The organism is Bradyrhizobium sp. Ken51, assembly GCF_055807435.1.
The window spans coordinates 1-55043 of record NZ_JBVVPB010000026.1 but is presented as its reverse complement, the minus strand read 5'-3'; the positions used below and the strand labels follow the sequence as shown (position 1 = coordinate 55043).

Annotated in this window: 57 protein-coding genes and 5 pseudogenes (1 of these 62 running past the window's edge); 41 read left to right on the top strand and 21 right to left on the bottom strand. The window is 61.7% G+C overall.

The genetic code is table 11. The annotated features are described in order from the left end of the window. From AC0L27_RS31700 to AC0L27_RS31685, 4 genes and pseudogenes are all read left to right on the top strand, one after another. On the top strand, nucleotides 1-191 hold the final stretch of the coding sequence (locus tag AC0L27_RS31700; protein ID WP_473321591.1) for a PAS domain-containing protein. 271 nt of this gene lie to the left of the window's left edge; only the last 191 of its 462 coding nucleotides appear in the window; the start codon falls outside the window, past its left edge; it ends in the stop codon at nucleotides 189-191. Beyond that, nucleotides 188-406 (top strand): PRC-barrel domain containing protein, encoded by a 219-nt coding sequence (locus AC0L27_RS31695; protein WP_473321590.1) that lies wholly within the window; start codon nucleotides 188-190, stop codon nucleotides 404-406. Before AC0L27_RS31700 ends, AC0L27_RS31695 begins: the two co-directional genes overlap by 4 nt. Nucleotides 407-878: 472 nt before the next feature. Further along, complete coding sequence (locus AC0L27_RS31690; RefSeq protein WP_473321588.1) at nucleotides 879-1082, top strand: CsbD family protein; 204 nt, start codon at nucleotides 879-881, stop codon at nucleotides 1080-1082. A 611-nt stretch (nucleotides 1083-1693) separates the two neighbouring features. Further along, nucleotides 1694-1813 (top strand): annotated as a pseudogene (locus tag AC0L27_RS31685) (IS3 family transposase); the annotation flags it as partial. Between the two features lie 1090 nt (nucleotides 1814-2903). Here the strand turns inward: AC0L27_RS31685 and AC0L27_RS31680 are convergent. Further along, complete coding sequence (locus tag AC0L27_RS31680; protein ID WP_473321587.1) at nucleotides 2904-3251, bottom strand: cupin domain-containing protein; 348 nt, start codon at nucleotides 3249-3251, stop codon at nucleotides 2904-2906. A 327-nt stretch (nucleotides 3252-3578) separates the two neighbouring features. Here AC0L27_RS31680 and AC0L27_RS31675 point away from each other — a divergent pair. The 5 genes and pseudogenes from AC0L27_RS31675 to AC0L27_RS31655 all read left to right on the top strand — a co-directional run. Then, a pseudogene (locus AC0L27_RS31675) lies at nucleotides 3579-4226 on the top strand (DUF2336 domain-containing protein); the annotation flags it as partial. A gap of 54 nt (nucleotides 4227-4280) precedes the next feature. Next, nucleotides 4281-4565 (top strand): hypothetical protein, encoded by a 285-nt coding sequence (locus AC0L27_RS31670; protein ID WP_473321586.1) that lies wholly within the window; start codon nucleotides 4281-4283, stop codon nucleotides 4563-4565. A gap of 42 nt (nucleotides 4566-4607) precedes the next feature. Continuing rightward, nucleotides 4608-4817, top strand: a complete 210-nt coding sequence (locus AC0L27_RS31665) for a hypothetical protein (RefSeq protein ID WP_473321585.1) — start codon at nucleotides 4608-4610, stop codon at nucleotides 4815-4817. 113 nt (nucleotides 4818-4930) lie between these two features. Further along, the gene (locus tag AC0L27_RS31660) at nucleotides 4931-5164 is read left to right on the top strand and encodes a hypothetical protein (RefSeq protein WP_409190310.1); all 234 of its coding nucleotides are present in this window, start codon (nucleotides 4931-4933) and stop codon (nucleotides 5162-5164) included. 3 nt (nucleotides 5165-5167) lie between these two features. Next, nucleotides 5168-5404: a hypothetical protein gene (locus tag AC0L27_RS31655; protein WP_473321583.1), complete on the top strand. Its 237-nt coding sequence runs from the start codon at nucleotides 5168-5170 to the stop codon at nucleotides 5402-5404. A 7-nt stretch (nucleotides 5405-5411) separates the two neighbouring features. On the opposite strand, the pseudogene AC0L27_RS31650 reads toward AC0L27_RS31655, so the two are convergent. Beyond that, nucleotides 5412-5593, bottom strand: a pseudogene (locus AC0L27_RS31650) (ComEC/Rec2 family competence protein); the annotation flags it as partial. 43 nt (nucleotides 5594-5636) lie between these two features. Here AC0L27_RS31650 and AC0L27_RS31645 point away from each other — a divergent pair. The 8 genes from AC0L27_RS31645 to AC0L27_RS31610 all read left to right on the top strand — a co-directional run bounded on the left by AC0L27_RS31645 (nucleotide 5637) and on the right by AC0L27_RS31610 (nucleotide 13137). After that, complete coding sequence (locus AC0L27_RS31645; protein WP_473321656.1) at nucleotides 5637-5825, top strand: helix-turn-helix domain-containing protein; 189 nt, start codon at nucleotides 5637-5639, stop codon at nucleotides 5823-5825. Between the two features lie 257 nt (nucleotides 5826-6082). After that, nucleotides 6083-7297 (top strand): CBASS cGAMP synthase, encoded by a 1215-nt coding sequence (locus tag AC0L27_RS31640; protein ID WP_473321582.1) that lies wholly within the window; start codon nucleotides 6083-6085, stop codon nucleotides 7295-7297. A gap of 33 nt (nucleotides 7298-7330) precedes the next feature. Beyond that, entirely contained in the window at nucleotides 7331-8962 is a 1632-nt protein-coding gene (locus AC0L27_RS31635; RefSeq protein WP_473321581.1) for a ThiF family adenylyltransferase, read from the top strand. Beyond that, nucleotides 8913-9431, top strand: a complete 519-nt coding sequence (locus AC0L27_RS31630; RefSeq protein ID WP_473321580.1) for a Mov34/MPN/PAD-1 family protein — start codon at nucleotides 8913-8915, stop codon at nucleotides 9429-9431. The genes AC0L27_RS31635 and AC0L27_RS31630 overlap by 50 nt, the downstream gene beginning before the upstream one ends. 11 nt (nucleotides 9432-9442) lie before the next feature. Continuing rightward, nucleotides 9443-10153 carry a hypothetical protein gene (locus AC0L27_RS31625; RefSeq protein ID WP_473321577.1) on the top strand — a complete coding sequence of 237 codons (711 nt, stop codon included), beginning with the start codon at nucleotides 9443-9445 and terminating at the stop codon, nucleotides 10151-10153. A gap of 541 nt (nucleotides 10154-10694) precedes the next feature. Further along, entirely contained in the window at nucleotides 10695-11708 is a 1014-nt protein-coding gene (locus AC0L27_RS31620) for a hypothetical protein (RefSeq protein WP_473321575.1), read from the top strand. A gap of 4 nt (nucleotides 11709-11712) precedes the next feature. After that, entirely contained in the window at nucleotides 11713-12486 is a 774-nt protein-coding gene (locus AC0L27_RS31615; protein ID WP_473321574.1) for a hypothetical protein, read from the top strand. Between the two features lie 210 nt (nucleotides 12487-12696). Continuing rightward, a complete protein-coding gene (locus AC0L27_RS31610) occupies nucleotides 12697-13137 on the top strand; it encodes a hypothetical protein (protein WP_473321572.1) in 441 nt (146 codons plus the stop codon). A gap of 118 nt (nucleotides 13138-13255) precedes the next feature. Here AC0L27_RS31610 and AC0L27_RS31605 read toward each other — a convergent pair whose 3' ends face one another. After that, nucleotides 13256-13666 (bottom strand): ComEC/Rec2 family competence protein, encoded by a 411-nt coding sequence (locus AC0L27_RS31605; RefSeq protein ID WP_473321655.1) that lies wholly within the window; start codon nucleotides 13664-13666, stop codon nucleotides 13256-13258. Between the two features lie 1178 nt (nucleotides 13667-14844). Between AC0L27_RS31605 and AC0L27_RS31600 the strand changes: the two are divergent. The 6 genes and pseudogenes from AC0L27_RS31600 (at nucleotide 14845) to AC0L27_RS31575 (ending at nucleotide 17846) form a co-directional block, all read left to right on the top strand. Next, nucleotides 14845-15103 (top strand): annotated as a pseudogene (locus AC0L27_RS31600) (hypothetical protein). A 160-nt stretch (nucleotides 15104-15263) separates the two neighbouring features. Continuing rightward, complete coding sequence (locus AC0L27_RS31595; protein ID WP_473321570.1) at nucleotides 15264-15431, top strand: hypothetical protein; 168 nt, start codon at nucleotides 15264-15266, stop codon at nucleotides 15429-15431. Between the two features lie 219 nt (nucleotides 15432-15650). Next, a complete protein-coding gene (locus tag AC0L27_RS31590) occupies nucleotides 15651-15977 on the top strand; it encodes a hypothetical protein (RefSeq protein ID WP_473321568.1) in 327 nt (108 codons plus the stop codon). A gap of 892 nt (nucleotides 15978-16869) precedes the next feature. After that, nucleotides 16870-17229 carry a hypothetical protein gene (locus AC0L27_RS31585; RefSeq protein WP_473321566.1) on the top strand — a complete coding sequence of 120 codons (360 nt, stop codon included), beginning with the start codon at nucleotides 16870-16872 and terminating at the stop codon, nucleotides 17227-17229. A 2-nt stretch (nucleotides 17230-17231) separates the two neighbouring features. After that, a complete protein-coding gene (locus AC0L27_RS31580) occupies nucleotides 17232-17516 on the top strand; it encodes a hypothetical protein (protein ID WP_473321564.1) in 285 nt (94 codons plus the stop codon). A gap of 153 nt (nucleotides 17517-17669) precedes the next feature. Next, nucleotides 17670-17846, top strand: a complete 177-nt coding sequence (locus tag AC0L27_RS31575; protein ID WP_473321562.1) for a hypothetical protein — start codon at nucleotides 17670-17672, stop codon at nucleotides 17844-17846. A 506-nt stretch (nucleotides 17847-18352) separates the two neighbouring features. Here AC0L27_RS31575 and AC0L27_RS31570 read toward each other — a convergent pair. From AC0L27_RS31570 to AC0L27_RS31560, 3 genes are all read right to left on the bottom strand, one after another. Further along, nucleotides 18353-18490: a hypothetical protein gene (locus tag AC0L27_RS31570; protein ID WP_473321560.1), complete on the bottom strand. Its 138-nt coding sequence runs from the start codon at nucleotides 18488-18490 to the stop codon at nucleotides 18353-18355. An 826-nt stretch (nucleotides 18491-19316) separates the two neighbouring features. Continuing rightward, a complete protein-coding gene (locus tag AC0L27_RS31565) occupies nucleotides 19317-19556 on the bottom strand; it encodes a hypothetical protein (RefSeq protein WP_473321653.1) in 240 nt (79 codons plus the stop codon). Between the two features lie 751 nt (nucleotides 19557-20307). After that, nucleotides 20308-20445 carry a hypothetical protein gene (locus AC0L27_RS31560; RefSeq protein WP_473321558.1) on the bottom strand — a complete coding sequence of 46 codons (138 nt, stop codon included), beginning with the start codon at nucleotides 20443-20445 and terminating at the stop codon, nucleotides 20308-20310. Nucleotides 20446-20508: 63 nt separating this feature from the next. Between AC0L27_RS31560 and AC0L27_RS31555 the strand changes: the two genes are divergently transcribed. Continuing rightward, on the top strand, nucleotides 20509-20700 hold the full coding sequence (locus AC0L27_RS31555; protein WP_473321556.1) for a hypothetical protein: 192 nt from the start codon (nucleotides 20509-20511) through the stop codon (nucleotides 20698-20700). Nucleotides 20701-20998: 298 nt separating this feature from the next. Here AC0L27_RS31555 and AC0L27_RS31550 read toward each other — a convergent pair. The 6 genes and pseudogenes from AC0L27_RS31550 to AC0L27_RS31525 all read right to left on the bottom strand — a co-directional run. Further along, nucleotides 20999-21287 (bottom strand): annotated as a pseudogene (locus tag AC0L27_RS31550) (transposase); the annotation flags it as partial. A 944-nt stretch (nucleotides 21288-22231) separates the two neighbouring features. Continuing rightward, complete coding sequence (locus AC0L27_RS31545; RefSeq protein ID WP_473321555.1) at nucleotides 22232-23563, bottom strand: tyrosine-type recombinase/integrase; 1332 nt, start codon at nucleotides 23561-23563, stop codon at nucleotides 22232-22234. Nucleotides 23564-24259: 696 nt separating this feature from the next. Beyond that, entirely contained in the window at nucleotides 24260-24937 is a 678-nt protein-coding gene (locus AC0L27_RS31540) for a hypothetical protein (RefSeq protein ID WP_473321553.1), read from the bottom strand. Nucleotides 24938-24991: 54 nt separating this feature from the next. Beyond that, on the bottom strand, nucleotides 24992-25474 hold the full coding sequence (greA, locus tag AC0L27_RS31535) for a transcription elongation factor GreA (RefSeq protein ID WP_275174635.1): 483 nt from the start codon (nucleotides 25472-25474) through the stop codon (nucleotides 24992-24994). A 90-nt stretch (nucleotides 25475-25564) separates the two neighbouring features. Next, a complete protein-coding gene (locus tag AC0L27_RS31530; protein WP_354207951.1) occupies nucleotides 25565-26080 on the bottom strand; it encodes a hypothetical protein in 516 nt (171 codons plus the stop codon). Between the two features lie 157 nt (nucleotides 26081-26237). Further along, the gene (locus tag AC0L27_RS31525; protein WP_354207953.1) at nucleotides 26238-26576 is read right to left on the bottom strand and encodes a hypothetical protein; all 339 of its coding nucleotides are present in this window, start codon (nucleotides 26574-26576) and stop codon (nucleotides 26238-26240) included. Between the two features lie 255 nt (nucleotides 26577-26831). On the opposite strand from AC0L27_RS31525, the gene AC0L27_RS31520 reads away from it, so the two are divergent. The 4 genes from AC0L27_RS31520 to AC0L27_RS31505 all read left to right on the top strand — a co-directional run bounded on the left by AC0L27_RS31520 (nucleotide 26832) and on the right by AC0L27_RS31505 (nucleotide 31380). Next, nucleotides 26832-27065 carry a DUF3551 domain-containing protein gene (locus AC0L27_RS31520; RefSeq protein WP_275174633.1) on the top strand — a complete coding sequence of 78 codons (234 nt, stop codon included), beginning with the start codon at nucleotides 26832-26834 and terminating at the stop codon, nucleotides 27063-27065. Nucleotides 27066-27390: 325 nt separating this feature from the next. Then, complete coding sequence (locus AC0L27_RS31515) at nucleotides 27391-28926, top strand: peroxidase family protein (protein ID WP_275174632.1); 1536 nt, start codon at nucleotides 27391-27393, stop codon at nucleotides 28924-28926. A 263-nt stretch (nucleotides 28927-29189) separates the two neighbouring features. After that, a complete protein-coding gene (locus AC0L27_RS31510) occupies nucleotides 29190-30791 on the top strand; it encodes a tetratricopeptide repeat protein (protein WP_473309404.1) in 1602 nt (533 codons plus the stop codon). Nucleotides 30792-30942: 151 nt separating this feature from the next. After that, nucleotides 30943-31380: a hypothetical protein gene (locus AC0L27_RS31505; RefSeq protein WP_354129849.1), complete on the top strand. Its 438-nt coding sequence runs from the start codon at nucleotides 30943-30945 to the stop codon at nucleotides 31378-31380. Between the two features lie 45 nt (nucleotides 31381-31425). On the opposite strand, the gene AC0L27_RS31500 is transcribed toward AC0L27_RS31505, so the two are convergent. Both AC0L27_RS31500 and AC0L27_RS31495 read right to left on the bottom strand, forming a co-directional pair. Further along, nucleotides 31426-31944, bottom strand: coding sequence for a hypothetical protein (locus AC0L27_RS31500; protein ID WP_354207960.1), 519 nt, complete (start codon nucleotides 31942-31944; stop codon nucleotides 31426-31428). Between the two features lie 160 nt (nucleotides 31945-32104). Further along, nucleotides 32105-33652, bottom strand: a complete 1548-nt coding sequence (locus tag AC0L27_RS31495; RefSeq protein WP_354207962.1) for an acetolactate synthase large subunit — start codon at nucleotides 33650-33652, stop codon at nucleotides 32105-32107. A 255-nt stretch (nucleotides 33653-33907) separates the two neighbouring features. On the opposite strand from AC0L27_RS31495, the gene AC0L27_RS31490 reads away from it, so the two are divergent. Beyond that, nucleotides 33908-34486, top strand: coding sequence for a L,D-transpeptidase (locus AC0L27_RS31490; RefSeq protein ID WP_354207964.1), 579 nt, complete (start codon nucleotides 33908-33910; stop codon nucleotides 34484-34486). A gap of 199 nt (nucleotides 34487-34685) precedes the next feature. Further along, the gene (locus AC0L27_RS31485) at nucleotides 34686-35501 is read left to right on the top strand and encodes a DUF2927 domain-containing protein (RefSeq protein WP_354207966.1); all 816 of its coding nucleotides are present in this window, start codon (nucleotides 34686-34688) and stop codon (nucleotides 35499-35501) included. 54 nt (nucleotides 35502-35555) lie between these two features. Here the strand turns inward: AC0L27_RS31485 and AC0L27_RS31480 are convergent, their stop codons facing one another. After that, nucleotides 35556-36362 (bottom strand): class I SAM-dependent methyltransferase, encoded by an 807-nt coding sequence (locus tag AC0L27_RS31480; protein WP_354255092.1) that lies wholly within the window; start codon nucleotides 36360-36362, stop codon nucleotides 35556-35558. Between the two features lie 102 nt (nucleotides 36363-36464). Then, nucleotides 36465-37592, bottom strand: coding sequence for a threonine synthase (locus AC0L27_RS31475; protein ID WP_354207970.1), 1128 nt, complete (start codon nucleotides 37590-37592; stop codon nucleotides 36465-36467). Nucleotides 37593-37982: 390 nt separating this feature from the next. On the opposite strand from AC0L27_RS31475, the gene AC0L27_RS31470 reads away from it, so the two are divergent. The 4 genes from AC0L27_RS31470 (at nucleotide 37983) to AC0L27_RS31455 (ending at nucleotide 41461) form a co-directional block, all read left to right on the top strand. Then, entirely contained in the window at nucleotides 37983-39239 is a 1257-nt protein-coding gene (locus tag AC0L27_RS31470; protein WP_275173652.1) for a GTP cyclohydrolase II, read from the top strand. A 7-nt stretch (nucleotides 39240-39246) separates the two neighbouring features. Then, nucleotides 39247-40485 carry a URC4/urg3 family protein gene (locus AC0L27_RS31465; protein WP_354207973.1) on the top strand — a complete coding sequence of 413 codons (1239 nt, stop codon included), beginning with the start codon at nucleotides 39247-39249 and terminating at the stop codon, nucleotides 40483-40485. 55 nt (nucleotides 40486-40540) lie between these two features. Next, on the top strand, nucleotides 40541-41170 hold the full coding sequence (gene upp / locus AC0L27_RS31460) for a uracil phosphoribosyltransferase (RefSeq protein WP_027520210.1): 630 nt from the start codon (nucleotides 40541-40543) through the stop codon (nucleotides 41168-41170). Between the two features lie 75 nt (nucleotides 41171-41245). Beyond that, on the top strand, nucleotides 41246-41461 hold the full coding sequence (locus AC0L27_RS31455; protein WP_473321545.1) for a hypothetical protein: 216 nt from the start codon (nucleotides 41246-41248) through the stop codon (nucleotides 41459-41461). A gap of 13 nt (nucleotides 41462-41474) precedes the next feature. Here AC0L27_RS31455 and AC0L27_RS31450 read toward each other — a convergent pair whose 3' ends face one another. From AC0L27_RS31450 to AC0L27_RS31440, 3 genes are all read right to left on the bottom strand, one after another. Further along, the gene (locus AC0L27_RS31450) at nucleotides 41475-41966 is read right to left on the bottom strand and encodes a DUF305 domain-containing protein (protein ID WP_354207977.1); all 492 of its coding nucleotides are present in this window, start codon (nucleotides 41964-41966) and stop codon (nucleotides 41475-41477) included. Between the two features lie 102 nt (nucleotides 41967-42068). Further along, nucleotides 42069-43178 carry a M48 family metallopeptidase gene (locus AC0L27_RS31445; protein WP_354207979.1) on the bottom strand — a complete coding sequence of 370 codons (1110 nt, stop codon included), beginning with the start codon at nucleotides 43176-43178 and terminating at the stop codon, nucleotides 42069-42071. A gap of 3 nt (nucleotides 43179-43181) precedes the next feature. Next, nucleotides 43182-44336, bottom strand: coding sequence for a YjgN family protein (locus AC0L27_RS31440; protein WP_354062028.1), 1155 nt, complete (start codon nucleotides 44334-44336; stop codon nucleotides 43182-43184). A 364-nt stretch (nucleotides 44337-44700) separates the two neighbouring features. Between AC0L27_RS31440 and AC0L27_RS31435 the strand changes: the two genes are divergently transcribed. Continuing rightward, on the top strand, nucleotides 44701-45966 hold the full coding sequence (locus tag AC0L27_RS31435; RefSeq protein WP_354207982.1) for a cytochrome P450: 1266 nt from the start codon (nucleotides 44701-44703) through the stop codon (nucleotides 45964-45966). 92 nt (nucleotides 45967-46058) lie between these two features. Beyond that, complete coding sequence (locus AC0L27_RS31430; protein WP_354207984.1) at nucleotides 46059-47333, top strand: cytochrome P450; 1275 nt, start codon at nucleotides 46059-46061, stop codon at nucleotides 47331-47333. Nucleotides 47334-47555: 222 nt separating this feature from the next. Here AC0L27_RS31430 and AC0L27_RS31425 read toward each other — a convergent pair whose 3' ends face one another. After that, nucleotides 47556-48476, bottom strand: a complete 921-nt coding sequence (locus tag AC0L27_RS31425) for a LysR substrate-binding domain-containing protein (protein WP_354207986.1) — start codon at nucleotides 48474-48476, stop codon at nucleotides 47556-47558. A 124-nt stretch (nucleotides 48477-48600) separates the two neighbouring features. On the opposite strand from AC0L27_RS31425, the gene AC0L27_RS31420 reads away from it, so the two are divergent. The 4 genes from AC0L27_RS31420 to mdlC all read left to right on the top strand — a co-directional run bounded on the left by AC0L27_RS31420 (nucleotide 48601) and on the right by mdlC (nucleotide 53487). After that, a complete protein-coding gene (locus tag AC0L27_RS31420) occupies nucleotides 48601-49770 on the top strand; it encodes an acyl-CoA dehydrogenase family protein (RefSeq protein WP_354207988.1) in 1170 nt (389 codons plus the stop codon). A 10-nt stretch (nucleotides 49771-49780) separates the two neighbouring features. Further along, nucleotides 49781-50884 carry a CaiB/BaiF CoA transferase family protein gene (locus tag AC0L27_RS31415; RefSeq protein WP_354061818.1) on the top strand — a complete coding sequence of 368 codons (1104 nt, stop codon included), beginning with the start codon at nucleotides 49781-49783 and terminating at the stop codon, nucleotides 50882-50884. 15 nt (nucleotides 50885-50899) lie between these two features. Next, the gene (locus AC0L27_RS31410) at nucleotides 50900-51748 is read left to right on the top strand and encodes an HTD2 family dehydratase (protein ID WP_354207990.1); all 849 of its coding nucleotides are present in this window, start codon (nucleotides 50900-50902) and stop codon (nucleotides 51746-51748) included. Nucleotides 51749-51864: 116 nt separating this feature from the next. Continuing rightward, nucleotides 51865-53487 (top strand): benzoylformate decarboxylase, encoded by a 1623-nt coding sequence (gene mdlC / locus AC0L27_RS31405; protein ID WP_354207992.1) that lies wholly within the window; start codon nucleotides 51865-51867, stop codon nucleotides 53485-53487. A gap of 163 nt (nucleotides 53488-53650) precedes the next feature. On the opposite strand, the gene AC0L27_RS31400 is transcribed toward mdlC, so the two are convergent. Next, entirely contained in the window at nucleotides 53651-54427 is a 777-nt protein-coding gene (locus AC0L27_RS31400) for an SDR family NAD(P)-dependent oxidoreductase (RefSeq protein WP_354207994.1), read from the bottom strand. 76 nt (nucleotides 54428-54503) lie between these two features. Between AC0L27_RS31400 and AC0L27_RS31395 the strand changes: the two genes are divergently transcribed. Next, nucleotides 54504-54965: a MarR family winged helix-turn-helix transcriptional regulator gene (locus AC0L27_RS31395; protein ID WP_354207996.1), complete on the top strand. Its 462-nt coding sequence runs from the start codon at nucleotides 54504-54506 to the stop codon at nucleotides 54963-54965. Nucleotides 54966-55043: the final 78 nt, after the last annotated feature.

Here is a 55043-nt window from a genome sequence, read left to right as displayed (position 1 = left end):
CGTGGTTGAATTTTAGCGGCCGCGACATTCACGAGGAACTCGGCGATGGTTGGTTGGAGGGCGTCCATCCTGAGGATTTGGATCGCTGCTTAGAAACTTACGTTCCCGCCGACTGCGCCCCGAAATGCCTTCATGACCCCCGTCGGGCATGCCGGAACATCGCGCTATTTCGGCTATTTTCACGCCCATGAGTGCATCCAGCACGGGCGAAGAGCGAGCGGTCAATATCCTTCGCGAATTACATGCTGCCGAGCAGGAGCTTGTCGGAAAGGCCGTCGTCTTGAGCGACGGCAAGGCCGGCACGATCAAGCACCTAGACCTGGATGACGTGCACGGTCTTCGTGTATCGATCAGCGGGCATGAGGGGCAATGGCCGATCTCTACCGTGAAGTTCCTCCAGAGCTGATCCGGGAGCTGTCGTCTGAAGTTCAATGTGCGGCCGTGCCGACCCGACATCGAGGCAAGCCGAGTTTGGGCGGTGTTGATATGAAAGAAAAGACATGCCTCGGCCATTTCGAATTAAGTCAATCAACATCACCGTCTCCTTCCGCGTTGTGGAATCTGCGGCACCCCCGGGGGAAGGTTATCCGTTCGGTCACAGCTCTTAGCGGAATGCGAGGTCTTCACGTTACAACGTGAAGAACCGGAGCCGCGTGGCCGAAGTTGGTGAGCCCGTTACCGTGCTCGCGTCGGAGATTGAGGGTTCGGCGACAAACATTCCGATATCGCTCCTGGCGTTCCGCCGAGACTTGCAATCTCTTCGGCTTCGGCGCTGTTCCGGCGGACTGGCCGTCCCTGCAATGCGATAGATCGGCTTTCGTTCGAACTCGGCTGGAGCTGGCGCGTTGGATTGTCGGTTTCAACAGAAGGAGGCCCAGATGGATTGGAACCGCGTGGAAGGAAATTGGAAGCAGATCAAAGGCAAGGTGAAGGAGCAGTGGGGCAAACTCACCGACGGCGACTTAGACACCATCAACGGAAAGCAAGATCAGCTCGAAGGTAAACCCCAGCAGCGCTACGGCTACCAAAAAGATCAAGCCAAAAAAGAACTCAACGAGTGGTATGGTCGTCAGAAATGGTAGAATGCCTGAGGCCCGCCGGTCCGCGCGAGGGCTTCCTTTGTCTGGTTAGGCGCGCAGTGCGTCCGATCAGCCCACTTCAGGGATTAGCCGCCAAACACAAGTCGCAGAGCGATAACGAACAGAAGGCAGGCGATCGCCAAAAGGTCCAGTTCAGGCAGTGCGCCCCCGAGCAAGGAACGACCTCAACAGGTGCCGCAGGTCACCAAGTGTCGCTCGGGACGCGCGCGAGATAAGCCAGCCCTAAGCACGTCAGCTCTTCCGTGCCGCGCGTTGCCGTAGATATCGTTCGAGCGCGCAGCGACGTGCGTCCAGTGGATCAACATCATCGTGCAACGCTAGGTATGACGTCCACGCTCTATTAGCCGCGACCGCCGGAAGCATCGTCTATTGTCGCCCCCGTGTCCTGAAAACTCGCGATCAGGGACAAGGTTTCCGCGTTTTTCCGAAGGGTCCGTTCTACTGATGCGATCATCCGGCTTCAAGGATGAACTGTTGTTCGGTGACACATGGCCTCCCAGAAGCGCTCGATGAAAACGCGTTCAAGTATGATGATCATGCCTAATGAGGCATTACGGTGGAGCGAAAGCCCGTAAGGTCCCGGTGCGGTTACGCGACCGCAGTCGCAGCTCGGATGGAGAACGCCGTCCGAGTTCGCCATGACCTGCCACCCGCGCCCGGATCTGGCGCTGCGCTATGCGGAACGCACCGCGCCAGCTCCCGTCGCTCCCCACCGCCGAAGGCGGCAATCCAGCTGCCGGGCGAACTCAGAAGTGGATAAAAAGTCGGTCCGGCTAACCCTCGACCAACAGCCGCTCAAGGCGACAGTGCTCCGGCCTCCTCTTGGAGTACCACTTTATCCCGCTCGCAAAGAACCTTTTATAACGAATACATTGTGACAATTGTTGCCGGACGAACGCGAAGGATCTCGGAAGAGACGACTCCAGCATTCCCGATTAACCCTCCGGATGCAGGAGCCGTTTCTTCGAGTGCTTGAGGTGAGGAGTATGGACGCGAGTCTACGCTCTTCTGGCTCGACAGGAGATGAACAGAACCGAGGCTGAGTTGAAGGCGAGGCTATCTCCTCGCACTGCCGTTGAATTGGTTCAAGCAAACCGTGGCCTAGTAGCGAACCATGCGGAAAAATCAAGATCATGCAGCGCGAGTCGCTGCGCAAAGATGGGCCATTGCTTGGCCGACCGCTCTGAGCGTCCTATTCGGATCTGCCGAGTATCAACCCGGCAAACCGGACATGCCGGTCCCCAGCGTATGCCGAGGTTTCGCCCTACGTTTCGAACCGCTTCTTCGCAAACCTGCGAACGATAATGACGACGACGAGCCGTTGGAACCCTTCCCGGAGGATTGGTGGGCTTCGCCGTGAGAATTTACGTTCAAGAGCTCATCTTACGTCCGCGCTACCAATCCGCTGCCGTGCTTCGACGAGACCTGAACGGGCAGTTAGTTGATCTCCTCATTAACGGTACAGTGGTTTTGGGAGGTGGCTGTTCTTGAGGGCTGCGGTGCTCGCGCGCAATGCGGGCCATGTACCGCCGCTTTCAGGCATATCAGCTTAATTTGGTCCAGCTCGGTCGAGCTCGATTTCGTCGCGGCATACCCAGCCCGCCAGTGTCACGGCCACCCATTTGCTTGCAGCGTAGTGAGGGTGCCTTCCGTCTTTGTTCTAAGACCCGGTAAAGCTGCGCCGGTCATAGTGGCTTTTTTCAGCGATACTGGTTACCTCCGAGGTCGCAGATGGTTCAACAAGCGACATTCACAAATAACACGAGTTCGCGAGCAGAGCGCGAACGCAGCCGACCTACTCAATTAAGATGGCGCAGGTATCAGCCCGTGACGTTTCATGATCTCGCCCATCCGGGCAGGATCAGGAGGCGCAGGGCCGCCGATGGCTATGGCCATTTCTCGGAAGAATTCCGGCCCGAGAACGCCTGGCGTGAGAACGCAAAGCATTTTCGCAATCGCCTGCGTCTCGTTGACGAACCCGTGGACAACACCGCGCGGGATGAAGAGATCGTCTCCGGGCTTGATCTCGATGCGCTTGCCGGCGACCATCCAGGTGATGACGCCCTCAAGACCATAGATCGTTTCTTCCCAGTCACGGTGATGGTGCGGGACCGGCATACGGGAGTTGGGCGGGATCACCACCTCAAACATGTCAAGCGCCCCGCTGGTATCATGCTTGGTGCGCAAAAACCGCAATTGCATTTCGCCAACCTTGTAAGTTCAGCCATTGTCGTCCTTCCGTGACGCCATCATAGAAAAGATCGCGGGACGGCTCAGCTCATCCGCACCGAAGTATCAGCAGAAAGCCTATGGCCGGACCTTGGGCATGTCTATTGGGCAATGATGTCTGGCATGGGGTCTTGGTCGTGTGGAAACAGCTCAGAGGCGGCCGTGGTCGACGATCGTTCCAGGCCGCCAGTGTTTTCGCGTTGGAACGTCTAGTTAGCCGGCCAAGGTGGTTATAGCGGTGCCACCTTTTCAAATTCCGGCTTCCTGCATCTGGTGCGACGCTCGGAAGGGGACACGATCCTCGCCGAGTCAGTGGGTCTTCGAAAAGACATTCCCCGGCATCTGTTCCAGCAGCTTATCTCCAAGGCCTCTGAAGAGGTGCGGCAAAAGCTCGAGCGGGAGCGCCCGGATATCGAGCCACAGATTCATCGGGTCGTTGTTGATGTCACCGGTGCTGTCCATGCCAGATTTGGTCCGGCCTCGAAGGATTATTTCACCGCCAAGCGGACGGTGGCTAAGCTGCGCGAGCGAGGCGAACTGAACGAAGACAAGATCTTCGAATTCGCGCATTCTCTCAAGTTCAACGAAACAGCCGTTGCGCTATCGTTACTGTGCCCGCTGCCTATCGACGTCGTAGAACGTGCGTTGATTGATGAAGATCGGGAGCCCGTGCTGATCCTGGCCAAATCGTTAGATCTCTCATGGCAAACTGCAATGGCATTGCTGTTCCTGGGAGCGCCGAACTACCGGATCATGGCCAGCGACCTCGACAGGTTGAAGCTCGATTTTCATCGGCTGGATGGCAGCACCTGCCGTGGGATCATTACCGTCCATCGATCACGAAGAGCCGAGGTTGGCGCGCCTATAGAGAGGGCGGCTGTACGGATGAAGTGTTAGACCGGAGCCTGCTCGGGCAGGCAGGCCGCGCTCTATCCTTAACATCCTCCGTTGATGACGCTGATCGAGTACAGAAACACGGTGCTTGGCTTCGTTGTCCCTCACGTCGTCAACACAGACCGCCCCCTCTCGATCCTCAATTTCAGGTTTGGCGTAGGAAAAAGGGAGGGAGCACAAAGGGCAAGAAGGCAAGAAGAGCTAAGAAGCCGAAAGCCTAAGAGCGTAACCAACGTGGCAGCTTTGGCCACAACCAATGCCGATCCTGAATTCGGCGGCGGGCTCATCGCTATGGGAAACAGCTCCTTCAGCAAATCTTTCTTTAACGTTTTGAGTTCTTGATCATTTGTGGCCGCCAACTCAGGCATTGGGAGCTTCTGTGAGATGCTCAAGGAACGCGCAACGGCGAGTGATCTCGCCCACCTCATTACCGATAAAATCGGTGTTGCGGACCTGAAAATTGCCATCCGTCCGGATCATGCATACAAATGGGTACCAACCGTTGTCTCTGCCCCGGCCGATCCGATTGGCTTTCAGAGACGGGCAGAAGAAATCGCCGACCGGCTGCGAGTTCGGTTCGACTTGGCCCAGTAGCCCCCAGCCGTGCGTTCAAGCACCCAGGATCCGCATGGAGATCGTGGCTGAAGCCGTTTGTTCGATTATGCGGGTAGTGCTTCTTTCAACGACAGTGGCCGAGCAGCATTGATATGGATCTAGACCTCCGAAACGAGCTTACAGAACTGCTGGATGACATCCGTAAACGCCAGCGCCACATCGAAGACCAAGCTTTTCTAATCAGCGTGCTGGATCGGGATGGTCACAGCACATCGGAGCAGCAATCCGAGCTGAAGTACGAGCGGAAGCAGCTCGCCTTGCAAATGGAGAGGCAGACTAAGCTTCTGAAGAAGGCAGGCGCGATTCCAGGAATGATCATTGGCTGAGCGATGAATCTAGGCAGCCGAATACTGCTTGCCACCCTGGCGATGTTCATCTTGTGGACCGTCGTGCGGGCGCTTAAACGCGGGGTCGTCTACAGCCGGGGCTACAGTTTCAGCCTTGACGACAGCCCGTTGCTATTCACGCTTGCTGTGGTCGTCCACTGTCTAGGCGCCGTGTTCTTCGCCTATCTTGCGGCTGGCTATGACATGCCGGGGTTTGCCCGCCTTTTGGGTTGGCATTGACCGCTCAGCGCGTGACCGCGATCATCCAATCGATGCCGATCCCCACCAGAACACGCGGTCGAATCCGAACGGCGCCGCAACCAATCCCAACAGCCCGGCAGGCATCACCAGCGCCGAAACCACCGGCATGGCCCCGAGATTGGCGAGCACGCCGAACGGCGTGACACAGTGAAAGTGGAAGGCTGCGTAGGCGAGGTCGCAAGGCCGTCATAGGGCTCTCGTCGACTTTCTTATCTCAAAACGAGAAGCGGCAGGTCTGACGCAAGCTGAACTAGCTGCTCGGCTAGGAGAGTATCAGTCGTTCGTAGCCAGGGTGGAAAGCGGACAGCGACGTCTTGATGTAGTGGAGTTCGTAGAGATCGCCGACGTGCTTGGATTTGACCCTGTGAAAGCCATATCGGCCATCAGAAAAGTTTCCTGATGAACGAAGTTAACAGCTCGGCAATCCGCGCTCAGGTCTCCTGCCGATCGTCATCCACAAGCACAGTACGGCCTGGAAGCGCGGGAAACCCGCTGGCGGCGAGCCAACACGAGCGAGATGGTATATTTTTCAAAAGGTTAAGACCTTCCTATCCGCGCCAGCCGAGTGTGGTCCGATTTTGTTCACGTCATCCCTTGTACCAGTGCCCCAGCACACCTACATCATCCAGAGCGAGGTTTTGCTCCTTGGGGGGGTCCTTGACGCAACTTAACCTGCACCGCGTTTTCACGGATTCACTGTCGAAGACTGATTTTCTGGCGCAACTGGCGGTGCCGGAAACGCAGGAAAAGCAACTACGAAAGGCGCGCGACGATATTCGCGACGCCGTGAAGGCCGGCTTCGCAGACTGGCAACGCATGGCGCCGCGGCGGGTTTTGATGGATGCGACCGCGTTGCGCAAAGGCGTTGCCGATCCTCCGCTTCGTCCCAAGTTCCGAATGCAAGGCAGCGCCTGTCCCGCATACCGCACGCTCAACAATCCCGCGCACTCGCCACCGCAGCAGATCGATTACGACGACGGAATCTATCTTCCGGTGTCATTTCTCGCTGAGACCGGCAATCCGGTGATCGCCGCCTCCGGATATTTTCACCTAGTGGAGACTATGCTTGCTCCTTTGTGCCGCGACCGAGGATGGACGATCGACACCACGACCAAGAAATGTGTGCGCATAACGCTCGACAACAATGCACATATCGACCTTCCGCTCTATGCGATCCCTGATCAACAATTTACTCGGCTTGTCGAGGACGCAGCTTTGGCGAAGAAGGCGGCTGATCGCGCGATTTATCTGCTCTCCAGCGAGCTCGGAGATGAGGTGTATAAGCGCCTCAACCAGGATGAGTTGCGGCTGGCGCTTCGGGAAGGCAAGTGGATCGGATCTGACCCCCGCTTGATGGAAGACTGGTTCAAAGACGCTGTCGCGACGCACGGACCGCAAATTCGGCGGGTCAGCCGCTATTTCAAGGGCTGGCGCGACTTCACATGGCTCAACGATTGCAGCCTGTCATCGATCATTCTGATGAAGTGCGTCGTTGACACCTTTGACGACCTCAAGGGACGCATCCCCGATAACCGGGATGACCTTGCCGTAATCGAGGTGGCATCGAGGCTTGATGGGTATTTCGCGGGTCAAATTGGCAACCCCGTTTTGCCCGTCGTTCTGAACGACAACTGGACCCCCCAGGATCGCGCAGCGTTCAGACAGAAGGCCGGGGAGCTTCATCAGCGAGTCCGCGATGCTGTGCACGGCACAGACAATATCGCCCATGCGCTCGCGAGCCTTGCTAAGGCCTTCGGCCCGCGCATCCCTCAAGAGATCGCTCTCGCATCTACGACCGCGGAAGCGACTATTAGGTCGTACCAGCCCACCAAGCTGCCCGCCCGCGAGGTGCCACGCACGAAATCGGGATGACCTTTGGACTCGCGGCAAGAGATTCACCAGGAAATGGTCGCGCGTCACTTTTCGCGCAACCGACAACACACGAAGTCAATTCGCTACGAGGGTGTGCTTGACGTCCGCGGACGGCGTGTATCGGTCGCCGTGGAGTATGCGTCACCTCATTTGTCCAGTCTGCCTAAGCTCTATTTGACCAATCGGATGCGCGATCTGCCCGAAGCGATCGCGCATATCGAAGAGAATGACCGCGTCTGCTACGCGCGCGAAGAAGAGCTTGTTCTCGATCCTCACAATCCGCGAGGCTCGGTCGCACTTTGCATGCTTAAGATGCACGAGACCCTTGAGCGCATCAGCAAGCACGAACTGCAAGATGAAGTTGCGCAGGAATTCCCTCAACACTGGCGAGGCACTGCGACCTACATCGATTTACCGATGGAGGCTGAACAAGCGTTTGCGTTCGCGGTTCCTCGTGAGGGCGGGATTTTCAGCATCATCGCCGAGTCCGCAAAACGATTGAAGCGCTTTGACTTTGATCCTACGCAGATCAAGGCTGCGGATCGGGACAAGATACCGGTTGTCCTGATTAAGGCGCAGCGTAGCCTTACCTTCACGCGCACTGTGCGCCTGCCATATACACTCGCCGAACTGATTGCCTGGCTGACACTTTTAGGGAAAGATCTACCGAAACAACTGATCGCAGGCGTGGCTCAAGCCTGGCCACGACAATGCTTCTTTCTTGTTAGAGGGCCGAATGGGGATGTGGGCGGAAAACTGGATATTCCGCCGCTGCTTGCCAATGCCGTTCAACGGCCGCAGTTCTTGGCACAGCTATTGGAGAAAAGAGCCGATGAAATCGGAGTGCAGCGCCTTACGGGCGCTTCACTCGATCCTTCTTTCATCTATCATCGCAACATGGCGGGTCAACCAAACCTAGGCGCCAAGCGAATTGCACTTGTCGGGGTTGGAACGATCGGCGGTTGGCTGGCGCGTTTTCTGGCGCAATCGGGAGCCGGGACGGCTGGCGGACGTATTGCCTTGTTCGACACGCAAAATCTCGAACCCGGAAATCTTGGCCGTCACTGGCTCGGTATTCCGTTTCTCGGTAAGAACAAGGCCGTAGCTGCGCGAGAGGAGCTTTCGCGAACGAATCCCGACTGCGACGTTGCGGCACTCCCTGCAAGTGCCTTGGAGCATATGGCAGATCTTTTGGATTGCGATCTTGTGATTGATGCGACGGGCGAACAGGCACTTTCTGACGTCCTCAATGCTGACTTCGTCAAGGCTCGGCGCGAAGGGGCGACGGCCCTGACGAGCCTGCACGTTTGGCTGCTGGGTGGCGGCGTTGCTGCACAGGCCGTGTTAGTCGACAAACCGGAGTACGCCTGCTTCCGTTGCTTGCGGCTTGATCACGGGGGCGAGCGCTTCCGGGTTTTGGATCCAGATCATCCCGTCGCCTTGGCGCCGGCGAGCTGCGGAGAAGGCGCATTTTTCCCTTATGGCGTGGGAGCGTCGGCGATCGCGGCCGGTCTTGCATTGCAAATGAGCCTTGATTGGGTAAAGGGGACGCCGTCACCGCGTCTGCGCACCATTCGGATCAATCACGATGCGACGTTTATAATAAAGGACGCCAATGCTCCGGCGCTTCAAAAATGCCCTGCTTGCGCCACTGCGGCCGCCTGATCGATATGTGCTCGTTCACTATCCCGTGGTGGCAATGATGCAGGAAGCAGTGGCGACCTGCGAAGGTCAGCCGGAATCGGGGGGCATTCTCCTTGGCAGCGTTCGCGGACCGCATCTAGAAATTAGTGGTTTCACGATGCCTGCACATGCAGACGATCGAACCATGGTGAGCTTCGTTCGTCAGGATCGATCGCATCAGGCCGCTGCCGATGATGCCTTAAACAAATCGAACCACGAGATTGGCTTTATCGGTGAGTGGCATACACATCCCTGGGGCCCGCCGATACCATCAATGACTGATCGGTCAAGTTGGGCCGGTCTTGCAAGGAAGTCTGGCCATCCGATGTACTTCCTTCTTGGAAGCCCACAAGGTTGGCGAGGCTTCCAAGTGGCACATCGAAAAGCAGGGACTTTCTACGCCGAATTTGTTGAACACGAGCGTGGCGTTCTGGGCGTTGTTTTTCGGTAGGAGATGCAGCGATGTACCAGGTTCTTGGGCCTAAGATCATCGTGGGGGTTGCTAGCTGGATCGCAGCGAGCGTTGTCGTCGTGCTGGGATATTTCAGCATCCCAGTTTCTGCCCGGATAACGGTCGCACTGGTCGATGCATTTCTGTTTTTTGTTATCTTCGCAAAGTGGGTTTGGCGGCCGATTTGGAACAAGACCGGCCGGCTCGGTCAATTTCTGGCCGACAAAATCTATCCTGACCTGAACGGAACCTATGATGTCGTTCTCGAAAGCAACTGGCCCGTCGTTAAGCGGATGCTCGATGCGTCGCGCAAAGAGGCGGAGCGATTTGACCCGTTCAGTCTTGATCAGGAGCCACCTGCCCTTCTTCGCCTAGAATTCGAAGCTACTATTGAACAATCCTGGTTCGACATTCGCATGCGGATGTATCCGAAGAATACCGACGCAGTTATCAAATCATCGCGGACTCTTGCGACGGTCCCCTTGAGCGCTACGCATTCAAACGACAAAGAGCTCATCTACATGTTTGAGCAAGAGAATGAAAATCGGGCGCCAACCGACGATGAGCGCTTCTGCGGAGCTGCGCGGGTTGTGATTGACCCTTCCAACCCACGCCGGCTTTCGGGCAATTATTGGAACAACCGCATGTGGCGGCGGGGCGTGAACGCGGCGGGCAAAATAACCCTGACCAAGACTTCCAACGCGGTAGTACGCAAGAACTAAGGCCGTGAACCCAGAACCCGGCGCCGTGATGCGACGATGCCTACGTCGACTTTGCCCCTTTAGGTTTGCCGCGGGCTGACGTGAACGTCACGGCATTGCCCACGTCTTTCGTCTTGCCGACCCGGATCTTAGCGGGCTGTTGTCCTTGCGGGTGATGACCGCGCTTGCGATGGCGAGGATCATCTGGTCCACGTTTTCGCGTCGTGCTGGTCCGCACCAGGAACGCCGCGCAGGTACTCACGGAACTTTTCGACTTAACTGACTTCAACCGGCATGGCTTCCTCTTATTTCTTTCGAGCTTCCCAAGTCTCCAGAACGAACATGGTTATGGTATGCGCTGCATGGACGGCGAGCCGGGCAATGGCTTCCATCCTGTAGGTCCGCATGTTCCCGCGGCCGTGCGCCGACCGTTCGTGTAGCCCACAATTATGAATCCTATTGCCGGCTGACCAAAGAACGTGCAATCTTCGGCTGTCAACATCCCCAGTTGGCACAATCGCCAGGCGGTGTGGATGCTGTTCCTTACTCCTGCGAGGTCGCCATGCAGCGCATCATCCTCGTCGCTGTTGCTCTCTCAGGGATCCTTTGGCCGACCGCACTGTATTGCAACTCACTTGAAACGCACGGACTTGATCCGACAGCACCTTCGTTGCCGCCGAACCCAACGGAGGCGCAACGTCTGGATTTTGCATTCCGATCGTATCAGTGGCTCAAAGAGTTTCACCCGATTGAGACCTTTAAGCCTGCCCCAGCGGGGTATATGACCGCCGCCGAGTGGCAGGCAACAGAAGCTCTCGCGGCTATTGCTCCGGTCCAGGATGGTCCAGACGACATAGCAAACCAAGAGTGGCACGATCACGAGAGGGACGTTGCCTACAATCTGGTGAAAGACGTTGCTACAATGGAGGCCGGAAGCCTGGCTGACTTCCTGAAACCAGTCCCCGCCGGTGATCTGGGCAATGGCGCCTGGAGGGACAGCCTGATGACGCACATTGCTGAGATGTCGAGCGGCTACTCACGTGTCAACGCGGCGCATGACCTTTTATTTCCCGAACAGAGCGGACTAGCCGACGTTCCTCAAAAAGGCCCGGTGATGAAGAGCGAGTATCACGCTGTCACGAGGGAAGATTCGGAAGCATTGCTGAAATCCCTCGAGAAAGCCGAAGAGGCGAGAAGGGCAATCAAGAGTGCGCTGGATAAGCATCAGGCTGCATTCACCGCCGAAGCCGCGCGCTATGATAGGCTTCTGCCAAGCGCGAGAGATCAATTGGCACGAGCTAATGCCGCTAGTGCAGCCCGACAAAAAAAGGCCAGTCAGGGCTTCGATCCGATCGGCGATGTCCTTGGCGTAGTTCCGAACCTTTTGACGAACGGGAAGGTCCAGATACCGGTTGCGGGGAGTGCGCAAGGACCAGCTGCCGAGAGTCGACCTGGACCCTGGTTGCCACCCGAAAATCGAGGTCCCGGCCCATGGGAGGCTCCGCCGCCAACTATTGAGCATCAACCAGTAAGGCCCGCGAACAGTCCAGAAGTGAAGATCGAGCCACGAGGGTGAAAACATGTCTCGCAAGCTACTCGCCCTGTCCTCTGTGCTTTGCGCAATCTCGATGAATACCTTTGCACAAGCTTACGAGTTCGAGAACAAGGAGCCCTGCCCGACGACACCGCAAGGACGCGCTCTGAAAATTCGCTGGGTCGATTTCATATCCAATAAATGGGTAGAACGTGATGCGAAGGGTAACCCGAAAAATCCCAACATAACCTCGGTATTTGATGTTCGCTTCGACCACGGGGCCAAGTATGGCGACAAAATGTACAAGACCGAGAGCAGGCCATTTTCTGACATCTATATGGGCTCATGTTACACCACTCAGTATACCGGTCACGGTCATTGGCAATCGGCTGGTTGGAACAAGTTGAAGCAGCAGAGTGAACTCGGTAGATCAGCTGGGCTCACACCTGAGGCCTATCATCTCAACATTTGGGGCCGGGATTTCACGTACGACAACAGTGGCGCCATTTACTACAAGAAAGAACGTATCGGTACGCTCGCTTGCGAACTCTCTAACACTTGCTCTGCTTACGGTGACAATAAGCCACCAGATAGCCGACCATCCGTTGACGTAGAACGGTTCTTTCAAAACGCCGGTAAGGCCATTGAGAAGGGGGCTCACGACGCAGGCAACGCGATCGAAAAGGGCACTCATGATACAGGTAATTCAATTCAGAAGGGTGCCCAAGACACAGGGCACGCTGTGGAGAAGGGTGCTCACGACGCGGGGCATGCCGTGGAAAAGGGAGTGCAAGACGTTGGTCACGCGCTCGGTTTCTGAACCTTAGCCAGGCCTCCAGGTCCCAAGAGCACTGATGAGACCATGCGTTCCGATGTTAAAGCTTTTGGTCGGCGTGGAGGCGTGAACGTTCTGCTGTGTCGCTCGATGGGCGCGCACAGTGGAGTCGTGGCCTGAAGCTCAGCATTTCCTCTTGCCATTTTCGGCGAAACCGTTTTGCCTTGGCTTGTTAACGGCAGGACGGAGAAAGTCATGCTTTCCAACGCTGAGCGAGGAAAGGCCTTTCAGATTCTTTGTGGAGACGCTTTAAAGCAGGCGCTTCTACGGGAAGTTGAGCTGGAGGTACTCATGTCGATTGCGGCTGGCAAACTTCACTCTTTCGATCTCGCCACTAGGGAAAGAGACATTGTTGCTGAGTGCAAGGCGTTTGGATTCACTGCAACGGGAAACATTCCTTCTGCTAAAATCAGTACGCTTCGCGAGGCGGCGATGTACCTGCAGTCCTTACAGGCAAACGTTATGAGGCTTCTCATCGTCAAACTCGCGCCTCATCCAAAACGGCACGAGAGTCTGGGACGGTATTTCGTCAGGCTAAACGCTCATCATCTTGACCGGGTGACTGTGCTAGAGATGCCTGAGAGCGGCGGCGAGTTCGCTTGCATCTACGGGCAGTTCGGCGCTAGCCTCAGCTAAACTTGAATCCTACGCTCGTTCGTTAGCTCGCTTGCGCAAGCTGAGCGCCAAGGCTATTTTCCGAATGTGCATACCAGCTATTCAATAGCGCATACCTCGACGCATCAAGCAGCGAGGTTTAGCCAGGATTTACCCCTTTTGGGCTTGCCAGGAACTCCACCGCTAAGCCTTTGACAAGCAAAGAGATTTTCTCAAAATCTGGACTTGCAAAGGACATTTGGAAGCTCGGACGCACCAGCGCCTCCGGGCGACCGCAAGCACGATCAGGGCTGCCACCGCCCAGCGTGCGGAGGCAAATGGTGCGGCGATCGACCATCACAGCGATCAACACCGCGGTCATAAAGAACGACCCCACTTCCGCGCCGGACAGCAGGAGATAGAACGCGGCGGCGAACAGTGCCGCAGCCGCCGACCATTCTTGATTGCGAAGCCGGCGGCCAATCCCGGAATGAGCGCAAGCAGCGCGCGCACCGCGAAGAACACGACACCGGCGACCCCCGGCGACCACGGCCATGTGGTAACCCGAGATCGGTCAAGAAAGATTTTATGTAGGAAATAGAGCGCTTTAATGCGCCATTGCTTCCCGAAATTCCGGACTGGGAAGCAGATGGTAAGCGGGTCCGGAGGCAACTGGCCTCGGGCCGGCAGCAGTTGGCCATGAACTCGAGCCCTGCCCGCTGCTCAGGGATGGTCTGGCGCAGATTCAGGCAGGTGCGCTCCATGCGCGGGAGCTCGTTGATGTCGTGCTGATGCCGCCCCATCCGGCGGATTAGACTCCAGCGTGCACCAAGCCGTCAAGAGTCGCCACCCGGAAATTTCCCAATACCGCTTTCCTCGAGCCGGCCGGATGATCTCAAAATGAAATCATGCAAGCCAAAGCAGTGGACCGAGACCGAGCGAAAGAGGCTTGCCGCGATGGCACGTCGGCGCGGCGCGTCGGAAATTGCGGCAGTGCTCGGGCGGCATACCGGATCGGTGAAGCGGATGGCGCGAGAGATGGGATTGCTCCTGAAAAAATAGCTACCGGCTCTCCCACACCCAGAAGCGCAGTAGCTCGCGCGTTTCACCTCGCCGCATCCGCACCTGATCCAAAGCACGCGGAGCCGAGCGCTTTGAGAGAATTAGCGTGATTGTGAAACAGTTCACATTTGCTCAGGCTGGGACCTGCTAGATCTGGCGCGCTGGGGATTTCAAGGGGCCCAGTGGAGCAACGCCGCCGGGACACTCATTTCGAGCCCGACGGCGTAATTTTTTGCGGCTGCGTCTGGAACGCGCTCCAAAAAGCCCCTGCAGCCTGAACCTGATAGCCTGTCGATTGTCCACACCGACGACGCGCAGTAGCTCGCGCTCGTTCCGGACCACCAGTAATCGACAATTTGCGAGGTGCTTACGATGCCGCTTTGATGCGGCATGCGCTCTGTTCGTCGATACACAAAATGGTCGGGCCACTATCCGCTCTCAGCCCCGCTGAATGGCTGGCTGAGGGCCAATGTGACATGCAACGTTCAATGCCTGAACGGCAGCTGCAATCGCATGGTTGATTTGCGGCTCGACGCGCTTCCGCAGGATCAGCCGTGGTCGCGTCGGCTTGCGCCTGGTCTGCTCGGCATGCGGCGCCGCAGGATCTGTGCATATCGTGCCGAATTGGCGTGATATTCCCAGGCGAGCCACGTCATCAAGCATGGGCTTCAGGTTTTGATTCTCGCAATGAAACTCGTCACCGAACGCCCTTTTGCCGATCCGGAAGTCGCCGCCCGCCAGCTCGTTCAGCTGGCTTCGGGCATCGAGCCGGTGCAGGACGGCCGGGTCCACATCGAGAAGATCAACTATCCCTTTCTCTACACTCTCAAGGCAAGCGGCGCAGAGTTCGGGCGCCGGCATCAGGTGCGCTGTTGAGAAGGGCTGGCTCGAGCTGCATGAGAGCGGGACCTACGTGCGCCTGATCAAAGCCGACGGGCACGGATAGAAACGGCCCCAGCACACACCCCTATGGGCCGGGGCCGTTGGAGGTCCCTAGGCGGCAGGTCACCGCCAATGAGGGCCCAAGGCTAGTCGCGTCCGGCAATTAGTTCTGTTCACTTTTGGACGCTGCTATATTGTTCCCTCGAGGGGAACGAGTAGCCGCAATGAAAGACATGCAGGCTCAATTGGAAAAGCTCCGTGCGGATGCGGCGGAGTGCGCCCTCATCCGCGACCTGGCGAGCGACCCGAAGAAACGAGAGCTTTTCACTCGGCTGGCCGATCACCTGACGGTTCTCGCATCAGAAGTTGAACGCGCAAGCGCCGAGGTCTGAAGCGCGGCTGATGAAGGCGGGGCTGGGGTTGGCCTTTCGACGAAGCGGTAGGCCTCAGACCCCCAGGAATTTCCCAGGTGTAGACCGCGAGTGCCGAATAACGATAGCCAAATCGGGGAGTCTGCTGAACAACCTTAGTTGTTAGTAAAGCGCTAACTATTAGAGTTCCAAATGATCACCGTAATACTACGAGGCATTTTTTAGGAAGAGTCGGATTCCATGTCAGAAGTTATCAGTTTTCCCCACGCGGCCCGAGAGCAGTCCAAGCTGCATCCCGCGATGCTTCGGCTTCAAGGGCTCGCAACCGTGACCTCTGAACTCAACGGAATGAACCTCCGTAACCAAGATGACATTAAGCGGGCGCTGTGGATTCTGGATCTCACTAACCGATGCATTAAAATTATTCTGTCCGACTTCCGCGATGATCCCTCTATGGACAAACTCATCAAACTAGCGGGCGAGCTGGCGGATTCGGTAGAGCGCGCTCGCCGAATGGTACATCATTTGGCATTCACCCTAAGTAGCGCATCCGTTCGCCGCCATTGAAACCGCAAGCGACCCAAGTTCAAGCCCGATCTGCTGAAGCAAGCAGCCTCCTTACCGCAAGCTGGTCGCAAAACGAGCCGCGCAGTATGGGATGCCTCAACCGAGCCTTCCTGAAAAACCAAAATAGAGTAGTCCAGTCTCGGAGGTGCATCAGAAGTTCTCAGCCCTCTGCTTTGCTCGGCGGTAGAAGCCCCACAAGCCGATCACGAGAACGGCCCCATCACCGACGACCAGCAGAATGAGGATTCCTTCCAGCATCCGAATCACTCCCGCCCTGAACATGAGAATGGAGCCCGGGCGGGAATTGGTCATTAACACATAGCGGGGTGGGCAGTTTACTGCCTTGCAGGCGGCAGCCGACCGTCAGGGCCGCGACGATGCGGTGCTCTCACGTTGGCCGGCGGCTTTTGCACCCTGTCGAGCGCGCACTGCGACTAGCTCCTGCTGGAGCTTGATTTGCTGATCGGAGGTCAGAGCCGGTCCGCGCCTCGGGGGCACATCTTCAACGGCGGGATACCCCGAGAGTGGAGCGGGTGCCTGCGCTCGTGCGTCCATCAATGAAGAGCCACCACTCAAATTCGCGCAAGCGTTTAGCGCGAGCCCGGATGCAAGCAACGCGGCAGCCGCAGCAATCACCCGCAATTCGTCCACCGATACTCAGCACACATCGGGCCTCGTTCACGCAGCAATGCGGGGCAATTAAGGCTAGCGGCGCATGGACTGGCGCCGATTTCGGAGGAGCCGCTTAACGGCAAACTGGTCACGCCTGCTGTGGAACAGAGCTCTCCCTGCGCCGTTTGCTGACCCGCTGGCTGCCAAGCTGGCAGAGCGGCCCCGGCCATTCCCTGCAACGCCTGGGCCGTCTCTCCGCCTCCGATTCCGGAGTAAGCGTATGCGTTCCTCGCCCTCGATCGTGCCGCTCGACCGCCTCGATCGCGATATCTATCTCGTCTTGGAAGATTTCGGCGCGCGCGCGGGCTGCGCCTGGCGGGAGACGGACGAGCAGGAAACTGACTTCGAGACGGTCATCCGCGATCTGCTGTCTGGCCAATACGCCTATCCGGTCCGCATCGTCGCATTCAATGCCATCGAGGGCTGGTCTCGCGATGCGACCAGTGAGGCTGCGGACGAGCTGGCCAGGCGCGACATGGACGATGGCGAGATCGCGCCGGCGCTGCGTGCTTTCATCGAAGCGAATGCCAGCCGCCCTTTTGCTGTCCAACTGGCGCTGCCCCTGCGCGGAGCTGGTTGAGCATGGCCCAGCTGACCCCTGCCGAGAAGATCGAGCAGAGTTACGATCTGGCCATGATGGCGCTAGCCGACTATCTCACGCACGAGCGCGATGCAGCAGTGATCGTCGAGCGGCTCATTCGCATTCTTGATCGCGACAGTCTGCGCGAGGCAATTCCCGAGGTCCTCGTCGATGCTCGCGTTCGAGATCAGAGCTCCCGGTGCGACCATGACCGTCTGGATTTACGATCAGGGCGAGGAGTTGAAGGTCTTCGCGACCGAGGAGATTGCGCAGGCTTGGCTCGATGAGAACGATCCCGACGGCGTTGCCTTCGAGTACGAGATAATAGGCACGCCGGAGGGAACAGGTGAAAGAGGCCGCCTGCTGAGGCGGCGTTGCTGGAACTAGAACCAAAGCTCTGTTACGATTGGGCTGTCCCCCCGACGAAGCGGGTGCACCCCTTGAGTGATTTTGCGGACGAAACCGTGTGGCTGCGGCATGACGTCGTGCGCCTACGGCTTGCGCTGCGCTTTACGCGAGCGCGCCAGACGGAGGCAATTCTGCAGGAAGCCATAGGCGAGGCCGAAAGGCGACTGGAAGCTCTAGAACAGCGCGAGCAGCAAACCAGGCCACTGTGAAATTCAACTTAGACCACTAGGGGTTAAAACAGGCCAGTCCCCCGAGGGCTATGGGAATGTTCTGGCAACAGAGAACAGGCCCGTCAGCGCAACCGCGGGCCTCAAGTGTCCACAGCACGACGCACTGGCCGCCCGGGATTCTGGCGAACACGGAAAAGCCGCAGCGTGGTTCCAGCCCCACTGCGGCCATCCCGGACAAACTAAAAGTCGGTGCTTAAATCTCGCCGGTGTTCTCACACTAGAACACCCCGTTCCGAAAATGGAGTCGGGAAAACTACCGGAGTGCGATGCTCGGTGTATTGTAACTCCAGGGCGAGCATGCACCGCTAGCTTTCCAGCCCCAATGGCTCCCGGCCGCCAATCCAATTGCGGATCAGAGCGCCAGGAGCCGCGAGGCCCGCCGGTTCGCCTGGCGGGCCTTCTCGTTTCACCGCCTCAACCGCCGACGGTGCGTCATCAGCCGTTGCCGGTCGCGCGCTTCCTGTGGGCTCGTCGACGACGCTTGATTAGTCACGCTCCGCCCGTATGCGCTTGATCTTGGCCGTCACGGTCGTCTGGTCCTCGGGCGAAAGCTGGTTGTACTTGGCCACAATGGTCGCGGTGCTCGGTACAGCAGCCGCCCGCCCGCGGCGCTCGTCGACCATCCTCTTGAGGCCCATAAGACAGCCCTCGCGCCGGCAGTACTCGGCAAGGTCCTCTGAGGGGGTTCGGCTCCCCGGGGGTGCGGCGAGCGTCCACTCGACCGCGAGCTATCGTAGGCGCCTGTTGATGTTGCGCGAACTGGCCGCTATCGACGGATGGATCGAAAAGAGCGGCGAAGAGATGACCCGTGCCCAGGCAGTCCGCCGCCTGGTCGAGATCGGGCTAAAGGCGAAAAAATGAGTGAGGCGCTAGACGATCTGAGAAAGCAAGCCGAACAGGCGGAAACCAAAGCCCGTGAGCTTCCGCAGGATCCCGAGCGCGACCGGCTGCTATGTGAGCTGGCGGACTTCCGCGCGACACTCGCGAGGCTAAGTAACCCAGAAAAAATGGATAGAGCCTAGGAAGGTTGTGCGGGCCGTGCTGCTAGCAACGGCGGGTTTGCAATTTTCCCCGTTATCCACAGTTGCGGGCTTGTCCCGACTTGACAATGCCGTTTGACTCGTAGCCGAGCGGAAGTAACCTGCGTCTTTCCGATTGTTTTTCTTGCGGGGGAAATTCAATGGACAAGATCGAGCGAGCTTTCGTGCTTATTGCACTGGCGGGCTTTTACGGCACGATCGCCGGGCTGACTTGGCTGATCGTGACCTAGAAATTATCTACCGCAAAATGAGGCCGGCTGTGTGTAGGAGCCGGTCTCCCGAAGTTGCGCCCATTCCGCGGTTGCGCTTCAATCAATTGCCGGCGCCGATCGTGCGGAGCGGCAGCTGGCCTAGGCCGCGGGTGCCGCTATCACGGTGACCTGCGGCCTTTTCGCGCGTCCAGGCGAGATCAGTACCAGTCGCGGTTGTTTTGGAAGCATGCCTGTTTGGTGCGGTCCCAGACAAAATCACGGCCACCGCAGGGTGGGCGGGGGCGAGAGGTCGCCGGACATTCATTTCGAACCTTGGCTCCGGTGCGCCAGCCGTCAGCTTCACAGGCGCCGCCGCTGGTCTGATGGCACCCGTCGCCACAACCATCCGCCGCATGAGCCCCACTGACAAAAGCGAGAAGCGAGCTCGCCACGAGCATTCCTTGTACGATTCTTATCACTGCCAGTCTCCTCGAAAGAGAATGATCCACAGTACGAAGCCCGACATCATAGCTCTTGCCGTGTCCCCCTGGGCTTTCGCTATTTGGGGCGATATTTCGACGGAGCAAGGAATGGCCGGCACTGCGTCTTGGCGGGCGCCGGCTTCTTGCCATCGGATTGCACCTTTGACCTCGTTAACGCTGAGACCTTGGGCGTCCGAAGAGACCGAGCGGCTACGGCAGCTCGCCAGTGACGGAAAACTGATCAAGCATATCGCCGTTGCACTTCAGCGAAGCGAAGCGACTATTCGGCGAAGAGCCGAGGAGTTCGGCATAGAAATACGGCGAAGTTGGCTGCGGTCTCGGCTGCCAGACCTTCCGACACATCCCGAGCGCACAGCAATCATCGCCCTTCACCACGGCCTGCCACTCCCGCCTGGTGTAGGGCCAGTAACCCTTGAAGGATTCAAGCAAAAACGGTGGATTGAGATACAAGGCGGCGTTTGGCAGGCAACGTCTGCCGGACTTGACGCAATTCTGCGCAAGATACCTGTGCAGGAGTAGGCTTTCGCCCGTCCGGTAAGAGCGTTGCGCCCGCCTCTTACGTCCTCCGGTTACGGAACAATCTGTGACATTCGGCGTGGACATGGATTGGCGGCTTGAACGGCCGCCAAAGCTTGAGGGCCACTACCTGACGCGCGGCCTTGATCAGGTTGAAGTTGACGGCTTGTGCGCGATCTGCTGCATCGGCTCAATTCGGCGTGCAGGCGACGTTGGCCGTTGCGCCTGGGCCGAGCCCGCGCTGCCGCAAATAGGTCTGCAGGATCGCCGCGGCATCGGCCTGACATTCCGCAATCGCGGTGGGGTCGGTGGGGTTAACGAGTGACATACCCTTGATCTCCCGCCGAAGTTGAGAAAGGCTACTTTCATTCCCGGTTGAAGGTGTTGCGTCATGAGTATTGCGAACTTGAGCGATGAGAGCGTCCTTCGTCTTTACGAAAACATCCGGATCCAGGCTGCGGCCGATCGTGCGGCAGGCGGCCGCTACCATCTCCTCGGCGACCCCGCGAGACAACGCGCCGACATCCTCCGCGAGGAGATTGATCGCCGGCGGCTGAGCGCCGATCGGATCGATTGGCCTTAATGGACGATCTCTTGATGCTCAACGTCGATTTGGATCATTTGTAAGGCGCAGCTTAGGATCTTCAGGCTGAACTACATTTTGTGCTCGATGCGAAGCCGGTCGACACTTTCGCGTTAGGAGATGTCGCTAGGCGGACAAGAGAGGTCGCCGCGCGGCTCGAAGCTGTCACTTCCGCGATCTTGAAGGGCACCAGCGGACCGCATTGAGCGCTGGTGCAGCCCGCTGCGGGGAGTGCATGGCTAAACAAAGTATTTCGTCTCCGTTGGATTTTTCTTCAAGAATTGCGCGCCAGCAGCTCAAGCTCCATTTGCCGGCACAGAGCAACGAACTTCGCGCAAACCTTCCGGATCGCCGCGCCATTGTCCTTCCGGAAGTCGGCGATTGTCTTGTGATCGGGAGCAAAGGCGGCCGATCAGCCACATCACCTCGATATTGCGGCAAGCCTCACGTTCCAGGCGGCGACTGGATTGCACCCGATTGAGATAACCGTAAAGCTTCAGAAGGACCGCTGGATGATAGGAGGGCCCGCCCGTCTCCTTGGCGATCACACGCTCAAACCGCAGTTTATGCAGGTCGAGCGCCTCGACGGCGGGAGATTTCATGTAAGCGTCCCTTTGAGGGCAACGGCTCTCGATGACGGCAGTCAGCCTGTCCCGTTGAGGGCCAATAAGCGAGGCGAGAAAGAAGCCGCCGAGACGAAGAGCTTCGCTGGCACGCAGTGGGACCACCGGACGAGATTAAAATCAGGACCTGTCGTGCGCGTACTTCTCCAAAAGCAGCCGGTTATATTCATCTCTCACGGCTCTTCGCGAAATATGCCCTTTTCGGTCTTTGGCAATCTTCAGAAGATCAGGATCTGTGGGTGCCCGCGATTTCCGCCCAAATCTCGCAAAGAGTCTGGTAGCAGGCGCCGACCCCCTTCCAAACAGCCGGTCAAACCATCGCATTGTGTCCTCCCGGACAGACCGCCCTTACAACAGTATCACCATGGATTTGGGGGTCAAAAGGACAGCACTGCTGCATCTTTTGAAAAGCTTGCCACCATACCGCAGCAAAAGGCTTGAGCAATGCCGAGTATCGGTCGCTGTTACACCGCGCAGGTTTCCGGCTGGTGCGGATTGTGCCGGTTATGGACGGCGCAAGCTTCGGGCTGTTCGAAGCCGCTCCCCTCGATCGAGCATCCGAACCTATAATTATCAGTCGAACGCGCGACAGAGTCCGCTTGAAGATCTTGCACGCCCGGCGCGGGTCCCATCGAAAGGCCCGACCATCTCAGATCTGAGCTTTTGTCCGTCTGGTGATAGTGGCGGCTGGCTCACCGCTCGGTTGTCAAAACGGACCAACAGCGTCGACTAGCAGATTGTTGAAACGTACGCCGCTGACGTGCGATCGCGAGTCATTGCCTGCCGACAACAGCACTGGAGCAGTGGCGGCGCAATCCGAACCACCCGCTGAAATGGCGATATATCGATGGCAGCCGCTCTATCGTGTTGATGCACTGTTGACTGTCTGGCCAAGTGCAATGGAGCTACTAAGGCGCCTCAGCCGCAAAATGCTCACGGAGACGCCCGAGGAGCTCGGCCTTGATCGGGTCAAGCGGATTCGTCCGCTGCAGACGCACGATTTTGCCGACCCGTTTCGCACCGACCAACTCCGCAATGTAGTCGTGAGCCGCTTCGAACGCCATCTTGCGGATGATCCACTGTTCGTCATGATTGTAGACCTGATCGATTCCGCTTGGCTTTTGCCCAACACACAGCCGCTGGATTTCGTTGTCGTAGCCACAGCGTGACATGATGGTGCGCAAGCTGCGCCTCAAGTCATGCATGGTGAACTTGGCGACGCCCGCTTCCTTGACCAGGCGGTTGACCATCTTGGTAAAGCCGGACATCTGGCCGCCCGTCTTTGGCGACGGGAAGACATAGTCGGAGGTTGCCCGCTGGAAATGCTTCGCGGCCGTGAGCATCTCGTCAACCAGGTGAGTGCGCGGCACATCGTGGTGTAGCCCCATCTTGGTCCACGCTGCATCGAAAGTAATACGGTCGTCCATGATGTGCTTTCGCCATTCGATCATCGTAGGCTCACTGCGCCGCGGGCCACCGAGCAGGCACATCCGTGCCAGGAGACCGAAAGCCCCGAGCTTGCCGGTTGCACCCCAGACCTTGATGATTTCCTCATCACTCAGCGCGCGACCCTTCGTTCGGCGTCCGACCCTTTGCGCCCGGGTTTCCTTGGGCGCGCGATAGCCGGCGAGCACGTTGTGCTCGACATAACCTTCGCCGACGCACCATTCGAGGAAGGTATGCACGTGCTTGCGCAAGTCCTTGGCTGCGCCGCGCTTACCGGTCTTGGCAATCTTGTCGACCGCAGCCATGATCTGCCGTCGTGTCAGGTCCCCCACGCCGCTCTCGGCGTGATCCTTGAGCCCGCGCCGCAGCGCCGACACTGCTGGCTTCCAGTTGACGACTTGACGTTCGGTCAAGGACGTCTGGTAGGGACCATCTTCAACAATGAGCGTCGCGAGCGTGGTGCGTTGCTTTTCGGCTGCCTGTTTCCGCCTCGCCTCGCGCTTCGCATCGTTCGGGTCCAAGCCCTTGACGACCTCGCCTGCGGCGATGGTGGCGGCCTTGCGCGCGGCCTTCTCATTATATTTGGGCCACGCGCCGAGGGTCTTGCGCTGGGTCCCCCTCACCCCCGGCTTGGTGAAAAGGTAGACCCAGGTCCGGCCGCCGGTGGCGCGCATGCGCAAAGCGAGGCCGGGCAGCTTGTCGTCGTGGAGATAATGCTGCGCCTTCCCCGGCGGCAGCGTCGCGTTGCGGATCACCGCGTCGGTGAGTGTCAGCTGGTTGGCCGGCTCCGTCATGAATCCTTCCCTCTCTCTGCCCGGTGTGCCCCGCAACAACGGCGGTCAGTCCTCGAACAGAACCGGGTCTCAGACCTCCCCCGTTTTGTGCCCCAAGGGAAAATCCACGGCGGGCACAACGGGGGCATACAAAATGTAGTAAGGCCACCTATGGCCTCCTATGGCCACACAGGGCCGTAACCAACGTCAATTAAATAGTTTTTACATCTCAACTATGGCTGGATTTGGTTAGCTTGGATCTACCGATTGTGGTTCACACGGGAGAGGTCCAAGGTTCGATCCCTTGTGCGCCCACCATTCACCTTCCTGAACCCTGCTGATCGCGGACCCATCGCCGACGCCTGGCGATGTGTCGGGACCGCCTCAATCAAAAATGTCGAAAACAACCCCATGCACAGTAGCCGACCTCAGTCGGATCAAGGGGTTACCACTATGCTATTTTTCCGAAATCGGATTTGACTCGCCGGGCAAAACACCGGCATGATGGCATCGTCGCGGTGGCCTGAGCGGGAAGTATTGGTCATCGCCCTTGGGGCACTAGCTCTTTGCTTTGCGCATGATGTCACGTCGTCATTGCGAGCGCAGCGAAGCAATCCAGAGTCTTTCCGCGGAGACAGACTGGATTGCTTCGCTGCGCTCGCAATGACGGAGCAAGGGGTGAGACCGCGCCGATCGACGCCCACGCCATCTCAAGCGTCAAGCAACCCGCGCCGGCCGCCAGGCCGCGTACAGACCGACGAAGGTCCCGATGGCGACCAGTGCTGCGGCCAGCAGCAGCTGCAATTCCCCGTCGTCGGTGGTGCCTACGGACGACACGAGTCTGCTCACGACGACGAACAGAACGCCCACGGAAACTGCTGCACCCACGCCGAGATAGGCGAGTTCGCGCGTCAGGTTGCGGCCGAGGAGGCCGAGTGCCGTGAAATACATCGCGCAGGCGTTGGGATGAACGAACAGGGCAATTCGCGCGTAAGGGCCGTAGGCATCGAGCAAGGACTCACACCGGTTCAGCGCCGCCTTTGAGGCGACCCGCTGCAACAGCGGTCGGAAAAAGCGAGCCTGCCCGTAGCTCAGGACGGCGCCCACGATGATGGCCAGCCACGCCACGATGAAAACGGAGACGTCCGCGGGCTTCGGATTGAGCGCCACGGACATCAGGATGAGAGCGGTTCCGGGAAAATAGCCAAAATACGGGAAGACCGACTCCAGCAGCACGCAGACGAAAATGAAGACCAGAAACCACGACGAACCGGTCGCATCCTGGACGATGGCGTTCAAGTCGAAGAGATCAGTCTTGTACAGGACGAGGTACATGCACATGGCCAATCCGGCCAGCGCGTAGAACGGCAATGCTCCCGACAGAAACCGCCTCATCCAGCTATCGCGCCTTGTTGCGCGGACACAGCGGAAACCATCGATAAACGTCCCCTACCCAATCGACAAAATCTCGATCTCCTGCGCACCCGCCCCCACGACATCCCCGACCGCCTTCCCCATCAACGACTTCGCCACCGGCGCCACGAACGAGATCGAGCCGGCCTTGGGGTCGGCTTCGTCCTCGCCGACGATGCGATAGGTTTGCACGCGGCCATCGGCGCGGCTGAAGGTCACCGTGCTGCCGAAGGCCACGATATCGGTCGAGGCCGGGGCGGGAACGACCTGCGCCGTGCGCAGCCGTTCGGTGAGATAGCGGGCGTCACGCAAGGGCACCGCCGATTGCCGGCGCTTTTCGTTGACGTCCTCGATGGCTTGCGCGGCTTCATAGGCCTCGCGTGCGTCCTGAAGCTGTCTTTGCAGCGCCTGCAAGCCCGCTTCCGTCACGAGGTTCGGATGCGGCGAGATCGGCCGATCCGGCAGCAGCGTCTCGGCGGCGGTTTCCGCGCTCTCTTCTTTGGTAAAGGCAACGCTCAAGTCGAAAATCCTGTCGAACTGTTCGGGCTCACGGCCGGCACCGTCGCGCCGCGAGGAATTGCGGCGGGCCGAAGCTGGCGATCTCCCGGATCATATCTCAAGTTCGACGAAACGGCGCAGCTTGAAGACGATGTCCGGCATGGCCTGGCGGAACCGCGTGGCATCCCGGAACGTGGCCGAGAACGGCGCGAAGGTGATCATCGCGTTCCAGTGCCTGTACCCGTAGACCGTGACGGAGGCGCCGGTCGCCGGAAAATTCTCCAGCTTGCGCAGCTCGCCCAGGACGAGATCCGCGATTGCTTCAGCAGGCAGCAACTGCTTGCCATCAGGCGTCGTGGCGATCTTCGCCGGCGGCTCGACCGGCTTCGCGGCAGCCGGCGCCGCATTGGGCGCGCTCTCGGAATCGTTCTCTGAGTTGTTCTCGGGCTTGGCCGGCGGCGTATCGGGGACGGGCTCGACCAGCTCAAAAAATCCGTTCGTGGGCGCAGTCGGCGGCGGAACCTCGATGAGCGGCGGTGGCGCGACACTTTGTGCGGCGCGCTTGTTGCCTCCCAGGATGCTGCTGATCATGGCCACAAGGCCAGCATCCCTCACGTCGTCACTCATAACTCCCCCCAGGCTTCGACCTACTCTAGCACCGCTCGCGCGGACCGCCACTGGGGATGTATGGCCGGATTCCGCCCGGCCAAGATCCTGTTTCACGACCGTCTCGCGATGGCACCGGCGGCGCGATGCCCGATCATTTCGCGCCGCCGTGGATCCGTCACTGCTTATCGAACGGAACGTATTGCTGGTACTGCTTCGGCACCGAGCTGCGGTAGCGCGCGGGCACCGTGCCGCTGTCGACCGAGTGATCGATCTCCTGCTGCCGCGTCATCTTCTTCTTCGCCGGCTTCTTCGACGCACTCTTCTTGGAGTCGGTCGGCTGGCTGGAAGCGTCATTGGTGGCGCCCGGCGCTGTCGTCGTCGCTGCCGGCGCGGCGGTTGTCGCCGCAGGCGCCGCCGTTCCTGCGGCGGTTGGTGCGCCCTGTGCCAGCGCAAGCGGTGTCTGCATGAGAAGCGCCAGCGCTGCTGTCGCAGCCAGCAAGTATGATTTTTGCATTAGAACCTCCAAAATTCCTGATCCGAACAAGGCAAGCGTAGTTCTCCGGGATCGACGCGTGCAAGTCCGTTCACGATAGGCCGGAACCCCGTCGTGAACTGTGGCCGAGATCACATTGCCGGCGGCAGGCTGCGTCATGATGTGCCTTGTCGCGAACGCAAAAGCCGTTCGCCGACACCAACACAGGCATGACTTTGCAACAGACGAGCCAGGCCCGCTGACATTCCTATCCACTCGCTCTCGAAGGAGACTGAAATGCGTCGCACCATCCTCACACTCGCATCGCTCGCGGCCCTGATGGCCGTAGCAGCCCCGGCCGCCCAGGCACATCCTGCGAACGATCGATATTGCATCCAGGGCCGCTCGTGGGGTTACCCCGGCAATTGCCAGTTCGCCAGCTATCAGCAGTGCCTCGCCAGCGCGTCCGGCACGTCGTCTTATTGCGGCATCAACCCGCGCTACGCGTTCTCGCAGCAGCGCGACTACTGACGAATTCGCGGCGTGCGCGCATGACGCGCGCGCCGCCACAATTTTTGCGTGAAAACGATCCGCGTCGCCGATACCTCGGCGAATTGAAACTGTGCGAAGCCGCCTGCGTCCGTCGATGACGAGAATGTTATCCGTCTTCGCCACGGAGAATATTCACGATGCGCCGCCGTGGCTTGCAGGCGGGCGTCTCCTTCCGAAAATTTTGATGACGGGCAATTGTGATCCATCTCGCTCGTGGCAGGCGTGATCGCGCCTAGGCTGCAAACTCCAGCGCGAGGAACTTGAGCCCGAACTGTTTCATCCGACTTTTCAGGAAGGTGTTTCAATGAGCAGCCGCCACGCAATTGTTCCGCGCGGTCTGAACGCAACGCGTTCGCCGCTTTCGCAAGGCCGCTTCGGCCGCATGTTCCGCAAGCTCGCACCGGCCAAATTCGGCCCGAACGATTCCGACAATGTTGCAAACCTGTCGGCGCTCGCCGACAAGATGGTCGCCGGCTTCGACGGACCGAAGGACGGGCCGGACGCCGAAGAGAGCGGCATTCCCTCGCTCTACACTTATTTCGGCCAGTTCATCGACCACGACATCACCTTCGATCCGGTCAGCTCGCTGACCAAGCAGCAGGATCCCGACGGGCTCGTCGACTTCCGCACACCGTCGCTCGACATGGACAATCTCTACGGCCGCGGCCCGAACGACCAGCCCTACATGTATGACGGCATCAAGTTCCGCCTCGGCGAGAAGGTCACCGGCGCCGGCGTGCCCGATGCAGTCGATTTGCCGCGGTTCAAGGGCCGCGCGCTGATCGGCGATCCCCGCAACGACGAGAACAGCATCGTCTCGCAATTCCAGGCCTTGATGCTGCGCTTTCACAACCGCATGGTCGACGACAATGACAGCCTGTCGTTCGAAGACGTGCAGCAGCGCGTTCGATTCCACTATCAGTATGTGGTGCTGAACGACTTCCTGCCGCGCATTGTCCACGCCAGCGTGCTGGACGAGCTGAAGACCGCAGGTCAATACGACCGCAGCAAGCTCGCTTACTACCATTGGAAGACCTATCCGTTCATGCCGGTCGAGTTCTCGGTCGCGGCCTATCGGCTCGGGCACTCCATGATCCGCCCCGGCTACCGGCTGAACGACGCCGCCAACATGCTGCTGCAGATCTTCCCCGATCCCAACAATCCCGACCACAACGCACTGACCGGCTTCCGCGCGATGGGACCGGGACGCGCCATGGATTGGGGCCGCTTCATCGATCTCGACACCCGCCCCTACGGCGTCGAGGACGACGATACCAATCCCGACAACAAGAGACGGCTGCAGTTCGCCTATCGCATCGATGCCTCGCTGGTGGACCCGCTGCGCAAGCTGCCGCCGGAAGTCGCCTCTAATCCGGCGTCGCTGGCGCTACGCAATCTCGAGCGCAGCTGGCGGCTCGGACTGCCGTCGGGCCAGGCCGTCGCCAGGGCGATGAACCTGACGCCGCTGACCGACGACGAGATCATCATCGGCAAGGCCGTCGACGAGCCGGGACCGGGCGATCCGCAAGTCAAGATCGCGACCATCGCGAACGGCGTGTTCGCCGGCAACTGCCCGCTGTGGGCCTACATCCTGGCCGAGGCGCGGCAAAACGCGACGGACATGGCAATCCCCGCCACCGGTGGGCCCGCCACCGTCAAGACCCCGCAGCTCGGGCCGGTCGGCGGCCGCATCGTCGCCGAGGTCTTCCTCGGCATGATGTTCGGAGACAATTCCTCCGTGCTGTCGCTCGATCCGCAATGGACGCCGGTGACCGGCTCCAGCTTCGCGCTGAAGGACCTCGTCGCCTACGCGCTCGGCCAGGGCGATCCGCTGCATTGAGCGGGTAACGGACGATGGTGCAAGGCCGGTCGTCGTGCGAGCTGCCTTGTGGCCCACTCGCACGACGGGCGGGCGGATGGCTCCTGACAGGCGTGCTTCCCTAACGCGAATCCGTCCGCTTCCTGTTGACTCGCATCGCGAATGGAGAAATCCTTCAAAAACGCAATTGCCATTGCCAATTCTCAGCAGTACGAACTTCGGCGCCCTCGGTTTTATCGGCGCCATCTGACCAGATTTATTCTGAACAGAAAACGGAGGGGCCGATGCGCGCGCTCGCCTTGAGAACCGTCTCTCTTCTCGCCCTCGCTACCCTGAGCTCGATTTCCGGCACGCCCGCCGCACGCGCGGAGGACGGGGCCGATGAGCAATTTGGCAAGGTGCACTTCCAGACCTCCTGCAACGAGGTGGCGCAGCGCCGCTTCGATCGCGGGATGCGTTATCAGCACTCGTTCTGGTACCGGCCCGCAAAGGAAATTTTCGAGGAGACGCTGCAGGCCGATCCGGAATGCGCGATCGCCTATTGGGGCATTGCGCTGAGCCTGCTGTACAATCCGCATTTTCCCGCGCCTAAGGAAAACCTCACCGGAGGTATCGCCGCGCTGCAGAAGGCCAAGGCACTCGGCGCCAAGAGCGAACGCGAACGCGACTATATCGACGCGCTGCTGGCCTTCTATTCGGGCGACGAAAAGACGACGTTTGGCCAGCGCGCACAGGCCTATCTCAAGGCAACCGAAGCCGTCGCCGCGCGCTATCCCGATGATGACGAGGCGCAGATCGCCTACGCCATTACGCTGAATGTCACGGCGTCACCAAACGACAAGACCTATGCCAACCAGCTCAAGGGCGCTGCTATCCTGGAGCCGATCTTCAAGCGCCAGCCGCGGCATCCCGGCGTCGCGCATTATCTGATCCACCTCTATGACTATCCGGCGATCGCAGAGCAAGGACTCGACGCTGCCAAGCGCTATTCCGAGATCGCGCCGGCGGCACCGCACGCCTTGCATATGCCGTCGCACATCTTCACGCGCGTCGGCTACTGGAACGAATCCATCGACGCCAATAGCCGTTCCGCCAAGGCTGCCAAGGAGGGCAAGGACCCAAGCGAGCAGCTGCATGCCGACGACTATATGGTCTACGCCCTGCTCCAGCTTGCGCAGGACAGCCGAGCCAGCGAGGTCATCGCGGACATGGTTGCGACCACGGGCTATGCGCCGGCTGTCCGCGCCGGTCCCTACGCGATAGCAGCCAGCCAGGCGCGCTATATGGTCGAGCGTGGTGATTGGCAGGGCGCTGCTGCGCTGAAGGTCGAGCCGAGCCGGTTTGCCTATGTCGATGCGATCACCTATTTCGCCCGCGCTCTTGGCGCCGCGCGCTCCGGCAATGCAGACGCAGCAACGGCGGACATCGCCAAGCTGGCAGAGTTGCGGGACAAGCTGCAGCAGGACAAGGACGCCTATTGGACCGAAATCGTGGACATTCAGCGGCAGGTCGCTACAGCCTGGCAGCTCAACGCCCTGGGGAAACAGGCGGATGCGCTGGAAGCGATGCGCCTTGCCGCCGATGCCGAAGACAAGACCGAGAAATCCATCGTGACGCCGGGTCCGCTTGCCCCCGCACGCGAGCTTTACGGGACCATGCTGCTCGAACGTGGCATGGCGACGGAAGCATTGGCCGCGTTCGAAAGCACCATGCGCAAGGAGCCGAACCGCTTTGGCGCGACCATCGGCGCCGCTCGCGCGGCCGAGAAAGCGGGGGATGCTGTGAAGGCCCGCCAGTACTACGCGAAAGTCGTCGAAACGGCGAGAAATGGCGACTCGTCTCGGGAAGACCTCGCGGCCGCACGAAAGTTGATGGCTCAGAATTAGCAAAGGGGCCGCGGCAACGTCCATGCGCCTGACCAGCAAATTCGTTGCAATCAGCGCAGCCAGTGCGCTGCTCTGCGCAGCCGCTGCGGTCTGGATATTGCGATCCGGTGAACCGGCACGCGCAACATCGGCCTCCGGCGAGGTCCGCCCGGTGTGGACGGAAATCGACTGGCCTTTCGGCGCGGACCCCTGGGGGAAAGGAAAAGCGTTCCGCTGCAAGGCCGAAGATTGCGGCGGCGAGGTCCAGCTCTACGTTCGCCCCAAGCTCGGCTTTTGCAACTGCGCTACCGGAGTCGCCGACGACGGCGACCTCGAACAGATGGGCGACCTGGCGCTGATTGGGAGGGCAACGCCGACGGCTGCCGGCCGAGAGATCGTCGTCGGTCCGATGCGCGGCCGCAGCCGGGCATATCGCGTCGAAGGGAACCCCAAGGCCGCGCTCTCACTCGCCTTCAATCAACGCTGCGACATGGTAGCCGCGACGGCTTTGCTCGCACCGGGCGCGACCGCGTCACTGGAGCCGGCGGTGCTGTCATTCCTCAATAGCGACCGCATGTTGAAATGGGCCGAGATCGCCCTTGGATTATGACTCAAAGCAATAGCTGAATTAAACGCGACAATCTCGGCACTCGCCTTAACGCGCAGCCCTCAGGCCGATCTCCTCCAGCCGGGTCGCGAACCAGCGCGACAGCGGTTGCTCAAGGACGCCGCTGACATAGACTTCCGAGATCGTCACGTTGTTCTTGTCCAGCACCAGCAGCACGCCGATCCAGAAGGCGAACCAGACATGCGCATCGGTCAGCGCCATCAGCTTATGCTGGTCGTGATCAAGCGCGGTGTGATTGCTCGCCTTGCGGATCTCCACGGTCAGCAGATTGTTCGGGATCTCGCGCTGATGCACGACGACGTCAGGATAGATCGACTTGCCCAGGTGATCGTCGGTCGAGATGATGGTGCCGTGCGGCAGATGCAGCGTACGTTCGCCGAGCCGGTCGTAGTTGCAATCGACCGACCAGCCGGAGAATTGCTTCTCCAGATATACAGCGAAGCGGTGCGTGATGGCACGCTCGCCGATGTCCTTCTCGAACAGGAATGCTTCGTGGGCGTAGAAGTCCCGGAGCGCCGCGATCACCTTGTTCAGCTCGGTCTGCATCTTGCCCCCCGGCCACTCGGCGCTCCATTTCAAAGCCGTGAGTAGCCCGGATGGAACGTAGCGCAATCCGGGTTCTCGCAAAACGCACAATGTCCCGGATTACGCTGTGCTCCATCCGGGCTACATGAGGGCCGGAATTCGCGGCGCGATCGAGCAGTTCTTACATCTGGACTTCGATAAGCCGCGGACCGGGCTCGGCGACGGCTTCGGCCAGCGCCTTGTTGAACTCGTCCGCGTTGGTAACGGCGCGGCCGGGCACGCCCATGCCCTTGGCCAGCGCCACGAAATCCAGCGTCGGCCGGTCGAGGCGAAGCATGTCGTTGGCGCGCTGGCCGGGCTCGCCGGCGCCGACATTGTCGAACTCGCCGCGCAGGATCTGGTAGATGCGATTGGCGAACACGATGGTGACGATGTTGAGGTTTTCACGAGCCTGGGTCCACAGCGACTGGATCGTGTACATCGCGCTGCCGTCGCCGACCATGCAGATCACCTTGCGGTCCGGGCAGGCGATCGCGGCACCAATCGAGAGCGGCGTCGAGAAGCCGATCGAGCCGCCCATGTTCTGGAGCCAGTCGTGCGGAGCAGCCGCCGCCGTCGGCGGGAAGAAGGCGCGGCCGGTGGTGAGGGATTCGTCGACCAGGATCGCATTCTCGGGGATCGCATAGGCGATCGACTGCGCGATCGAGGCGTGGGTCAGTGCGCCGGTCGGCTTGAGCAGCTCGGCCGAGGCCTGCGGCTTGACGTCCTTCGCGCTGGCCTTCACCGCGCCGGCGAGCGCTTCCAGCGCTGCCACCGAATTCTCACCCCAAGAGGTCATGCGATGCACGTCGCAGCCTTCCGGCTTGAGGATGCTCGGTTTGTTCGGATAGGCGAAGAAGGCCACGGGATCGTCGGACTCGACCAGCACGATATGGCGGAACCTCGCCAGCATCTGCAGCGCGTTGTCGATCACGTAATGGATGCGATCGATCGAGAAGCGGCCGCGGCCGCGCGCCATCCTGGGACGGAAGGTCGGGCCCATCACGGTGCAGCCGGTCTTGGCGGCGATGCGCTCGGCCAGCGCCAGCCCCTGCTCGCTCAGCGCACTGCCGGTCATCAGCAGCAGCGTGCCCTCGCCATCGCCGTGCAGGATTTTTGCGGCCTGCTCGACCGCCTGCGGCGAATAGCTCGCGCGCTGCTGATCGGCCGGAACCTCGGCGATGCCATCCGCTTCGTTCCAGGCGGTGTCGGCGGGCAGGATCAGGGTCGCGATCTGCGGCGGCGCGCTCTTGGCGGCGGCGATCGCCGCGGCACCGTCGGCGGCGACTGATTTGGAGTCCGGCGAGGTCCGGACCCAGGAGGACATCGGCCGGGCCAGACCCTCGATGTCGGAGGTCAGCGGCGCGTTGTAGCCGATGTGGTAGACGGCGTGCTGGCCGACGATGTTGACGATGCCGGAATTCGCCTTCTTGGCGTTGTGCAGATTGGCAAGGCCGTTGGCGAGACCGGGGCCGAGATGCAGCAGCGTCGAGGCCGGCGTGCCCTTCATGCGGAAATAGCCGTCGGCGGCGCCGGTCACCACGCCTTCGAACAGGCCGAGCACGCAACGCATGCCGGGCACGCGGTCCAGCGCTGCGACAAAATGCATCTCGGAGGTGCCGGGGTTGGAGAAGCAGACGTCGACCCCGCCCTTGACCATCGTCCGCACCAGACTTTCCGCACCGTTCATCCGTCAGCTCCTGCAACCGGCAATGTTCCAACAATCCGTCCGATCAATCATTGTTCGCTCGTCTCGTCAAAGCAATAGCCGGCATCGCCGCCCTGCGATGCGCCCGTTTGGCTAATGCTTTCCGGCAAATTGGCATGGTTGCCGATTTGGTAACGCCATTCATTAAGGATGCCTCCCTCACGGTGGCGTGGCTTGCGGAAAGCTCGCAAATATGGCCTGTGACTGCAGTTGAATCGATTTTTTGCTGGGGGAACTATGATCCGGTATTTTGCCGCGCCGCTTGCCGCCATCGCACTGCTGTCGGCTACCGCCGGCGGTGCCTTCGCCGAGGAGTTCGACTCGCGCGACATCATGGGCGGCGGCCCGAACTTCTTCCGCGGCGGCTCGAGCCCGGTCCCCCGCACCACCGTCATGTATAACGGCAATTACGCCCCCGGCACGATCGTGGTGAACACCTCGGAGCGCCGGCTCTACCTGGTGCTCCAGAACGGCCAGGCCCTGCGCTACGGCATCGGCGTCGGCCGCGATGGCTTCCGCTGGGGCGGCGTGCACAGGATCACCGCCAAGAAGGAATGGCCGGATTGGACGCCGCCGTCGCAGATGCTGGCCCGCCGGCCGGACCTGCCGCGTCACATGAAGGGCGGCGTCGAGAATCCGCTCGGCGCGCGCGCGATGTATCTGGGCTCGACGCTCTACCGCATCCACGGCTCCAACGAGCCGGAGACGATCGGCCAGGCGGTGTCCTCGGGCTGCTTCCGCATGACCAACGACGACGTCAGCGACCTCTACGGCCGCGTCGGGGTCGGCACCACCGTGGTCGTGCTGAACAACTAGCGCCGCGCAGGATTCCGTAGGGTGGGCAAAGGCGCACTTGCGCCGTGCCCACCACGTGTCGGCAAACTGGATTACTATGGTGGGCACGCTTCGCTTTGCCCACCCCACGCAGAGGCGCTCGAATTCCGGCAGGAACCCGCAGGGCTGGTAAATATGCGGCCTTGTGCGTCGCTTCCGAATACGGCAGCGTCACCCGGCAATGAGCGCATCGGCCCCTTCTTCGTCCGGCTATCGCATCGCCCTGCTGGCGCTCGCCACCGTCGCGTTTGCCCCTGACACCGCTACCATCGCCGTCGCGGGCGAATTGCCTGCGATCGCCTCGCGCCAGCGCGCCGAGAAGAAGAGCTTTACCGACGGCGAGATCGTCGATGGCTTTCTCAAGACGGCGTTCGGCGCCGAATACCACCTCGCCGGCCGTGTCGACCGCATCCGCAAGTTCGACGGACCGGTGCGCGTGTTCGCCGAGAGCGACCGCGCCGACCGCAAGGCGCAGCTCGCAAAGGTCGTGGCCGACATCGGCAAGCGCGTGCAGCATCTCGACATCGCCATGATCGACAGCAGCGAGGCTGCAAATGTGCGGGTGAAGCTCGTGCGCGACCGCGATCTGTTCCGCACCATCTCGAGCTTTTACGGTGCGGAGAAGGCCCGCGAGATCCGCACCTCGCTCGATCCGCAATGCCTGTCCGGCTTTCGCAAGAACGACAATTTCGAGATCGAGCATTCCGACGTCATCCTCACCGTGGACAACGGCGATTTCACCTTTCTCGACTGCGCCTATGAGGAGCTGCTGCAATCGCTCGGCCCGATCAACGACACCGCGAGCGTGCCCTGGACCATGTTCAACGACAACGTCTCGATGGGCTATTTCGACGTCTACGACCAGTACATCCTCAACCTGCTCTACGATCCCCGCATCAAGGCCGGCATGACCATACATGAGGTCAAGGCGGTGCTGCCCGACGTGCTCACAGATGTGCGCATCTGGGTGAAGCGGGTGAACGAACTGAAGGAGTAGAGAACTTCCACCTTCTCCCGCAAGAGGAGAAGGGAAGTCACTGTCAACGCCGCCTCACACCTTCCTCGCCTTCGACATCAGGAATTGCTGGCGCATCACGTTGTTGCTTCCATCGAAATATTCGGAGATCAGCGCCTCGAACTCACTGCGAAAACTCCGCAGCTTGTCCGGCTCGTCCTTGTACTGGGCGACGAGCTTGATCAAAGGCCCGATCGTCGTTTCCATGGTGCGGCGGAAATGCTGCGGGCTGAGTGCGGACGGTGTCATGATGTCCATGTCGAAGGCGATGTCCTTCACTTTCCCCGCGAGACGTTCGGCGACGATCTTCGGATCGCCCCACGACACCGGTGATGCCACGCCCTCGGGCGGCGGCAGATGGCGGCCGATCAACGCGAACATCCGCCCGACATAGAGATGCGGCGGCCAGGTGGAGAAGGCGATGGTGCCGCCGGGCTTCAGCACGCGCAGCATCTCGCCGATGGCGACCTCGGGGCGCGGCGCGAACATGTGGCCGAACTGGCTGAGCACGACGTCGAACTCGTTGTCGCCGTAGGGCAGGCTTTCGGCGTCACCTTCGGTGAAGTCGAGATCGAGGTTCGCCAGCTGCGCGTGCTCGCGGGCGCGCTCGACCAGGACAGGCGATAGGTCGAGACCCCTGACCTTCGCTCCGCGGCGCGCCGCCGTGATCGCGGCGACGCCGGTGCCGCAGCCGACGTCGAGCAGCCTTTGGCCGGTCGCGACCCCGGCGAAACTCACGAGCTTGGCGGCCGAGGGCGTCGTGAACACCTCCATCGGCGTGAACAGCGACCAGGCTTCCTTCTGGACTGCCTTGAAACCAGCAAACGGGTCTTGCGCGGTCATGGAACTCTCCCTTCGCTCGAGGTCAGTTTCCATGAGGCTGACGACGGATACCAAAGGTTCAACGCGGGCCCATGACGGCGACGGCTTCGCCTCCTCGCGGTCCTATTGCACCAGATCGGCAACGATGGTCGCGGCCTTGAGGCCGGTGCCGGTGAGGACCGCAACCGTGGTCTCGTTCGCCCTGATGGCACCGGTGGCGGATAGTTTGTCCAGCGCGGCGGCAGCACTTGCGCTGGTCGGCTCGGCGAACAGGCCCTGCCGCGCCAGACGCCGCAGCGCGGCGACGATCTCATCCTCGGTGAGCGCGATGGTGCCGCCGCCGCTCTCACGCAACGCGCCGATGATCTCGCGCAGGCGCAGCGGATGCTTGATCGCAGTGCCTTCGGCGATGGTCTTGTTGACCTCGCGGACGACAGGCGTGTCGACGCCCGCCTTGAAGCTTGCATCGATCGGCGAGCAATTGAGCGGCTGCGCCGCAAACAGGCGCGGCAGCTTGGTGATCTGGCCGGCTTTCAACAGCTCACGGAAACCAAAGGCGCAACCGAGCAGAGAGCTTCCGGCGCCGACGGGGACGATGACGTTGTCGGGGGCGCGAAAGCCGAGATCTTCCCAGATCTCGTAGGCGAGCGACTTGGTGCCTTCGAGAAAAAACGGCTGCCAGTTGTGGCTGGCGTAGAAGGTCTGGCTGGACTGCCGGATGGCCTCGGCCTCCGATTCCTCGCGCGGGCCCTCGACCAGCTGCACCGCCGCGCCATAGGCGCGGACCTGCGCGATCTTGGCCGGCGACGTCGATGCAGGCGCGAGAATCTTCACGCGCATGCCGCCGGCGGCACCTAACCCCGCCATCGACGAGCCGCCATTGCCCGACGAGTCCTCCAGAATGGCCTCGACGCCGATCTGCCGAAGAAAGGACAGCATCACGGCGGAGCCGCGGTCCTTGAAGCTGCCGGTGGGGTTGAACCATTCAAGCTTGAAGAACGGGCGCAGCTCGCCCCAGGCCTGCTGGACCAGCGGCGTGCAGCCTTCGCCGAGCGTGATCGGAGTCTTGATCTCGACCGGCAGCGCCGCCCGGTAGCGCCAGAGCGATCGCGTGCGCGGCTCGATCTCCTCCCGCGACATCCCTTCCCCCGGCGTCACCAGCAGCGGCGTGCGCTCGTCCGAGCACCAGCGCGGCTGGTCGAGCGGATAGAGCTGTCCGTTGCGGGGATCGATGTAGGCGGCGGCGGGCATGGCGGTCTCCAGGGAAGACGATGAGGCAGGCGATCGGGCAAAGGCGATCTGTACGTTTGGTTTGATGACACGTTTTGTCCGGAAACTCGACGCCCGCCACGCAAGCCGTGCACCGCCCCTTGAAAGCACGAAAAACATAATTACTTCATCGCCTTACAGCGATTTCATCGAGGTCGGCCAGTGTGGTGGCGTGGCTCTCACGCAGCCCCTGCCGGCTCGGTGATGACGGGGATTTGGCCGCGAGCCGCCTGCCCTGTGCAGCACGATTAACTTGTCTGTCGTGGCTGGCCGCTACAATATGTTGGATTGCGTCGCCGGTGACCGCACCGGCAACGCCGCAGAGCCAGGCCCGTCCGAGCGGCGGGCCGTTGGCTTTTTGGGAGTTTGGTCATGAGCCGAGCGAACCGTACCGACCACATCCGCCTCACCTCCCATCCGGAGCCGGGCCGGAAGGCGGCCTTCCCGATCCACTGGGGCGCCGCCGACGCACGGGCCCGCGGGCCGATCATCGGCACGGTGTCGCGCGCCGGGGATCGCAACGTGATCGGCAGCCATGGCGGGTCCTATGCGATGTACCGCGCGCTCGCGGTGTCCGCCGGCGCGCTCGATCCGATCCGTAGGCCCGATCTCACCAACACCTTTCCGGCCGCGACCATCGGGCCGTTCCCGCAATGGAGCGATCCCGCAAAAATCGTCGCACTCGATCCCTGGGGGCATCTCGTCGCCGAGAATTTCGGCAAGGAGATCGCCGAGGGTTCCGACATCAGGCCGAGCATCGCGGTGACGCGTGCGCGACTGGACCTGCCGGAGATCCGCGAGGCGCTCGCCGCCAAGCGCCTACGCGCCGACGGCGACGTCGTGCATGCCAATGGCAGCGTGTCGGTGGTGAAGATCGCGATCGATCCGGTCTGGTATCTGCCGGGCCTTGCGGAACGCTTCGCGACCAACGAGACCGAGCTGCGGCGCACGCTGTTCGAGCAGACCGCCGGCATGTTCCCCGAACTGGTGACCCGGCCGGACATGAAGGTGTTCCTGCCGCCGATCGGCGGCACCACCGTGTATATGTTCGGCGATGTGACAAAACTGCCGGACCATCGCACCAAGATCACCTGCCGCGTGCATGACGAGTGCAACGGCTCCGACGTGTTCGGCTCCGACATCTGCACCTGCCGGCCCTACCTCATTCACGGCATCGAGGAGTCCGCGCGCGGCGCGCAGGAGGGCGGGCTCGGGCTCGTGATCTACAATCGCAAAGAAGGCCGCGCGCTCGGCGAGGTCACGAAATTCCTGGTCTACAACGCGCGCAAGCGCCAGGAGGACGGCGACGCGGCCGCCGCCTATTTCGAGCGCACCGAATGCGTCGCCGGCGTCCAGGACGCGCGCTTCCAGCAATTGATGCCCGATACCATCCACTGGCTCGGCCTGAAGCGCATCGACCGCTTCCTCTCGATGAGCGACATGAAGCATGACGCGTTGACCTCGCAGGGCATCGACATCGTCGAGCGCGTGCCGATCCCGCCCGAGCTCATTCCCGCCGACGCCTATGTCGAGATCGCCGCGAAGAAGGCCGCCGGCTATTACTCCACCGACATCGCGCCGGAGAAGGACGTCGACGGCGTGGTCGGGCGTTCGCTGGAAAAATACTGATCGATTGATGGCAGAGGCTTTGGAATTGCAGGCCCGTTCGCTGCTCAGCGCAGCAGCGGTTCGCGCGCGTGCCGGCGAGATGTTCGAGATCGGCTTGAACGGCGGGCTGACGCATTTCACGATCGATCTCGATCGCATGGACACCGTTGCCGATGCCGTGTTGGCTGTCACGCGAAAAGCCTATCCGACGCTGGAGATTCCCTTCCATGCGCGCTGGCGCCATTTCGTGCTTGGCGGCGTCGACCGCTGGGCGCGGCTCGCGGACGCGGCCCCGTGGCCGGATCGCGCCGCGCGGGCGCGCGCGGAGTTCGACCTTGCCATTGTCAGCGTGCTGCTCGATGCCGGCGCGGGTGCGTCGTGGCGATACCGCGACGCCGTGACGGGACAAAGCATCGGCCGATCCGAGGGACTCGCGATTGCAAGTCTCGACATGTTCGCGACCGGTCTTTTTTCCCGCGATGCCGGCGCGCCGTTCAGGGCCGATGCGGACATCCTTGCTAAACTGCCCCTCGCCTCCCTCACCTCCGCCTTTCAGGTGAGCGATACCAATCCGCTGCTCGGGCTCGAGGGGCGGACCGATCTGCTGCGGCGCTTGGGCAAGCTGGTGGCGGAGCGCGGGGACGTGTTCGGCGCGCACGACACGCCGCGGCCGGGCGGGCTGTTCGATTACATTGCGGCGCAGGCGAAGGGCGGCGCGGTTCCCGCGCCCGCAATCCTCTCGGCGGTGCTGAACCAGCTCGGACCAATCTGGCCGTCGCGGCTTGAGCTTGCCGGGATTCCGCTCGGCGATTGCTGGCGCCATCCGGCGATCAAGGCCGACGACGCGACCGCGGGCCTCGTGCCCCTGCACAAGCTGTCGCAATGGCTGAGCTATTCGCTGATCGAGCCGCTGCAGCGCGCCGGAATTGACGTCACCGACATCGATGGCCTGACCGGGCTTGCCGAATATCGCAATGGCGGCCTGTTCGTCGATCACGAGGTGTTGCGCCTGCGCGACGCCGCCGACGCCGAATGTGCGCATCCGGTGGACTCACTGCTCGTCGTCGAGTGGCGCGCGCTGACGGTGGCGCTGCTGGACCAGCTGGCCGAACTGGTCCGTGCAAAGCTCGGCCGCACGCCTGAGACATTGCCGCTCGCCAGCATTCTCGAAGGCGGCACCTGGGCCGCGGGCCGCGCCATCGCCTTCGCGCGCCGCCCCGATGGTTCGCCGCCGCTCAAGGTGATCAGCGACGGCACGGTTTTCTAACGCGTAATCCAAACGCGTCGCATTGCGCATCGATCAATTTCAGGAGCATCCCGTCATGCAAGGCGTCACGATCGTCGATCATCCGCTGGTGCAGCACAAGCTGACCCTGGTGCGGGACAAATCGATCTCGACCAAATCGTTTCGGGAGCTGATCAAGGAGATCGGCATGCTGCTGTGCTACGAGGTGACGCGCGACCTGCCACTCGCCGATACCGTTATCGAAACGCCGCTGGCGACGATGCATTCGGCCAAGATCGCGGGCAAGAAGCTGGTCTTCGTACCGATGCTGCGCGCGGGCACGACCTTCGTCGACGGCATGATGGACCTGGTGCCGACAGCGCGCGTCGCGCATATCGGGCTCTATCGTGAGCCGCACAGCTTTGCAGCGGTCGAGTATTTCTTCAAATCGCCGTCCGACCTCGGCGAACGCCTGGCCATCGTGGTGACGCCGGTGGTTGCGACCGCCAACACCGCCGTGGCCGCGATCGACCGGCTGAAGGAGCGCGGCGCCAAGGATATTCGCCTCGCCTGCCTGATCGCTGCCCCCGAAGGACTCGAACGGCTGCGCGGACTGCATCCGGACGTCCCGATCTGGACGGCCGCGGTCGACGAAGGTCTCGACGAGAACGGTTTCATTTTGCCGGGCCTCGGCGACGCGGGCGACCGCGCCTACGGGACGAGATAGGCGCCGGCCTGCAAACCGCGTCACATTAGGAACAGCTTCGCTCGCACAAGGTTTTCCTGCTCTACGATGGAGAGCATGATGACCTATCAGGATGACCAGCGCAGGGCAGACAGAGCACGCCGCAACAGCCCGGTGGGCTGGGCGATCGGCGCGATCTTCGTGATCGCCGTGGTCGCAGCCGTCTTCTTCTACAATGGACGCGATGTCGGTCCCCAGACGACCACCACCAGCCCGACCAACGCGCCGAGCGTCACCACGGGCTCGACCAATCCGGCCGCCCCGGCAAAGTGATACGAGGGCCGCTTCAGGTCGGCGGCCGCGGCGGCAGATCCTTCGCGTCCGCGGGCGCGGGCTTCTCCTTGAGGTCGGCGATCAACCGTTCCATCTCGCCGATCTCGCGCACCTGGGCTTCGATGATGTCGTCGGCCAGCTTGCGGACGCGGGGATCTCTGATGTGCGCGCGCTCGCTGGTGAGAACCGCGATGGAATGATGCGGGATCATCGCCTCCATATAGGCAACATCGGTCACGGTCTGTTGGCTTCGAACGAGCCAGAGCGAAACCGCAAACACGACGGCGCTGGCGGCCAGAATGGCGAGGTTCGCCGTACGGTTCCTGTACATGCCCCACATGAAAGCGAGCATCACAGCGGCCATGACCGCGCCCATCAGCAACGCCATCCACGTCCGGGTCTGGCTGTACCAGACGTGATCCAGAGCGAAGGTGTTGAGATACATCAGACCGAACATGATCACGGTGGAAACCGCGATCATCGTGACGAAACGACCGTAAGCCATGAGGAACATTCCCGCTGTCTATCGGGGGATAACCACACTCCGACGGATCGTTCCTCGCCGTCGGATGATTTGGCGCGGGGCCAACGCGGGGCGGCGAGAGATTCAGATCTTGCCGCTGCCGCAGATCCCCTTCAGTGACCGCCACTCCGCATCGGTCAGCAGCGGCGGGCCGCTGGCGGGGCGGTCTTCTTTCGTCATGCGGGCGAGGCGGTCCTCGGTTAGCGGATGGCTCGCCAGGATCGACGTGAGGCCGCCGCCTTCCTTGCCGGTGATGCGGAACATCAGCTCGGCCGCGGGCTTCGGCGAACGGCCGAGCTTATGCATGATCTCGATGGCGAACGTATCCGCAGCGGTCTCGGCTTCGCGGGAATAGGAGGCCTCGACCACGCTGCGCGAGGCGAAGATCACGGCGCTCGACCCGGTGACGTCGCCGAACAACAGGCCGATCAGGAACGAGGTGCCGCCGTTGTAGATCAGGCCGCGCATGTTGTCGTAATGCTTGAGATGACCGAGCTCGTGGGCGAGGATGCCGGCGAGCTCGTCCGCGCTTTCGGCCTTGTCGATCAGACCCTTGAGCACGAAGACCTTGCCGCCCGGCAGCGCGAACGCGTTCGGCACCGGGGTCGGCAGCACGCCGGCGGTCATGGAATCGTCGTCGAGGCCGGCAGCATCGCGCAGCCGATTGACGAGTTTGATGAACGCCGCCTTCCCCGCCGCGTCCTCGCACACATTGCGGCCGAAGATCGTCTTCACCTGAACCTCCGACGCATCGCCGATGCGCCGCTCGATCGGTTTCGGCACTAGCGGCGCGAGGCGGTCGGCAGCGAGCGGCACGCCGAACAGCACGACGCAGACGATGGAGACGGCGGCAGCCATCGACCAGCCGACGATTTTTGCGACGCCGCGGCGCGAAGTCTGGTGCTCGTCGAGCCGCATGCAGCGGGCGGTCACGTCTGAGGCGAGCAGAGCGTCGCGGATTTCCAGCCGCGCCAGCGGCGGCGCGGAAGCGCAGGCGAGCCGCAAAATGCCGGGCGGGCTGTCGGCGCGGCGGATGTCGGCATAGGCCCAGCGAACGGACGTCCCGCCCTCTTCGACGATCTCGAGCGCGTCGCTGAGCGTCAGCGTCACCTGCCGTCTGCGGCTCGACACGCCATCGAAGAAGATCGTCGGCTTCGCGGACTGCGCCGGGGCCTCGGCGAATACGTCACTCACAGCTCAGAATCCCGCGACATCGAGTCCATCGGCAAAGCCTTCGCCCAGCGCGCTGGCAAGCTCGGCGCTGCCGCGCACATCCGCGGCGGCGGCAATGTTGTGCACCTCGACGGTTTCCAGCACCTTGGCCCAGAGATCGCGCTGAAGATAGACCCGCATGACGATGTTGACCGCAAGGGCGACGGCGAAGTAGCCGATGACCATCATCACCAGCATCGGGATGCTTCTGGAGGCATTTCCGGGGCCGAAGACTTCGTCGGCCGGAACGCCGCTCAGCTGGACGACGAGCATGGTGGCACCGCCAATATAGAAGCCGAAAATGGTCGAGAGCAGCAGCCACCAGCCGACCACCTTCCAGTACAGGCCGTAAAATGCGTTGTGCGGCAACTCCGAGGACAGGCTGACGCCGCCGATGCGAATGCCGTCGAGCCACCAGCGCCATTCGCGCGCCTTGAACTCGGCGTAGACGAACGGAGCGAGGGGGAAAATGACGAGCGCGATCGGGCTCAGCAGCCACAGCCACCAGCCCCGCTTGAAGAACGTCCAGCCGTCGGCTTCGAAATCGCCGCGCAAATCGCCGTAATGGGTGTGCCGCATCTTGTAGCGTTCGAGCGAAGCCTCGCGCCACGGCAATGCGAGCCCAAGCGTCAGAAACACCAGCAAGCCCCACAGCATGGCGCGGAACGAATAGGCCCAGCCCGATCCGTCCATCCAGAACCGCACGCCGCGCCAGACCGTGCGCGTCAGGCGATAGCGCCGCGCGCGAAAGATCGCGAACTGACCGAAGGCGTAGAAGCTGATGAACAGCGGCGTGGAGGCAAAGCCCTGCCAGCGCTCGAACTCGATGCCGACAAGGAAGTAAGCGAGGTAGATCGGCACCAGGATCGCGAGCGCGAACAGGAAGCCGACCAGAAGCTCCCTGGCCCGCCCGGTATATTCGGCGGCATCGCCGTCGACCGCAGTGTTCGCCCAGAGATGACGGCGGATGTCGGTGACGAGCCAGAACCGGTAGAAGCCGAAGGTGACGAGTTCGAGCAGGGCACCCTTGGTGACCAATTTGCGAAACTCGGTGCGGTTGCCGGTGAAATCGACCCGCGTGGGCGGCAGCGGCGGAGGTAAGGGTTCGGAGCCGATGGGGGCCCATTGCATGTCGTTCACGGCGGCAACCTCGGGATGCGGATCTGGTTCGATCAAACTATAGATCAGAGATTAGTCGATGCCCAAGATGGGCGGGTTCGATTTGGCTCGATTCGGGTCGATTTCTGGCACGATTCCGCGGCCGAGGGCGTGCGCGAGATCACGTTCGCGAATGTCGCGTAGCCCGGATGGAGCGAAGCGCAATCCGGGACAGCGGCAGTGGCCGCCCGAATCCCGAATTACGCTTACGCTCCATCCGGGCTACCGGCGAGATCTTGGCAAAACTCGCCCTTGCTCCGGCGCAGACAACGGGTTGTAATTGCAAACCAAATACCGCGGCGCAGAATTCAACGAGAACGCGCGGTTCATGTCAGGGAGAGCGGTCATGCATGGGACCATCGAAAGCGCGGCGAAGCTCGACGCGTTACGCGCACGCGCAACGTCACTGCCGCTGGAGCAGTTCGATCCAGGCGACCCCGAGCTGTTCAGGACCGATACGTTCTGGCCCTATTTCGATCGCCTGCGCCGCGAAGATCCCGTGCACTATTGCAAGGACTCGATGTTCGGGCCGTATTGGTCGGTGACGCGCTACAACGACATCATGGAGATCGAGACCAATCATTCGGTGTTCTCCTCGGCCTCCTCGCTCGGCGGCATCACCATCCGCGACATCGATCCGGATCTGCGCCGCGAGAGCTTTATCTCGATGGACCCGCCGCGCCACGCGGCGCAGCGCAAGACCGTGGCGCCGATGTTCACGCCGACGCATCTGGACAATCTCGCGCTGAGCATCCGCCAGCGCTCGGCGGAGTGCCTGGACAATCTGCCGCGTGGCGAGGTGTTCGACTGGGTCGACCGCGTCTCGATCGAGCTCACCACGCAGATGCTCGCCGTGCTGTTCGACTTCCCCTGGGAGGACCGCCGCAAGTTGACGCGCTGGTCGGACATCGCGACCACCATTCCCGGACCCGACGGCCTCGTCGCCACCGAAGACGAGCGTCAGGCCGAGCTGACGGAATGCGCGGGCTATTTCACGCGGCTGTGGAAGGAGCGCATCGCGCAGCCGCCGAAGAGCGACCTGTTGTCGATGATGGCACATGGTGCCGCGACGCGCGACATGGACGCGAAGAACTTCCTCGGCAATCTGATCCTTCTGATCGTCGGCGGCAACGACACCACCCGCAACACCATGTCCGGCTCGCTCGACGCACTGAGCCAGCATCCGGAGCAATATCGCAAGCTGCGCGACAACCCCGCGCTGCTCGACAGCTTCGTGCCGGAAGTGATCCGCTGGCAGACGCCGCTGGCCCATATGCGGCGCACCGCGCTTGCGGACTTCGAGTTCCGCGGCAAGCAGATCAAGAAAGGTGACAAGGTCGTGATGTGGTACGTTTCGGGCAACCGCGACGCCGACGCGATCGAAAAGCCCTACGAATTCATCATTGACCGCGCGCGGCCGCGCACGCATCTCTCATTCGGCTTCGGCATCCACCGCTGCGTCGGCCTGCGGCTTGCCGAACTCCAGCTCAAGATTATCTGGGAAGAGATCCTCAAGCGATTCGACCATATCGAGGTGGTCGGCGAACCCAAGCGGGTCTATTCGAGTTTCGTGAAGGGTCTTGAAACCTTGCCGGTGAAGATTGCGGCTTAGATTCGCAAAGATGAGTTCGACACGTCCACAAGGAAGCTGCGCCCCCTCTCCTGTACGCGGGAGAGGTTAAGCAAGCAACTGGAGCAACCACCATGAACATTCAAGCGCCGGTTAAAGTGGACAAGGCCGAACGCATGCGCAGGGCTCGCGAAGAGGCCTATGCGACACCGCTGGCGCAGTTCCACCCGGGCGCGCCGAGACTGTTCCAGGACGACACCCTGTGGCCGTGGTTCGAACGGCTGCGCAAGGAAGAGCCGGTCCATTACTGCACCAACGCGCCGATCGAGCCGTATTGGTCGGTGGTGAAGTACAACGACATCATGCATGTCGACACCAACCACGGCCTGTTCTCCTCCGACTCGACGCTCGGCGGCATCGGAATCCGCGACGTGCCGGAAGGCTATGATTGGCCGAGCTTCATCGCCATGGACCAGCCGCGTCATTCGTCGCAGCGCAAGACGGTGTCGCCGATGTTCACGCCGACGCATCTGGACGAGCTGGCAAAACTGATCCGCCAGCGCTCGCAGACCGTGCTCGACAATCTGCCGCGCAACGAGACCTTCAATTTCGTCGAGCGCGTCTCGATCGAGTTGACGACGCAGATGCTGGCCACCCTGTTCGACTTCCCCTGGGAGGAACGACGCAAGTTGACGCGCTGGTCCGATGTCGCGACCGCGCTGCCCAAGAGCGGCATCGTTGCTTCCGCCGAAGAGCGCCGCCGCGAGATGGACGAATGCTACGCTTACATGTCCAAGCTCTGGAACGAGCGCGTCAATTCCGCGCCACGCAACGATCTGCTGTCGCTGATGGCGCACAACGACGCCACGCGGTTCATGGATCCCGACAATCTCATGGGCAACATCATCCTGCTCATCGTCGGCGGCAACGACACCACGCGCAACACCATGACCGGCTCGGTGCTGGCATTGAACGAGAACCCGGAGCAGTACGACAGGCTGCGCGCCAACCCGGAACTGATCGATTCCATGGTGCCCGAAGTGATCCGCTGGCAGACCCCGCTCGCGCATATGCGGCGCACCGCGCTGCAGGACACTGAAGTTGGCGGCAAACACATCAAGAAGGGCGACCGCGTCGTGATGTGGTACGTCTCCGGCAATCGCGACGAGGAGATGTTCGAGAGGCCGAACGAGTTCGTCATCGACCGCCCGCGGCCGCGCACCCACCTCTCCTTCGGCTTCGGCATCCACCGCTGCGTCGGCATGCGCCTCGCCGAGCTCCAGCTCAAGATCGTCTGGGAAGAGATGCTGAAACGCTTCGACCGCATCGAGGTGGTCGGCGAGCCCAAGCGGATCTATTCGAGCTTCATCAAGGGATACGAGTCGCTGCCGGTGAGGATTCCGGGGTAGACTCATCCTCCGTCATTGCGAGGAGCTCTTGCGACGAAGCAATCCAGACTGTCACCGCGGAGGGATTCCTGGATTGCTTCGCTGCGCTCGCAATGACGAGGTTTTGGGTGCACTTGCGCGCCAAACTCGGTGAGATCACCCCAGCTATAAAATTCCGGCATGACAGGTCGCGCCAGATGCGAAGGCGAGATCGCGCGCGACTGTTCTACGACACCGGCACATCTAACTCAACTTGATGTCCCACACGCCGTCCTTGCGGCAGGCGGCGACCTCCTCGCGCAGGAGGGCGGTGACGGCAACCGAGGCCGTCGAGACCGGGCGGTCGATCGGAGAGGCGAATATGAGCTCGCGCGTCATGGGCTTCGAGACGACGGCCGTTTCCAGCCGCCTGTCCGCGACCTCGCCGTGGACCGACGAGGGCGGCAGCAGCGCGAAGCCGAGGCCCTCCTCGACGAGGCTCGTGAGCACGCGGAACGAATCCGCCTCGAGCTGGACGTTGAGCTTGATCTTGCGTTGCGCCGCCGCGTGCTCAATCAGCGCACGGAGGCCGTGGGAATGACTGGGCAGCACCAGCCGTTGCCGCAGCAGCCAGCCGACATCGACGCTCTTCTTGCGCGCCAAGCCACAACCGCGTGGACCCACCGCGACGATGTTGTCGCGACCGAGGCTCTCCACGTTGAGATGCAGATCGGCGGAGCGGCCGTAGAGGATGGCGAGATCCATCTCGCCGCGATGCAGCCATTCGACGAGATGACCGCTGTAGCTCTCGACGATGCGCAGCGAAATGCCGGGAAACTTTTCGACGCAGCGCCGCGCGAAGCGCGCCGACAGCACGCAGCTCACGGTCGGGACCAGGCCAAGCACGACCTGGCCGGACGGCGGCCCCTTGGACGACTGGATGTCGTCCCGGATCTGGTCGATCTGCCGCACGATGCCGGAGGTGCGCGCCAGCAAGAGGCGGCCGGCATCCGTGAGCACCATGCCGCGGCCGTTGCGAGTGAACAATTCGGTGCGCAGCTCGTGTTCCAGCAGCTTGATCTGCCTGGAGAGCGCCGGCTGCGCCACACGCAACGTATCGGACGCCTTGGAAAGGCTGCCGAGCTCCGCCACGCAACTGAAGGTCCTGAGCTGACGGAAATCCATGCTTGCCAATCCTGGAAGGCTACTCCATACGCTATAGCAAATGAGCATAGGGGGCTGGCATTGTTTTCACAACGCCAGAGGATCGGCCGGCGTTATCCTAACTGCCGCACATACGGGAAACCCCATGAGTGAAGAACACCACACCGAAGATCACGCCGATATCCGCGAAGCCGTCGCAAAGCTCTGCGCGCAGTTTCCCGGCGAATACTGGCGCAAGCTCGACCGTGAGATGGCCTACCCCAAGGCCTTCGTCGACGCGCTGACCGAGGCCGGTTATCTCTCGGTGCTGATCCCCGAGGAGTATGGCGGCGCCGGCCTGAAGCTTTCTGCGGCCGCCGCGATCCTCGAAGAGATCCAGCGCGCGGGCTGCAACGGCGGCGGCTGCCACGCCCAGATGTACACGATGGGCACCGTGCTGCGGCACGGCAACGACGAGCAAAAGGCAAAATATCTGCCGAAGGTCGCGAGCGGCGAATTGCGGCTGCAGGCCTTCGGCGTCACCGAGCCGACCAGCGGCACCGACACCACCTCGCTGAAGACTTTTGCGCGCAAGGACGGCAACGCCGGCTACATCGTCAACGGCCAGAAGATCTGGACCAGCCGCGCCGAACATTCCGACCTGATGCTCCTGCTGGCGCGGACCACGCCGAAGGACCAGGTCAAGAAGCGCACGGATGGACTTTCGGTGTTCATCGTCGACATGCGCGAAGCCAAGGACAAGGGCCTCGAGATCCGCCCGATCCGCACCATGATGAACCACGCCACCACCGAAGTGTTCTTTACCGACATGAAGGTGCCGGCGGAAAATCTGATCGGCGAAGAGGGCAAGGGCTTTCGCTACATCCTCTCCGGCATGAATGCCGAACGGATCCTGATCGCGGCCGAATGCGTTGGCGACGCCAAATGGTTCATCGCGAAGGCCACCAATTACGCCAAGGAGCGCAGCGTTTTCGGCCGGCCGATCGGCCAGAATCAAGGCGTCCAGTTTCCGATCGCCAAGGCCTACGCTGCGATGCGCGCCGCCGAACTGATGGTGAAGGAAGCGACGCGCAAATACGAGGCCGGGCTCGACTGCGGCGCGGAGGCCAACATGGCCAAGATGCTGGCGGCCGATGCGTCGTGGGAAGCGGCCAACGCCTGCGTCCAGACCCATGGCGGCTTTGGATTTGCCGAGGAATACGACGTCGAGCGCAAATTCCGCGAGACGCGGCTCTATCAGGTGGCGCCGATCTCGACCAATCTCGTGCTGTCCTTCATCGCCGAGCATGTGCTCGGCATGCCCCGCTCGTACTGAGGCAGCCATCATGGGAGCTCTTGACGGGATCAGGGTGATTGCGGTCGAGCAGGCGGTGGCAGCACCGTTCTGCTCGTCGCGGCTGGCGGATGCCGGCGCGGAGGTCATCAAGATCGAGCGGCCGGAAGGCGATTTCGCCCGCGGCTATGACGCGGCAGCCAAGGGCCAGAGCAGCTACTTCGTGTGGCTGAACCGCGGCAAGCAATCGGCGGTGGTCGATCTCGCCACCAAGGAAGGCTGCGCCGAGCTCGAGAGACTGATCGCGAGCGCCGACGTGCTGATCCAGAACCTCAAGCCGGGCTCGATGGACAAGCTCGGCTTTTCGCGCGAGCGGCTGCTGAAGGATTATCCCAGGCTGATCTCGTGCACGATCACCGGCTATGGCGACGAGGGCCCCTATGCGCACCGCAAGGCCTATGATCTCTTGATCCAGGCCGAGAGCGGCCTGGCCTCGATCACCGGCAATCCCGACGGCGCCTCGCGGGTCGGCATGTCCATCGTCGACGTCGCGACCGGCGCCACCGCGCATGCAGCGATTTTGGAGGCGCTGATCGGGCGCGGACGCACCGGCAAGGGCGCTGACATCCGCATCTCCATGTTCGACGTGATGGCGGACTGGTGCACCGTGCCGCTGCTCAACTCGGAAGCCGGCAATCCGCCCAAACGCATGGGGCTGCGCCATCCCTCGATCGCGCCCTACGGCGTGTTCACGTCGAGCGACGGCAAGGACATTCTGATCTCGATCCAGAGCGAGCGCGAGTGGAAGACGCTTTGCGCAAAAGTGCTGGACCAGCCGGACCTGCCCGCCGATCCGCGCGTTGCGAACATGGTCGAGCGCGTGCGCAACCGCGACTTCACCGACAAGACGGTCGCGGATGCCTTCGGCAGGATGACGCGCGACGAGCTATTGAAGCGGCTGTCCGACGCCGACATCGCCTTTGCCGAGGTCAACACCATGGCCGATCTCACCAATCATCCGCACCTGCGCCGCATCGAGGTCGACACGCCGCAGGGGCCTGTCAGCTATCCCGCGCCGGCGCCGATCATCATCGGCGAGACGCGCAGCTATGGCGCGGTGCCAGGGATCGGCGAAAATCCCCAATCCAGGAAATAACAAGAGCGAGGCGTCATGACCGAGAAGCTCGACATCGATCATCTCAGGCAGTGGATCGGCCGCAGCGAAGAGGCAACCGACACCGTCACGGCGCAGCTCGTGAAGGGCCTGCGCGCGACGCTGTTCCAGGAGGTCGGCGCGCCCAAGGCGGGCGATGCGGCGCCGTTCACGGTGCATTGGTGCCTGGCGCAGCCGGTGTTTCCGATGTCGATGCTCGGCCCTGACGGCCACCCCACCCGCGGCGGCTTCCTGCCGCCGGTGCCGCTGCCGCGCCGGATGTGGGCCGGCGGCGAGATCGAGTTCCTGCAGCCGCTGCGCGTCGGCGATGAATCGACGCGAACCTCGCGCATTGCGGACGTGCAGGTGAAATCAGGCTCGACCGGCACGCTGTGCTTCGTCTCGGTCGAGCACAGCATCTCCTCGCCGCGCGGCATCGCCGTCCGCGAGCGGCAGGACATCGTCTATCGCGAGATGACGACGACGCCCGCGCCGGCAAAGGCCCCGCCTCCGCCGCCGAAGGCGCAGCATCGCGAAACGCATGTCTCCGACCCCGTGCTGCTGTTTCGATATTCCGCGCTGACCTTCAATGGCCACCGCATCCATTACGACCGCGACTACGTCACCAAAGTCGAGGGGTATCCGGGCCTGATCTTCCACGGCCCGTTGCAGGCAACGTTCATCATCGAGATGGCGGCGAAGCTGCGCGGCGGCAAGGCGCCGAAGAAGTTCACCTATCGCGGGGTGCAGCCGCTGTTCGAGGGTAGCGAGTTCTCGATCAACGCCAACGAGACCGAGGCCGGCATGGAGCTGTGGACCGCGAACGCGGAGGGACAGCCGACGATGAAGGGGACGGCGGTGTGGTAGGTTTGTCATTCCGGGGCATCGCGCAGCGATGAACCCGGAATCTCGAGATTCCGGGTTCGATGCTTCGCATCGCCCCGGAATGACGCCACGACAATAAGCATTCGGGGACGGAAACCATGGCGAAGAACGGCAAGAGCGGCAGCAAATCCGTCACCGTCAAGCAGGCGACGCTCGACCTGCTGCGCTCCTTCGGCATCAAGAAGGTGTTCGGCAACCCAGGCTCGACCGAGCTGCCGTTCCTGAGCGACTGGCCCGACGATATCGACTACGTGCTGGCGCTTCAGGAAGCCTCCGCGGTCGGCATGGCCGATGGTTATGCGCAGGCGACGCGCAATGCCGGCTTCGTCAATCTGCATTCGGCCGCCGGCGTCGGCAACGCGCTCGGCAACATCTATACCGCACATCGCAACCAGACGCCGCTGGTGATCACCGCGGGCCAGCAAGCGCGCTCGATCCTCCCGTTGCAGGCGTTCCTGTATGCGGAGCGTGCGTCCGAATTCCCGCGGCCCTATGTGAAGTACAGCGTGGAGCCGGCGCGGCCCGAGGACGTGCCGGCCGCGATCGCGCGTGCCTATTACACCGCGATGCAGCCGCCATGCGGCCCGACCTTCGTCTCGATCCCGGTCGACGACTGGGCGCATGCCGCAGCTCCTGTCGAATCCCGCAAGGTCAGCCGCGAGATCGGGCCCGAGGCTGATGCGATGAAGGCGCTGGTCACAGCGCTCGGTTCGGCCAAACACCCTGCCCTCGTCGTCGGCCCCGGCGTCGATCGCGCCGGCGCGGTCGACCTGATGGTGCGCGTGGCCGAGAAGGCCAGGGCCAGTGTCTGGGTCAGCCCGTTTTCGGCGCGCTGCTCGTTCCCGGAACGTCATCCCCAGTTCGCGGGCTTCCTGCATGCCTCGCCGGCGCAATTGTCGGACGCGCTGCGCGAGCACGACCTCGTCATCGTGATCGGCGCGCCGGTGTTCACCTTCCACGTCGAAGGCCACGCCGCGATCTTCGACGGCGGCGCGACGATTTTCCAGATCACCGATGACCCGGATGCCGCAGCGGTGACGCCGGTCGGAACCAGCATCATCGCGACGATGAAGCCGGCGCTCACGGCGCTGCTCGATCTCCTGCCCGAGAGCAAGCGCGCGGCACCGGAGGGGCGTACGCTGCCGCCGGCCCCGCAAGCCGGCGATCCGCTGCCGGTCGAATTCCTGCTGCATTCGCTGTCGCAGGCGATGCCGGAAGGCGCGTCGCTGGTCGAGGAAATCCCCTCGCATCGACCGGCGATGCAAAAGTTCATGCCGATGCGCGGTCAGGACAGTTTTTACACCATGGCGAGCGGCGGCCTCGGTTACTCGCTGCCGGCCGCGGTCGGCATGGCGTTGGGCAAGCCGAACAGCCGCACGGTGTGCCTGATCGGCGACGGCTCGGCGATGTATTCGATCCAGGCGCTGTGGACCGCCGCGCAGCGCAAGCTGCCGCTCACCATCGTCGTCATCAACAATTCCGGCTACGGCGCGATGCGCTCGTTCAGCCAGGTGATGCAGGTGAGGAATGTGCCGGGACTCGAACTGCCGGGGATCGATTTCGTCCGGCTCGCCGAAGGCATGGGTTGCCATGCGGTGCGGGTGAGCAAGGCGGCGGAGCTGGGCGAGGCGCTCAAGCGCGGGATGGCGCACGAAGGCACGAGCCTCGTCGAGGTGATCGTGGATTCGGCGGTGCCGGTGTTGTACGGGCAGAAGCATTGACGACGTCGTCCCGGCGAAGGCCGGGACCCATAGCGCGCAATTCATCGATTGTGCGCGGCGCCAATCCCGAACAACCAATCTTCACCAAACGTCTCCCTGAGGTTATGGGTCCCGGCCTTCGCCGGGACGACACCAGGTTTTTGGCCAATGCCGCCGCGCAAATCTAAGACGCCAGGAATCCGCCATCGGCTGCCAGCACATGCCCGACGACATAGGACGACGCGTCGGACGATAGCCACACCACCGCCTCGGCCACCTCCTCCGGGCTCCCCATCCGCCGCAGCGGCAAACCCGCGCTGACGGTTGCGACATCGCCGACACCGGCGCGCAGCATCATGTCCGTGACGACGCGGCCGGGGGCGATGGCGTTGATGCGGATGCCGCGCGGCGCGTTCTCCATCGCAGCCGAACGTGTCAGCGAGATCGCCGCAGCTTTGGATGCCGAGTAGAGCGAGAACCCGGGATTGGGATTGCGCACGCCGCTGACGGAGGCGTTGACGACGATGCTGCCGCGGCCTTTCGCGAGCATGACCGGCAATTGATGGCGCAGGCACAGGAACAGCGCGCGGACATTAGTGTCGAACACGCTGTCATAGACATCCATGCCCTGCTCCCCCAGCGGGGCGCGGCGCTCCTGGAAGCCGGCATTGTTGAAGGCGACGTCGAGCCTGCCGCATCGCTCGACCGCCGTGGCAACGAGGCGTGCGACGTCGTCCTCGCGCGTGATATCGGTCTTGATCGCGATGGCGTCCGCACCGAGTTCGCGGCACGCCGCGGCGGTGGCGTCGATCTCGGCTTCGCGTCGGCCCGCCAGGACAATCGCCTCCGCGCCTTCGGACGCCATTCGCAACGCCGTGGCACGGCCGATGCCGCTGCCGCCACCCGTCACCAGGCAGACCTTGCCCCTCATCCGCGCTCCCGCCGGCAAAGTTCCGCACATGGCTCGCTCCAAAACGCTTGCGCGCGCCGTTGCGCGCATATAGTTGTATGATACAACTATATGCGGAGAGTCAAGCATGACCGGGCTTTCGCTGATCGACGACATCCGCGCGGCCTCGCGCCTGATGGTGCGCGAGCTCGGCTTCATGGATGCGACCGTGGCGGCATCGGACTATCCGCCGTCGGCCGTGCATACGATCCTGGAGATCGGTATTCGTGGGCCGATGAATTCGGGCGAGCTCAGCGATTTCCTGCGGCTGGAGAAATCGAGCGTCAGCCGCCTGGTGCGCAAGCTGATCGACTGCGGCGAGTTGCGGGAGACGCCCGATGACGCCGACGCACGCAGCAAGGTGCTGTCGCTGACGGCGAAGGGCCGCCGCACGCTGGAGGCGCTGCACGCGTTCGGACGGCAGCAGGTGAGTGGCGCACTCGCGGCGCTGACGGAGGCCGAGCAGCGCACGGTGCGGGAAGGGATGATGCTTTATGCGCGGGCATTGCGGCAGAGCCGGGTGGAGGACGAGGTGGAGTCGGCGGCGTGACCACCAGCGTCGTCCCGGCGAAGGCCGGGACCCATAACCCCAGGGAGATTGGGTGAACAGGACAAAGAGGATTAAGGC

Excerpts from the sequence above, each read along its gene's own strand:
- AC0L27_RS31430 (WP_354207984.1), top strand. The coding sequence starts at position 46,059 with ATGAACATTCAAGCGCCGGTTAAAGTGGACAAGGCCGAACGCATGCGC.
- AC0L27_RS31530 (WP_354207951.1), bottom strand. The coding sequence starts at position 26,080 with ATGAGTGACGACGTGAGGGATGCTGGCCTTGTGGCCATGATCAGCAGC.
- AC0L27_RS31545 (WP_473321555.1), bottom strand. The coding sequence starts at position 23,563 with ATGACGGAGCCGGCCAACCAGCTGACACTCACCGACGCGGTGATCCGC.
- AC0L27_RS31435 (WP_354207982.1), top strand. The coding sequence starts at position 44,701 with ATGCATGGGACCATCGAAAGCGCGGCGAAGCTCGACGCGTTACGCGCA.
- AC0L27_RS31495 (WP_354207962.1), bottom strand. The coding sequence starts at position 33,652 with ATGAACGGTGCGGAAAGTCTGGTGCGGACGATGGTCAAGGGCGGGGTC.
- AC0L27_RS31565 (WP_473321653.1), bottom strand. The coding sequence starts at position 19,556 with ATGCTCGTGGCGAGCTCGCTTCTCGCTTTTGTCAGTGGGGCTCATGCG.
- AC0L27_RS31410 (WP_354207990.1), top strand. The coding sequence starts at position 50,900 with ATGACCGAGAAGCTCGACATCGATCATCTCAGGCAGTGGATCGGCCGC.
- AC0L27_RS31490 (WP_354207964.1), top strand. The coding sequence starts at position 33,908 with ATGATCCGGTATTTTGCCGCGCCGCTTGCCGCCATCGCACTGCTGTCG.
- AC0L27_RS31590 (WP_473321568.1), top strand. The coding sequence starts at position 15,651 with ATGTCAGAAGTTATCAGTTTTCCCCACGCGGCCCGAGAGCAGTCCAAG.
- AC0L27_RS31525 (WP_354207953.1), bottom strand. The coding sequence starts at position 26,576 with ATGCAAAAATCATACTTGCTGGCTGCGACAGCAGCGCTGGCGCTTCTC.
- AC0L27_RS31680 (WP_473321587.1), bottom strand. The coding sequence starts at position 3,251 with ATGTTTGAGGTGGTGATCCCGCCCAACTCCCGTATGCCGGTCCCGCAC.
- AC0L27_RS31425 (WP_354207986.1), bottom strand. The coding sequence starts at position 48,476 with ATGGATTTCCGTCAGCTCAGGACCTTCAGTTGCGTGGCGGAGCTCGGC.
- AC0L27_RS31485 (WP_354207966.1), top strand. The coding sequence starts at position 34,686 with ATGAGCGCATCGGCCCCTTCTTCGTCCGGCTATCGCATCGCCCTGCTG.
- AC0L27_RS31625 (WP_473321577.1), top strand. The coding sequence starts at position 9,443 with ATGTACCAGGTTCTTGGGCCTAAGATCATCGTGGGGGTTGCTAGCTGG.
- AC0L27_RS31555 (WP_473321556.1), top strand. The coding sequence starts at position 20,509 with ATGAGTATTGCGAACTTGAGCGATGAGAGCGTCCTTCGTCTTTACGAA.
- upp (WP_027520210.1), top strand. The coding sequence starts at position 40,541 with ATGCAAGGCGTCACGATCGTCGATCATCCGCTGGTGCAGCACAAGCTG.
- AC0L27_RS31585 (WP_473321566.1), top strand. The coding sequence starts at position 16,870 with ATGCGTTCCTCGCCCTCGATCGTGCCGCTCGACCGCCTCGATCGCGAT.
- AC0L27_RS31500 (WP_354207960.1), bottom strand. The coding sequence starts at position 31,944 with ATGCAGACCGAGCTGAACAAGGTGATCGCGGCGCTCCGGGACTTCTAC.
- AC0L27_RS31395 (WP_354207996.1), top strand. The coding sequence starts at position 54,504 with ATGACCGGGCTTTCGCTGATCGACGACATCCGCGCGGCCTCGCGCCTG.
- AC0L27_RS31660 (WP_409190310.1), top strand. The coding sequence starts at position 4,931 with ATGGATCTAGACCTCCGAAACGAGCTTACAGAACTGCTGGATGACATC.
- AC0L27_RS31450 (WP_354207977.1), bottom strand. The coding sequence starts at position 41,966 with ATGGCTTACGGTCGTTTCGTCACGATGATCGCGGTTTCCACCGTGATC.
- AC0L27_RS31665 (WP_473321585.1), top strand. The coding sequence starts at position 4,608 with ATGCTCAAGGAACGCGCAACGGCGAGTGATCTCGCCCACCTCATTACC.
- AC0L27_RS31540 (WP_473321553.1), bottom strand. The coding sequence starts at position 24,937 with ATGAGGCGGTTTCTGTCGGGAGCATTGCCGTTCTACGCGCTGGCCGGA.
- AC0L27_RS31520 (WP_275174633.1), top strand. The coding sequence starts at position 26,832 with ATGCGTCGCACCATCCTCACACTCGCATCGCTCGCGGCCCTGATGGCC.
- AC0L27_RS31400 (WP_354207994.1), bottom strand. The coding sequence starts at position 54,427 with ATGTGCGGAACTTTGCCGGCGGGAGCGCGGATGAGGGGCAAGGTCTGC.
- AC0L27_RS31470 (WP_275173652.1), top strand. The coding sequence starts at position 37,983 with ATGAGCCGAGCGAACCGTACCGACCACATCCGCCTCACCTCCCATCCG.
- AC0L27_RS31570 (WP_473321560.1), bottom strand. The coding sequence starts at position 18,490 with ATGGTCGACGAGCGCCGCGGGCGGGCGGCTGCTGTACCGAGCACCGCG.
- AC0L27_RS31420 (WP_354207988.1), top strand. The coding sequence starts at position 48,601 with ATGAGTGAAGAACACCACACCGAAGATCACGCCGATATCCGCGAAGCC.
- AC0L27_RS31475 (WP_354207970.1), bottom strand. The coding sequence starts at position 37,592 with ATGCCCGCCGCCGCCTACATCGATCCCCGCAACGGACAGCTCTATCCG.
- AC0L27_RS31465 (WP_354207973.1), top strand. The coding sequence starts at position 39,247 with ATGGCAGAGGCTTTGGAATTGCAGGCCCGTTCGCTGCTCAGCGCAGCA.
- mdlC (WP_354207992.1), top strand. The coding sequence starts at position 51,865 with ATGGCGAAGAACGGCAAGAGCGGCAGCAAATCCGTCACCGTCAAGCAG.
- AC0L27_RS31695 (WP_473321590.1), top strand. The coding sequence starts at position 188 with ATGAGTGCATCCAGCACGGGCGAAGAGCGAGCGGTCAATATCCTTCGC.
- AC0L27_RS31515 (WP_275174632.1), top strand. The coding sequence starts at position 27,391 with ATGAGCAGCCGCCACGCAATTGTTCCGCGCGGTCTGAACGCAACGCGT.
- AC0L27_RS31580 (WP_473321564.1), top strand. The coding sequence starts at position 17,232 with ATGGCCCAGCTGACCCCTGCCGAGAAGATCGAGCAGAGTTACGATCTG.
- AC0L27_RS31560 (WP_473321558.1), bottom strand. The coding sequence starts at position 20,445 with ATGTCACTCGTTAACCCCACCGACCCCACCGCGATTGCGGAATGTCAG.
- AC0L27_RS31620 (WP_473321575.1), top strand. The coding sequence starts at position 10,695 with ATGCAGCGCATCATCCTCGTCGCTGTTGCTCTCTCAGGGATCCTTTGG.
- AC0L27_RS31610 (WP_473321572.1), top strand. The coding sequence starts at position 12,697 with ATGCTTTCCAACGCTGAGCGAGGAAAGGCCTTTCAGATTCTTTGTGGA.
- AC0L27_RS31630 (WP_473321580.1), top strand. The coding sequence starts at position 8,913 with ATGCTCCGGCGCTTCAAAAATGCCCTGCTTGCGCCACTGCGGCCGCCT.
- AC0L27_RS31455 (WP_473321545.1), top strand. The coding sequence starts at position 41,246 with ATGATGACCTATCAGGATGACCAGCGCAGGGCAGACAGAGCACGCCGC.
- AC0L27_RS31595 (WP_473321570.1), top strand. The coding sequence starts at position 15,264 with ATGAAAGACATGCAGGCTCAATTGGAAAAGCTCCGTGCGGATGCGGCG.
- AC0L27_RS31655 (WP_473321583.1), top strand. The coding sequence starts at position 5,168 with ATGAATCTAGGCAGCCGAATACTGCTTGCCACCCTGGCGATGTTCATC.
- AC0L27_RS31510 (WP_473309404.1), top strand. The coding sequence starts at position 29,190 with ATGCGCGCGCTCGCCTTGAGAACCGTCTCTCTTCTCGCCCTCGCTACC.
- AC0L27_RS31670 (WP_473321586.1), top strand. The coding sequence starts at position 4,281 with ATGACGCTGATCGAGTACAGAAACACGGTGCTTGGCTTCGTTGTCCCT.
- AC0L27_RS31690 (WP_473321588.1), top strand. The coding sequence starts at position 879 with ATGGATTGGAACCGCGTGGAAGGAAATTGGAAGCAGATCAAAGGCAAG.
- AC0L27_RS31615 (WP_473321574.1), top strand. The coding sequence starts at position 11,713 with ATGTCTCGCAAGCTACTCGCCCTGTCCTCTGTGCTTTGCGCAATCTCG.
- AC0L27_RS31635 (WP_473321581.1), top strand. The coding sequence starts at position 7,331 with ATGGTCGCGCGTCACTTTTCGCGCAACCGACAACACACGAAGTCAATT.
- AC0L27_RS31415 (WP_354061818.1), top strand. The coding sequence starts at position 49,781 with ATGGGAGCTCTTGACGGGATCAGGGTGATTGCGGTCGAGCAGGCGGTG.
- AC0L27_RS31480 (WP_354255092.1), bottom strand. The coding sequence starts at position 36,362 with ATGACCGCGCAAGACCCGTTTGCTGGTTTCAAGGCAGTCCAGAAGGAA.